This window comes from Staphylococcus equorum, from assembly GCF_029531845.1.
In the GTDB taxonomy this organism is placed as follows: Bacteria; Bacillota; Bacilli; order Staphylococcales; family Staphylococcaceae; genus Staphylococcus; species Staphylococcus equorum_C.
In genome coordinates, this window is sequence record NZ_JAMBPV010000012.1 from 1 (window position 1) to 57671 (window position 57671).

General features: G+C 33.8%; 46 protein-coding genes and 1 riboswitch (1 of these 47 running past the window's edge). Of the genes, 5 read left to right on the plus strand and 41 right to left on the minus strand.

What is annotated here, in order from left to right; all coding sequences use genetic code 11:
* Window positions 1-74: 74 nt before the first annotated feature.
* The 25 genes from infB to ylqF all read right to left on the minus strand — a co-directional run bounded on the left by infB (window position 75) and on the right by ylqF (window position 30992).
* Complete coding sequence (gene infB, locus M4L39_RS12145; protein ID WP_277582247.1) at window positions 75-2195, minus strand: translation initiation factor IF-2; 2121 nt, start codon at window positions 2193-2195, stop codon at window positions 75-77.
* Window positions 2196-2199: 4 nt separating this feature from the next.
* Window positions 2200-2517, minus strand: a complete 318-nt coding sequence (locus tag M4L39_RS12150; RefSeq protein ID WP_002507846.1) for a L7Ae/L30e/S12e/Gadd45 family ribosomal protein — start codon at window positions 2515-2517, stop codon at window positions 2200-2202.
* Window positions 2514-2798: an RNase P modulator RnpM gene (gene rnpM, locus M4L39_RS12155; protein WP_277582248.1), complete on the minus strand. Its 285-nt coding sequence runs from the start codon at window positions 2796-2798 to the stop codon at window positions 2514-2516. Before rnpM ends, M4L39_RS12150 begins: the two co-directional genes overlap by 4 nt.
* 17 nt (window positions 2799-2815) lie before the next feature.
* Window positions 2816-3991, minus strand: coding sequence for a transcription termination factor NusA (gene nusA / locus M4L39_RS12160; RefSeq protein WP_277582249.1), 1176 nt, complete (start codon window positions 3989-3991; stop codon window positions 2816-2818).
* Between the two features lie 23 nt (window positions 3992-4014).
* A complete protein-coding gene (rimP, locus tag M4L39_RS12165; RefSeq protein ID WP_277582250.1) occupies window positions 4015-4482 on the minus strand; it encodes a ribosome maturation factor RimP in 468 nt (155 codons plus the stop codon).
* Window positions 4483-4669: 187 nt separating this feature from the next.
* Window positions 4670-8986 (minus strand): PolC-type DNA polymerase III, encoded by a 4317-nt coding sequence (locus M4L39_RS12170; protein WP_277582251.1) that lies wholly within the window; start codon window positions 8984-8986, stop codon window positions 4670-4672.
* A 605-nt stretch (window positions 8987-9591) separates the two neighbouring features.
* Window positions 9592-11292 (minus strand): proline--tRNA ligase, encoded by a 1701-nt coding sequence (locus tag M4L39_RS12175; RefSeq protein ID WP_277582252.1) that lies wholly within the window; start codon window positions 11290-11292, stop codon window positions 9592-9594.
* A gap of 19 nt (window positions 11293-11311) precedes the next feature.
* Window positions 11312-12598, minus strand: coding sequence for an RIP metalloprotease RseP (gene rseP / locus M4L39_RS12180; protein ID WP_277582253.1), 1287 nt, complete (start codon window positions 12596-12598; stop codon window positions 11312-11314).
* A gap of 315 nt (window positions 12599-12913) precedes the next feature.
* On the minus strand, window positions 12914-13696 hold the full coding sequence (locus M4L39_RS12185; protein ID WP_277582254.1) for a phosphatidate cytidylyltransferase: 783 nt from the start codon (window positions 13694-13696) through the stop codon (window positions 12914-12916).
* Between the two features lie 17 nt (window positions 13697-13713).
* Entirely contained in the window at window positions 13714-14478 is a 765-nt protein-coding gene (locus M4L39_RS12190) for an isoprenyl transferase (protein ID WP_277582255.1), read from the minus strand.
* 233 nt (window positions 14479-14711) lie between these two features.
* Window positions 14712-15266 (minus strand): ribosome recycling factor, encoded by a 555-nt coding sequence (gene frr / locus M4L39_RS12195; RefSeq protein WP_277582256.1) that lies wholly within the window; start codon window positions 15264-15266, stop codon window positions 14712-14714.
* A 16-nt stretch (window positions 15267-15282) separates the two neighbouring features.
* On the minus strand, window positions 15283-16005 hold the full coding sequence (gene pyrH / locus M4L39_RS12200; RefSeq protein WP_021338738.1) for a UMP kinase: 723 nt from the start codon (window positions 16003-16005) through the stop codon (window positions 15283-15285).
* 132 nt (window positions 16006-16137) lie between these two features.
* The gene (tsf, locus tag M4L39_RS12205; RefSeq protein ID WP_069816035.1) at window positions 16138-17016 is read right to left on the minus strand and encodes a translation elongation factor Ts; all 879 of its coding nucleotides are present in this window, start codon (window positions 17014-17016) and stop codon (window positions 16138-16140) included.
* Window positions 17017-17109: 93 nt separating this feature from the next.
* Complete coding sequence (gene rpsB / locus M4L39_RS12210; RefSeq protein WP_002507858.1) at window positions 17110-17898, minus strand: 30S ribosomal protein S2; 789 nt, start codon at window positions 17896-17898, stop codon at window positions 17110-17112.
* 250 nt (window positions 17899-18148) lie between these two features.
* Window positions 18149-18922, minus strand: coding sequence for a GTP-sensing pleiotropic transcriptional regulator CodY (codY, locus tag M4L39_RS12215; protein WP_277582257.1), 774 nt, complete (start codon window positions 18920-18922; stop codon window positions 18149-18151).
* 23 nt (window positions 18923-18945) lie between these two features.
* On the minus strand, window positions 18946-20361 hold the full coding sequence (gene hslU / locus M4L39_RS12220) for an ATP-dependent protease ATPase subunit HslU (RefSeq protein ID WP_277582258.1): 1416 nt from the start codon (window positions 20359-20361) through the stop codon (window positions 18946-18948).
* A 132-nt stretch (window positions 20362-20493) separates the two neighbouring features.
* A complete protein-coding gene (gene hslV, locus M4L39_RS12225) occupies window positions 20494-21036 on the minus strand; it encodes an ATP-dependent protease subunit HslV (RefSeq protein WP_431197638.1) in 543 nt (180 codons plus the stop codon).
* Window positions 21037-21039: 3 nt separating this feature from the next.
* Window positions 21040-21930 carry a tyrosine recombinase XerC gene (gene xerC, locus M4L39_RS12230; RefSeq protein ID WP_277582259.1) on the minus strand — a complete coding sequence of 297 codons (891 nt, stop codon included), beginning with the start codon at window positions 21928-21930 and terminating at the stop codon, window positions 21040-21042.
* A 118-nt stretch (window positions 21931-22048) separates the two neighbouring features.
* Complete coding sequence (gene trmFO, locus M4L39_RS12235) at window positions 22049-23356, minus strand: FADH(2)-oxidizing methylenetetrahydrofolate--tRNA-(uracil(54)-C(5))-methyltransferase TrmFO (protein ID WP_277582260.1); 1308 nt, start codon at window positions 23354-23356, stop codon at window positions 22049-22051.
* A 165-nt stretch (window positions 23357-23521) separates the two neighbouring features.
* Window positions 23522-25591 carry a type I DNA topoisomerase gene (topA, locus tag M4L39_RS12240; protein ID WP_277582261.1) on the minus strand — a complete coding sequence of 690 codons (2070 nt, stop codon included), beginning with the start codon at window positions 25589-25591 and terminating at the stop codon, window positions 23522-23524.
* Window positions 25592-25800: 209 nt separating this feature from the next.
* Complete coding sequence (dprA, locus tag M4L39_RS12245; protein WP_277582262.1) at window positions 25801-26670, minus strand: DNA-processing protein DprA; 870 nt, start codon at window positions 26668-26670, stop codon at window positions 25801-25803.
* Window positions 26671-27149: 479 nt separating this feature from the next.
* Window positions 27150-28058: a succinate--CoA ligase subunit alpha gene (gene sucD / locus M4L39_RS12250; RefSeq protein WP_065367410.1), complete on the minus strand. Its 909-nt coding sequence runs from the start codon at window positions 28056-28058 to the stop codon at window positions 27150-27152.
* 20 nt (window positions 28059-28078) lie between these two features.
* Window positions 28079-29245 (minus strand): ADP-forming succinate--CoA ligase subunit beta, encoded by a 1167-nt coding sequence (sucC, locus tag M4L39_RS12255; RefSeq protein WP_069816048.1) that lies wholly within the window; start codon window positions 29243-29245, stop codon window positions 28079-28081.
* A 107-nt stretch (window positions 29246-29352) separates the two neighbouring features.
* Window positions 29353-30123, minus strand: a complete 771-nt coding sequence (locus M4L39_RS12260) for a ribonuclease HII (RefSeq protein WP_277582263.1) — start codon at window positions 30121-30123, stop codon at window positions 29353-29355.
* An 8-nt stretch (window positions 30124-30131) separates the two neighbouring features.
* A complete protein-coding gene (gene ylqF / locus M4L39_RS12265) occupies window positions 30132-30992 on the minus strand; it encodes a ribosome biogenesis GTPase YlqF (RefSeq protein WP_277582264.1) in 861 nt (286 codons plus the stop codon).
* Between the two features lie 383 nt (window positions 30993-31375).
* Between ylqF and M4L39_RS12270 the strand changes: the two genes are divergently transcribed.
* Window positions 31376-33973 (plus strand): YfhO family protein, encoded by a 2598-nt coding sequence (locus M4L39_RS12270; RefSeq protein ID WP_277582265.1) that lies wholly within the window; start codon window positions 31376-31378, stop codon window positions 33971-33973.
* A gap of 36 nt (window positions 33974-34009) precedes the next feature.
* A complete protein-coding gene (locus M4L39_RS12275; protein ID WP_277582266.1) occupies window positions 34010-36625 on the plus strand; it encodes a YfhO family protein in 2616 nt (871 codons plus the stop codon).
* A gap of 212 nt (window positions 36626-36837) precedes the next feature.
* Here the strand turns inward: M4L39_RS12275 and rplS are convergent, their stop codons facing one another.
* The 4 genes from rplS to rpsP form a co-directional block, all read right to left on the minus strand.
* A complete protein-coding gene (rplS, locus tag M4L39_RS12280) occupies window positions 36838-37188 on the minus strand; it encodes a 50S ribosomal protein L19 (protein ID WP_002507872.1) in 351 nt (116 codons plus the stop codon).
* 101 nt (window positions 37189-37289) lie between these two features.
* Complete coding sequence (trmD, locus tag M4L39_RS12285; protein ID WP_277582267.1) at window positions 37290-38027, minus strand: tRNA (guanosine(37)-N1)-methyltransferase TrmD; 738 nt, start codon at window positions 38025-38027, stop codon at window positions 37290-37292.
* The gene (gene rimM / locus M4L39_RS12290; protein ID WP_021338729.1) at window positions 38027-38530 is read right to left on the minus strand and encodes a ribosome maturation factor RimM; all 504 of its coding nucleotides are present in this window, start codon (window positions 38528-38530) and stop codon (window positions 38027-38029) included. The genes trmD and rimM overlap by 1 nt, the downstream gene beginning before the upstream one ends.
* A 221-nt stretch (window positions 38531-38751) precedes the next feature.
* Entirely contained in the window at window positions 38752-39018 is a 267-nt protein-coding gene (gene rpsP, locus M4L39_RS12295) for a 30S ribosomal protein S16 (RefSeq protein ID WP_277582268.1), read from the minus strand.
* 260 nt (window positions 39019-39278) lie between these two features.
* Window positions 39279-39377, plus strand: a riboswitch (TPP riboswitch).
* Between the two features lie 131 nt (window positions 39378-39508).
* Here rpsP and M4L39_RS12300 point away from each other — a divergent pair.
* Together M4L39_RS12300 and M4L39_RS12305 are read left to right on the plus strand one after the other, a co-directional pair.
* Window positions 39509-40261: a 3-oxoacyl-ACP reductase gene (locus M4L39_RS12300; RefSeq protein WP_277582269.1), complete on the plus strand. Its 753-nt coding sequence runs from the start codon at window positions 39509-39511 to the stop codon at window positions 40259-40261.
* Between the two features lie 26 nt (window positions 40262-40287).
* The gene (locus M4L39_RS12305; RefSeq protein ID WP_277582270.1) at window positions 40288-41601 is read left to right on the plus strand and encodes an NtaA/DmoA family FMN-dependent monooxygenase; all 1314 of its coding nucleotides are present in this window, start codon (window positions 40288-40290) and stop codon (window positions 41599-41601) included.
* A gap of 104 nt (window positions 41602-41705) precedes the next feature.
* On the opposite strand, the gene ffh is transcribed toward M4L39_RS12305, so the two are convergent.
* The 10 genes from ffh to fapR all read right to left on the minus strand — a co-directional run bounded on the left by ffh (window position 41706) and on the right by fapR (window position 52994).
* On the minus strand, window positions 41706-43073 hold the full coding sequence (gene ffh, locus M4L39_RS12310) for a signal recognition particle protein (RefSeq protein ID WP_277582271.1): 1368 nt from the start codon (window positions 43071-43073) through the stop codon (window positions 41706-41708).
* A 25-nt stretch (window positions 43074-43098) separates the two neighbouring features.
* Entirely contained in the window at window positions 43099-43431 is a 333-nt protein-coding gene (locus tag M4L39_RS12315) for a putative DNA-binding protein (RefSeq protein ID WP_277582272.1), read from the minus strand.
* Window positions 43418-44650, minus strand: coding sequence for a signal recognition particle-docking protein FtsY (ftsY, locus tag M4L39_RS12320; protein ID WP_277582273.1), 1233 nt, complete (start codon window positions 44648-44650; stop codon window positions 43418-43420). The genes M4L39_RS12315 and ftsY overlap by 14 nt, the downstream gene beginning before the upstream one ends.
* The gene (gene smc, locus M4L39_RS12325) at window positions 44647-48216 is read right to left on the minus strand and encodes a chromosome segregation protein SMC (protein ID WP_277582274.1); all 3570 of its coding nucleotides are present in this window, start codon (window positions 48214-48216) and stop codon (window positions 44647-44649) included. The genes ftsY and smc overlap by 4 nt, the downstream gene beginning before the upstream one ends.
* A gap of 155 nt (window positions 48217-48371) precedes the next feature.
* Window positions 48372-49082 (minus strand): ribonuclease III, encoded by a 711-nt coding sequence (gene rnc, locus M4L39_RS12330; RefSeq protein ID WP_431197639.1) that lies wholly within the window; start codon window positions 49080-49082, stop codon window positions 48372-48374.
* A gap of 234 nt (window positions 49083-49316) precedes the next feature.
* Window positions 49317-49550, minus strand: a complete 234-nt coding sequence (locus M4L39_RS12335) for an acyl carrier protein (protein WP_002507883.1) — start codon at window positions 49548-49550, stop codon at window positions 49317-49319.
* A gap of 249 nt (window positions 49551-49799) precedes the next feature.
* Window positions 49800-50534 (minus strand): 3-oxoacyl-[acyl-carrier-protein] reductase, encoded by a 735-nt coding sequence (gene fabG / locus M4L39_RS12340; RefSeq protein ID WP_057512003.1) that lies wholly within the window; start codon window positions 50532-50534, stop codon window positions 49800-49802.
* Window positions 50527-51453, minus strand: coding sequence for an ACP S-malonyltransferase (gene fabD / locus M4L39_RS12345; protein WP_277582276.1), 927 nt, complete (start codon window positions 51451-51453; stop codon window positions 50527-50529). The genes fabG and fabD overlap by 8 nt, the downstream gene beginning before the upstream one ends.
* Window positions 51446-52432, minus strand: coding sequence for a phosphate acyltransferase PlsX (plsX, locus tag M4L39_RS12350; RefSeq protein ID WP_277582277.1), 987 nt, complete (start codon window positions 52430-52432; stop codon window positions 51446-51448). The genes fabD and plsX overlap by 8 nt, the downstream gene beginning before the upstream one ends.
* A complete protein-coding gene (fapR, locus tag M4L39_RS12355; RefSeq protein WP_277582278.1) occupies window positions 52425-52994 on the minus strand; it encodes a transcription factor FapR in 570 nt (189 codons plus the stop codon). The genes plsX and fapR overlap by 8 nt, the downstream gene beginning before the upstream one ends.
* 341 nt (window positions 52995-53335) lie before the next feature.
* Between fapR and M4L39_RS12360 the strand changes: the two genes are divergently transcribed.
* Complete coding sequence (locus tag M4L39_RS12360) at window positions 53336-54895, plus strand: M4 family metallopeptidase (RefSeq protein WP_277582279.1); 1560 nt, start codon at window positions 53336-53338, stop codon at window positions 54893-54895.
* A 129-nt stretch (window positions 54896-55024) separates the two neighbouring features.
* On the opposite strand, the gene recG is transcribed toward M4L39_RS12360, so the two are convergent.
* Together recG and sdaAA are read right to left on the minus strand one after the other, a co-directional pair.
* Window positions 55025-57070, minus strand: coding sequence for an ATP-dependent DNA helicase RecG (recG, locus tag M4L39_RS12365; RefSeq protein WP_277582280.1), 2046 nt, complete (start codon window positions 57068-57070; stop codon window positions 55025-55027).
* A 2-nt stretch (window positions 57071-57072) separates the two neighbouring features.
* Window positions 57073-57671: the 3' portion of an L-serine ammonia-lyase, iron-sulfur-dependent, subunit alpha gene (gene sdaAA, locus M4L39_RS12370; protein ID WP_277582281.1), read on the minus strand. 271 nt of this gene lie beyond the right edge of the window; 599 of the gene's 870 nt are visible here — the last part of the coding sequence; its start codon lies off the right edge, out of view; its stop codon occupies window positions 57073-57075.

The following is a 57671-nucleotide window of genomic DNA, read 5'->3' on the forward strand; positions in this document are numbered from 1 at the left end:
AAATCTGAACTCAATATAAAAAGCCTCCAAATTATTGGAGGCTTTTTTAATCATTAAATTAGGATTATATCCACTTATCTTTTTATTTCAACCATTTCGAAAGCTTCAATAATGTCGCCTTCTTTTAAGTCATTGTATTTCTCAACTGTGATACCACATTCGTAGCCTTTGGCAACTTCTTTAGCATCATCTTTGAAACGTTTTAGTGTGTCTAATTCACCTTCGAATTGCACAATGTTATCTCTAATGACACGAACGCCAGCATTACGAGTAATTTTACCATCAATAACATAACTACCTGCGATTGTACCAACTTTAGAAACTTTGAACGTTTGACGAACTTCTGCTTGTCCAATTACTTGTTCTTCGAACTCTGGATCTAGCATACCTTTCATCGCGAATTCAATTTCTTCTATAACACTATAAATAACACGGTGTAGACGCATGTCAACGCCTTCAGTTTCAGCAGCACGTTTCGCACCTGTATCAGGACGAACGTTAAAGCCAATAATAATACCATTTGAAGCGTTAGCTAGTGTAACGTCAGATTCGTTTATTGCACCCACAGCAGTGTGAATGATACGCACATTAACACCTTCAACGTCTATCTTCATTAGAGATGCAGCAAGTGCTTCTACTGAACCTTGCACATCACCTTTAATAATGACATTTAAGTCTTTCATTTCACCTTGTTTCATTTGCTCAAACAAGTTATCTAATGAAACGCTCTTACTTTCATGACGTTGTTGAATTACGTTAGCTTCATGGCGAGATTCACCAATACGTCTTGCTTGTTTTTCATCTTTGAAAACAACAAATCGATCGCCTGCTTTAGGCACATCATGAATACCAGTAATTTCAACTGGTGTAGATGGTCCTGCAGTTTTAATACGTTGGCCTAAATCGTTTACCATAGCACGAATTCTACCGTACGTATTTCCAACTACTAAAGAGTCTCCAACGTTAAGTGTACCGTTTTGTACTAATAATGAGGCAGATGGTCCACGTGATTTATCTAATTCAGCTTCAATCACTGTACCAACAGCTTTTTTACTTGGATTGGCTTTTAATTCTTGTACTTCAGAAGTAAGTACAATCATTTCTATTAAATCATCAATGCCGTCTCCACTTAATGCTGATAGTGGAACAAAGATTGTATCGCCGCCCCAATCTTCAGGAACTAAACCGTGTTCAGTTAATTCTTGCATTACTCGGTCTGGGTTTGATGTTGGTTTATCAATTTTGTTAACAGCAACAATTGTTGGCACATTTGCTTCTTTAGCATGATTGATTGCTTCAATTGTTTGAGGCATAACACCATCATCTGCCGCTACAACTAAAATAGTTATATCCGTTACTTGTGCACCACGCGCACGCATTGTCGTAAATGCTGCGTGACCTGGAGTGTCTAAGAACGTAATTTTTTTACCGTCATTTTCAATTTGGTATGCACCAATATGTTGTGTAATACCACCAGCTTCTCCAGCTGTTACTTTTGTATGACGAATCGAATCTAGTAATGTTGTTTTACCATGGTCAACGTGTCCCATGATTGTAACAACTGCTGGGCGTTCTACAGCATCTTCATCTTCAGTTTCATCATCGAAGTAAATTGATAAATCTTCTTCATCAATAACAATTTCTTTTTCAGCTTCAACACCGTAATCATCTACGATTAACTCTAGTGTTTCTTCATCCAATGATTGATTAATATTAGCCATAATACCAAGTAAGAATAATTTTTTAACAATACCTGAAGACTCTACGTTTAATTTCTCAGCAAGTTCACCTACTGTAATACCTTCTTGATAAGTGATTTTTTCTGGAATTTCTTTAGGTTCTTCTTGTTTTGTCTGTTTTGATTTTTTATTATTCTTTTTGTTGTTTTTGTTATTCGGTTTATTATTATTTGATTTATTATTTTGGTTACCTTTGTTATTTTGATTATTCTTGTTGTTTTGGTTACCTTTATTATTTGATGATTGTTGTTTGTTTTGAGCAGCTTTTTGTTGTTTTTCCTCTGCTTCTTTTGCTTTTTCAGGTTTGTAAATTTTATCTAATGCGTGAATTTGGTTGTCTTCTAATGTTTGCATATGACTTGTTACCTCAACATCCATCTTTTGCAATTCGTCGATAATATCTCTACTCTTTAATTTTAAATCTTTAGCGTATTCGTAAATTCTTTGTTTACTCATATAGTCACTCCTTACGATATTCATCAATCATTGACAATAACTTTTTAGCAAAGCCTTGATCAGTGATTCCAATGTTTACACGTTCTGCTTTACCTAAAGCTTGTCCTAATTCAGCTCTCGTTCCAAATATGCGTAATGATATATGGTAACTTTCACATTTGTTCTGCATCACTTTCATTGTGTTGTCAGAAGCATCTGTTGCAATGATTACGAGCTTTAACTTATTATTCTTCAAATCATTTATAATGACTGATTCGCCTGTTTTAACTTTTCCTGCACGCATTGCTAAACCTAAAAAATTCACGATTTTTTCTTTTGTCATTTAGGTATCTCTTCACGATAAATAAGACGTATAATTTCTTTATAAACAGGCTCTAACGTTTCAGCATCAGATTTGAAATATCTTTCTAATGTTTCTTTTTGTTGTGCTTCTTCTACTAATTTAACATTTTTAGATACATAAGCGCCACGGCCTTGTTGTTTGCCACTCGCATCAGCAAAAATTTGTCCGTCTTTATTAATTACAACTCTAATCATGTCATTCTTAGGGTACATTTCATTTGAAAGTATACATTTACGCATTGGAATTTTTTTCTTTTTCATAAAGTTATCACCCCAAGTTATTTTTCAGCGTCTTCTTCTTCAGTTACTGTTTCAGAAACTTCATTGGCTGTTTCTTCCAAATCAACATTTTCTTCGTCAACAACATCATTAAGTTGATCTTCTGTGTCTTCGACGTCTGCTGGATAGACACCTGCTTCTCTAGCATCTGTTTCTGATTTAATATCAATTTTCCAACCAGTTAATTTAGCAGCTAAACGTGCATTTTGTCCGCGTTTACCTATAGCTAATGATAATTGATAGTCTGGTACTACAACTACTGTTGATTGATTTTCTTCATCAACAATAACTTGTAATACTTGTGATGGGCTTAAAGCATTTTTTACAAACACCTTAGGATCTTCATTCCATTGAACAATATCAATTTTCTCGCCGCCAAGTTCTTCAACAACAGCTTCAACACGACTACCTTTAGAACCTACACAAGCACCTACTGCATCGATGTCATGGTTGTCTGAGTGTACACTGATTTTTGAGCGGTCGCCAGCTTCGCGAGCTACTGATTTAACTATCACTGTACCGTCAAAGATTTCTGGCACTTCTTGTTCAAACAAGCGTTTTAATAAACCTGGATGGCTTCTTGAAACGTAAATTTGTGGTCCTTTTGTAGTTTGTTCAACTTTGTTCACATACACTCTTATTCTTTCGTTTGGAATGTAGCTTTCATTTGGACTTCTTTCTGCTTCAGACAATACTGCTTCAGTACGCCCTAAATTTACATATACATAGCGATGATCTACTCTGTCGATAAGACCAGTAACAATATCATCTTCTTTATCGATGAATTCATCATATAGTATTTCACGTTCAGCATCACGTAAACGTTGCATAACAGCTTGTTTAGCTGCTTGCGCACCTACACGTCCAAAATCACTTGGTGTTACGTCTTCTTCGTAGATATCACCAATTTCATACGCAGGATTTTTTACTAGTGCAGTACTTAAATCGATTTCTTCTCTGTTATCAAATGATTCTTCAACCACTTCTTTACGTGCGATAACATTGAATGTACCTTCATCCATGTTTAATTCAACACGAACGTTTCTTGCACTTTCATAGTTCTTTTTATAAGCAGTGATTAACGCCGCTTCTATAGCATCAATTAATACTTCTCTAGGAATTTTCTTTTCTTTTTCTAAGTACTCAGTAGCTAATAATAATTCATTACTTGACACGATTTATCATCCTCCTCATCACGTTATATCAATACTGCATGACGTGCTTTAGCGATTTTACTTCTTGGAATTTCAACTTGTTTTGTTCTTGACTTATCTTTGACTTGCATAATTATTGTTTCATCATCAACAGATTGTAATATACCTAACCATTCTTTTGCGCCTTCGATTGGAGCATATAAAGAAACAAATACAGGTTTAGTCACAGCATTGTGATAATCTTTTTCTTTTTTAATTGGTCTTTCAGCACCAGGTGAGGCAACATCTAAATAATACATCTGTTCGATAGGATCTTCTGAGTCCATTACTTCACTGATTTTTTCAGAAGCAAGCGCACAATCATTTAAATCTACGCCACCTTCTTTATCGATAGATACTCTTAAAAAATGATCGTTTCCTTCTTTTGTAAACTCAACTTCTACTAATTCAAAATTTAAGTCGTCAAGGACAGGTTGAATTATTGCTTCAACTTGCTCAGTTATTTTACTCATGCTGACCTCCTGTTTTGGCAAATAGAAAAGAGCGGGTAATATGCCCACTCTTTCTGCCTGAGTCTAATTTTTTAAGCACTGTTATTATATCATATGTTTATTTGCTAGACAAATAACTATATTTGTAAAAAGCCTATAATGACAAGATAATTGATGCTTTTTGTTTATTATTAAGTCTTTTCGTTCATTACATATCGAATATTGATAATTGTGCTTTATCAGGTAAATTAGGTAAAGAACCTAATTCATCTAAGTATTCTATCACTTTTTGTGATAATCCCGCTTTTTTATTTAAATCTTCTTTAGATAAAAATGGCCCTTCTTCTCGAGCTTCTACAATTCTTTGTGCAACGTTTTCACCTAAACCTGGAACAGAAATAAATGGTGGAATTAGTGTGTCGCCTTCAATAATAAACTCAAATGATTTACTTTTTTCTAAACTGATTGGCTGCATACGGAAACCACGTTGTGCCATTTCATTCATTATTTCAAGCACTGTTAAAGTATCTTTTTCTTTTTTAGCTAAATCCATATAACGTGAATACATCTCATTTACAGTATTACGAATACCCTCTTTATCTTTAATCATTGTAATTAAATCAAAATCAGATGCACGCACTGTGAAATAACTTGCATAATAATATAATGGATAATGCACTTTAAAGTAAGCAATTCTTACCGCCATTAATACATAAGCTGCGGCATGGGCTTTAGGGAACATGTATTTTATTTTTCTACATGAATCTAAATACCAATCAGGAACTTCATTGTCCACCATTGCTTCGACCATATCGTCAGTCAATCCTTTACCTTTACGCACAAATTCCATTGTTTTAAAGGCAAGTGACGGTTCTAGGCCGTTATACATTAAATAAACCATAATATCATCACGACAGCAGATTACGCTTGCCAAATCACATTTACCCGAACGTATCAAATCTTGAGCGTTCCCTAACCATACATCCGTACCGTGTGATAATCCTGAGATTCTAACAAGTTCTGAAAATGTTGTTGGTTTTGTATCTTCTAACATTTGTCTAACAAATCCTGTGCCAAATTCTGGTACACCAAACGTGCCAGTTTTACATAAAATTTCCTCTTGTGTAACGCCTAAAGGTTCAGGTGAACTAAAGATGCCCATTGTTTCTTTATCGTCCACTGGAATTGTTTTAGGATCTATTCCTGATAAATCCTGTAACATACGAATCATGGTTGGATCATCATGTCCAAGTATGTCTAACTTTAGAACGTTATCATGGATGGAATGGAAATCAAAATGTGTTGTCATCCAAGATGAAGACTGATCGTCCGCTGGAAACTGTACAGGTGTAAAATCATATATATCCATATAATCAGGTACAACTATAATACCGCCTGGATGTTGGCCAGATGTACGTTTAACGCCTGTGCATCCTTTGACAAGTCTATCTACTTCTGCTCCACGTTTATGGATACCTTGGTCATTTAAATAACCTTTTACATAACCAAAAGCTGTTTTCTCTGCGACTGTACCAATTGTTCCAGCACGGAAGACTTTATCATCACCAAATAATTCTTTTGTATAATTATGTGCATTGGGTTGATATTCACCACTAAAGTTCAAGTCAATATCTGGTACCTTATCGCCTTTAAAACCTAAGAATGTTTCGAAAGGAATATCTTGACCTTCTTTAATAAGATCACTGCCACAAGTTTCACATTTTTTATCTGGCAAATCAAAACCAGAGCCAACAGAGCCATCATCAAAGAATTCGCTTGTTTTACATTTTGGACAAATATAATGTGGGGGTAATGGATTAACTTCTGTGATTTCTGTCATGGTTGCTACAAAGCTTGAACCTACAGAACCACGTGAACCAACGAGATACCCATCATTTAAAGACTTTTTAACAAGTCGTTGTGAAATGAGGTATATAACAGAGAAACCATTACCTATAATACTTTCTAATTCTTTTTCGAGACGATCAATTACAATTTGTGGTAAATCCTCACCGTAGAGGTCTTTTGCATTAGAATAACTCATTTCTCGAATTTCTTCATTTGCGCCTTCCATTCTCGGTGTGTATAGCTCATCTTTGATTGGAACAACACGCTCTATACGATCTGCTAGCTCATTCGTATTCTTAATGACAAGTTCATAAGCTTTTTCTTCACCTAAAAAGTGTAATTCATCTAACATTTCGTCCGTAGTTCTAAAATGCGCCTTTGGCAATGTAGAACGGTTTAATGGATTACCAGGTTGTGCAGCAATTAATATTTTACGCGCAATCGAATCATGTTCATTCAAATAGTGCGCATTCCCCGTAGCTATAACTGGAATATCATTGACTTCACCCGCACGAATTAAACGATTATATATTTCATGTAATGTTTCATTATCGCGTATCAGTTCCCTATCAATTAAGCCTTGATATAAAGCAGGCGGTTGAATTTCAATAAAATCATAGTATTGTGCAATACGTTCAACTTGAGATTGATCTTTTTGCATCACTGCAGTAAATACTTCCCCTTCGTCACATGCAGAACCAACGAGAATACCTTCACGATATTCATCTAATAACGAACGTGGAATTCTCGGTGTTCGATAATAATATTGGACTAATGATGCACTTACAATTTTGAATAAGTTTTTAAGACCTTGTTGGTTTTGAACAATGAGCGTAACGTGGTTCGGACGTGCGCGTTTATAAGCATCTTCGTTTGATAACGATGTATTGATATCTTGATGATTGTGAACGCCGAGTTCTTCTAATTGTTTAAGCATTTTAATAAACATGTAAGCAGTAGCTTCCGTATCATAAATCGCTCTATGGTGTTGCGTTAACTCTACGCCGTATTTTTTGGCTAAGAAGTTCAGTCCATGTTTACCGTATTCAGTATTGATTGTTCTTGATAATTCAAGCGTATCTATTACAGCGTTTGTAGATGCGCCAATGCCGACATGTTCATATCCAGTATCAATAAATCCCATATCAAAGGATGCATTATGTGCCACGAAAATAGCATCTCCTACCCACGCTTTAAACTCAGTAAGTACTTCTTCAATTTCTGGCGCATCAACTAACATATCATCCGTAATATGTGTCAAATTAACAATAACGTCGGATAAACGTTCATGCGGATTACTAAAACGTTCAAACTTATCAATAATTTCTCCGTCTTTAACTTTGACTGCAGCGAGCTCAATAATTTTATCGTACTGATTGGATAAACCAGTCGTCTCAACGTCAAATACAACGTATGTTGCGGTTTTTAAATCACGGTTCATTGGTTTGTACGCAATAGGTACACCATCGTCGACTAACATACCTTCCATTCCATAAATCATTTTAATACCATTTTTTTCAGCTGCTGCATGGGCGTCTGGAAAAGCTTGAACACCGTTATGGTCAGTCACTGCAATTGCTTTATGACCCCATTTTGCTGCTTGATCTACGTACGCTGAAATATTAGGTATGCCATCCATTTGGCTCATTGATGTATGCAAATGGAATTCTACTCGTTTTTCTTCAGATTTATCTTGTTTAGTAGCTTTTTTAATTTCTTCAATATCTGACATCATCATCACTAAATCACGAACAAACGAATCTTCTTCTATACGACCTTGTGCGCGAACCCATTTACCGACACTCAATGCCTTGAAGTTATCTAAATCATCCTTATTTTTACGCGTGAACATTTTTAATACGAGCGAATCTGTATAGTCAGTTACTTTCAACTCTACAATATGTCGCCCACTCTTCAACTCTTTTAAGTTAATATCGAAAATAACACCTTCAACCGCTACTTTAAATTCTTCTTCAATAATAGAATCTATCGGTTTAATATTTTCAATTTGAATCGGTTTACCAATTTGACACTTAGTTACCGAGCTTTCATTATTATCTTGTTGTTTTGCTTTCTCAGCTTTCATTTTTTCTAATTTTTCAGTAGCTTCACGTGCGCTTTTTTCATCTTCTTCTTGGATATGTGCTTCTAATGATGCTAAGTCATCTTCATTGCCACCACTATCCGTTTCAAAGACTATTTTACTAATATCAAACCCACACTGTTGAAAAGCTTTAACTAAACTACCATTACACGCTTTATCAAAATGGTCTCTTTCGATATCATTTTGACAAGTTACTTTTAGCACATCTCCCGACATAATTAAGCGCTTTTGTTTTAATTGACCTTTCACTTTGGGTGAAAGTTTTGTTTGATCAATACAATGACTAAAATACTTCATCGCATGTTCATCTTGGTTTGATTTGTTATTTATCGTAATATTACATTCTACATTCGCAATTGATTTAAATTCTTCTGTTATTGCCCCTGTAAAAAGTAAATAATCTTCTGTTGATAGAAAGTGTGGTAATGTGATTTGAAACACCCACGTTCGATCTGTTGTCTTAACATCCACACGCGTTAATTCACTTTGCTCCAAAATTTCTGGTTCCAAATGGTTTGTTATTTTAATTTGGTCAGCTAGGATTTTAAATTTTTCCTGATTTGTCATTGCCATGACGATAACCACCTTACTATTAATTACACTGCTTTACTTGTATATGATTACTTACATTAAATGACGGTGTATGTATTATTATTCCATGCTCTATATTATAACGGATATGTGTGAAATTCTAATAGTTAAACTTAATAGCTTAAATTCATATTTTTGTGAATAACAAATGGGAGCGGGACAGAAACCAAAATTTGATTTCGTATTCCCGCCCCCACAATACTGACTAAAAAAGGAATACAAGAGCTGAAACTCTTGCATAAGAGAAGCTGGGACATAAATACATGTTTCAGCCTCAATCGTTATTAGGCAGTAGCTGACTGAATTGAAAATGCGCTTATATTAAGCTTTTTCAGTTCTAGTCTTCTTTGCCGGGGTGGGAGAACGAAATTTTATTAAGAAAATTTGATTTCTGTTCCACTCCCTCTTTAAAAAGCTTGAGCCAAACACGTTTAAATATTAGACAGCCATTGTACATTCTCTAATTTATATTCACCAATATCAATATAAAACACTGTATTTACGTGCCAATCTTACGATTTTATATAAGTAACATCTACCAATTCACTTTATATATTATAACAAAGTGCTATGGACTTAGCCTTTAATTATAAATTTGTATACAATTCATTTACATAATTGATTAAATTATCAATATGCACGTCTTCACTGTCACCAGTATCGCGACGTTTAACTTCTACTATACCTTCTGCTGCATTTTTACCTACGACGATACGAATTGGTAGACCGATTAAATCAGCATCATTAAATTTCACACCAGCACGTTCTTTACGATCATCATATAACACATCGTAATTTTCTTTTAATTGTGTATATAATTGATCCGCTAATTCACGTTGCTCATCTTTTTTAGGGTTGATTGTGATTAAGTGTAATTCGAATGGTGTGACTGATTTTGGCCAAACAATACCATTTTCGTCGTTATTTTGTTCAACAATTGCGCTTAGTGTTCTTGAAACTCCAATACCATAACATCCCATTAATAATGGTTGTGCTCTACCTTGGTCGTTTAAGAATGTAGCGTTCATTGATTCAGAGTATTTCGTTCCTAATTTAAAGACTTGGCCAACTTCAATTCCTTCAGCAAAGTGCGCTTTGTCTGAGCTGTCCGCTAATAGTTCGCCTTCTAAAATGAATCTAAAATCTCCATAGGCTGCTACTTCAAAATCACGACCAACATTTGCGTTTAAGAAATGATACCCATCTTCATTCGCACCAACGACAATATTATTCAAATCTTGAATGAAATTATCTGCATAAATTTTAATATCTTTATCAAAAACTGGACCTAACGAGCCTGGTTTTGCACCTAAAATATTAATAATTTCATCTTCAGTTGCTAAATCCACATTGTCAGTTCCAAAATAAGCTTTTAATTTAATATCGTTAATTTCATGGTGACCACGAACTAACACTAATATAAATTCACCATCGACATTAAATACCATAGATTTAGTAATTTCATCTAATGGTTTATTTAAAAATGTCGCAAGCTCTTGTGCTGTATGCACATTAGGCGTTTCAATTTTAGTTAACGGTTGAACATCTTCATGTTTTTTATTTGGATGGTAAACCACTTCAGCTTTTTCAATATTTGCAGCGTAATCACTTTGCTCACTATATACAATCGTGTCTTCACCGATTTCGCTTAACGCCATGAACTCATGTGTATGGCTACCTCCAATTGCACCTGAATCAGCAACAACAGGTCTTGCATTAATGCCTACACGACTAAAGATACGGCCGTACGCATGGTACATATCTTCATATGATTCATTAAGTGATGCTTCATCAGCATGGAAAGAATAAGCATCTTTCATTATAAATTCTCTACCACGTAACAGTCCGAAACGTGGGCGCTTTTCGTCTCTATATTTAGATTGTATTTGGAAAAGTGTCATTGGTAGTTGTTTGTATGATTTCAATTCATCACGAACAATTGAAGTTACAACTTCTTCGTGCGTTGGTCCAAGTGCAAATTGACGTCCATTACGGTCTTGTAAACGCATAAGTTCTGGACCATATGCACTCCAACGTCCTGATTCTTCCCATAATTCTGATGGTTGTAATGCTGGCATTAATATTTCAACGGCATCAATACGTTCCATCTCTTCACGTACGATGGCTTCAATGTTATTTAATACTCTCGCAGCAATTGGTAAGTAACTGTAGATTCCACTTGTGCTTTGTTTGATCAAACCTGCTTTTAATAATAGGCGATGGCTTAATGCCTCAGCACCCGCTGGCACTTCTTTCATAGTTGGTATAAATACTTTTGATTGTTTCATTTAAATGCTTCTCTCCCTCTTATAAGAAATAACGCTGAATATCGTTCCAAGTCACTAATACCATAACGATTAACACAAATACGGCACCAATGGCGATAATTGTAGTTTCGGCTTTTTTATTTACTGGTTTTCTAAAGATTGCTTCATAAATTACAAATAAAATTCGTCCACCATCTAATGCTGGTACTGGTAGTAAATTCATTAATCCTAAGTTAACGCTTAGCAAAGCAGTCCATGAAATCAAGTTAATTATACCAGTTTTAACGACAGAGTCGACAGTATGATATATACCTACTGGACCATTCAACATATCAAATGAGAATTCACCTGTGAAAATGCTAGCAATCATACTTACAATTGCGGTGAAAATAATTTTACCTGCACTGAGTGTTTGTTCCACACCTGCTGCAATTGGTTTGAAAATAGTGTGTTCGGTTGTTGCACTATAACCTAATAAATATTTTGTTTCTGAATGTGTTTTTGTTACTTTTTGTTCGATTTTTTTAGGTTTAATATCAAATGTTTGTTTGTTACCATCACGTTCGACGACTAATTTTGTCTTGTTATCCTCAATATCTTTTACCGCTTTATCGATATCATCTTTACTATCGATATTATGGTTTCCTACTTTAACAATTGTATCTCCAGATTTAAGACCTGCTTGTTCAGCAGGTGAACCTTTAACAACTTCATCAACTGAATTTGTTGCTGTGCCTTGATAATATGCTAGACCAATAAATAATACTAATGTAAGTAAGAAATTAAACAATGGTCCTGCAAATAAAGTTAAGAATTTTTGGTAAGGTTTTTTATAAGTAAATTGACGATCTCTAGGTGCAATTTGAATTAAACTACCATTCTCTACAAAGTATGACGTCTTAGCTATTGAATAGCGTTGTCTTTCTTGATCATATGATGTTACACCTTCAATGAATAAGCCATCTTTAAAATCACATTGTTTTACTTCTATTGCTTCAATTTGTTGGAATTTGTGTTGATCATCTAAAATGATGTGCGTAATTTCATCTTTATCATTTAATTTTATTTTCACATGCATACCTGGTTGAACTGGTGGTTCTTCTAAACCATCCCCAGCCATGCGTACATAACCTCCGACGGGTAATAATCGAATCGTATATAGTGTTTCATTTTTTCTGAAACTAAATATTTTAGGCCCCATACCAATTGCAAATTCCGGACACATAATGCCTGCACGTTTTGCAAAAAACATATGTCCATACTCATGAACTGTGACAAGGACACCAAAAACGATTATAAATGAAATAATTGTTACTAGAAAACTCACTTTGCTACACCTCATATTTTCGAAATAAATTGTTTGCTCATACTTCATATATTAATTCATATGATTCATTTTCTTATGACTAATTGCTTACTTTAGATTATAAAAGTATAACACAACAATGCAGAGTGACACACGTAACTTTAATATGTCTTCAGCTCATACCTTTACATTATACAGTCGTACTCACGCAAATTATTTTTGCTTGTGAAAAGGAGTTAAGAAATAAAATAACTGTATTGAAGCACTCAGTTATTTTATTTCATTAACTCCTTGTTTTTGTTTATATAATTGTATAGTATCCCTTTGAATCTAAATTTAAGCTTGTATTAACAAGATGTTTAATAATGGCAATACAAACATAAAACTGTCAAAGCGATCTAAAATACCGCCATGTCCAGGTAAAATACGCCCTGAATCTTTCACACCAAAATGACGTTTGAAACCTGACTCAACAAGGTCACCAAGTTGTCCAAATATACTTAAGATGATTGTAACAATTAGCAATATCCACGTTGCAATATTAAAGTCTACAAACATAATCATAACAAGTGGAATAATTAAACTACAAATCAATCCGCCAACAAAACCTTCTATTGTTTTATTAGGACTTATCACAGGCCATAATTTATGTTTGCCCATTAAGCGGCCAAAAATATATGCCCCTGTATCTGTTGACCATACGATTAGAAATGCAAATAGTATGTAGTGTAAGCCTTCAGATCTTGTTTCATAAAGATACATAAACCCAATACCAACATACGCAATTGTCATTAAACAAAATGCAGCGTCCATAAAACTAAATCTATTTTTAGAAAGCACTGTATAACTTAATAAAATAAAACTCATTGCTATTAATGACTTTAATTGTAAATCATTAACCCAGTTACCAGCACCTTGAGGTAACATAATAATTAAAATTCCTAGCGCACTTATGATACCTGGCACCGATAAAAACTTAATCATATTCATATTAAGCAATTCTTTTAAAGCTATGAATGCTAATAAATACGAAAACAGCATTAATATAACTCCGCCCTTCAGTAAGACCGGGAGGAAAATGATAAGTCCTATGATTGCCGTCAAAGTTCTAACTTTCATACTATTCTCCTAACTACTTATAATCCCCCAAAACGCCTTTGACGAGATTGATAAATTTTAATACAGTTTACTAATTCTTCTTTATCAAAATCTGGCCATAATTTTTCATTGAATAAAAATTCACTGTAAGATACTTGCCAGATTAGGAAATTACTAATACGTTGCTCTCCTGATGTTCTAATCAAAAGATCCGGGTCAGGATAGCAATGAGTCATTAAATGGTCATTAATCATTTCTTCAGTGATTGCTTCACTTGTTAAACCTTCAGCAGTCAATTTATCGTAAATTGATTTCACACTGTGGACAATTTCGGCTCGTCCACCATAATTTATAGCAAAGACCAATTTTAAGCCCGTATTATTCTTTGTTTCTTCTTTTGCTTTATCTATCGCTTTAAGTGTAGATGTTGGTAAATGCTCAATAAAACCAATCGTCTCTACTTTAACATTATTTTCTATCAACTCTGGTAGAAATGTTTTTAAAAAGTTAACTGGCAAGTTCATGATGTAATTCACTTCATTTTTAGGCCTTGCCCAATTTTCTGTAGAGAAAGTATACAACGTTAAATATTTAATTCCTAAATCACTAGCTGCTTTAGTGATTTTTTTAACAGTTTGCATACCTTGGTAGTGACCTTTTATTCTAGGCAATTTTCTTTGTTTTGCCCAACGACCATTACCATCCATAATTATAGCAACATGTTCGGGTATATTATGTACTTCCAAATCTATATCGGATTGCTTATACTGATTTTCTTTCTTCTTTTTTAACTTTTTAAACATGGTATTTCCTCCGAGCTTGATCATCTCTGTTTATTATAATTAGATTCTAGATGCAATTATCTACCATTTTATCATAATAGATAGGTGCATTGAATAAACAAATAAAAAAACTGTACCAAAGTCTGATTTGATACAGTTCAGATAAATATATGATATACCTCTTCTTCAAGCTCTAACTACAAGTAATTATGTACCTTAATGAGTGAATAGAAGTATAATCATCATTACCATGTTTATACTGACATTATATCTTTTTCTTTTTCTTCTAATAATTTATCAATTTCCTTAATTGAGTTGTCAGTTAATTTTTGTACATCATCTGTTTGTGATCTTAAATCATCTTCAGTGATATCGCCATTTTTTTCTTGCTTTTTAAGTACGTCATTTGAATCACGACGAACATTTCTAACTGCTACTTTCGCATCTTCGCCAATTTTTTTGACTTCTTTCACAAGCTCTTTACGGCGCTCTTCAGTTAATGCTGGGATAACGATACGTATAACTTCTCCATCACTTGAAGGATTCACACCTAAGTTTGCAGCATTGATTGCTTTTTCAATATTACCAACAGATGATTTATCATATGGTGCAATTACTAATAAACGTGCTTCTGGCACATTGATACTAGCAAGTTGTTGAACTGGTGTCGGTGCACCATAGTAATCAACATTCACACCATTTAATAAATTGGAATTGGCTCTACCGGCACTAATATTAGCTAATTCTCTTGAAAGATTATCAACAGATTTTTGCATTTTTGATTTCGTATCATTTATAATGTCGCTCATTCTCATACACCTCTAATTATTTTGTTATTATTGTTCCTATTTTTTCACCCATTACTGCACGTTTGATATTACCTTCTTCAGTAATTGAGAATACATTCAACGGAATGTTATTATCCATACAGAATGAAGATGCTGTTGAGTCCATTACCTGTAAACCATCTTGTAACATTTGAATATGAGTAAGATGTTCATACTTAATAGCATTAGGGTCTACTTTTGGATCAGCAGAATAAACACCGTCAACATTATTTTTACCCATTAAGATAACATCGGCTTCAACTTCAGCCGCACGTAAAGCTGCTGTAGTATCAGTTGAGAAGTATGGATTACCAATTCCCGCTGCAAAAATAACTACACGTTTTTTCTCTAAGTGTCTAATTGCACGACGACGAATGTATGGTTCTGCAACTTGTTTCATTTCAATTGAAGTTAAAACGCGAGTGTCACATTCTAGTTGTTCAAGGCTATCTTGTAACGCTAAAGCATTCATTACAGTAGCTAACATACCCATGTAATCAGCAGTACCACGATCCATACCTAAGTCACTACCCGTTTTACCTCTCCAAATATTGCCTCCGCCAACGATAACTGCAATTTCACAGTCCATCTTTGCCACTTCGGCTACTTGTTCAGCCACACTTTTAATCGTAATTGGATTAATTCCAAATCCATCGTTACCTGCTAGTGCTTCGCCACTTAATTTTAAAACAACACGATCGTATTTAGAAGTTTGAGCCATTGTCTTATCCTCTCTATTGTAAAAATATGTAATTGATACAAGTAAAGAAGACACAATAGGTCTTCCAATACAAAAGTAAATCTTTCATACGGAGCACGAAGGTGTCTTCTTTCTTGTTTTAACTATGAAAAATTATTTCATTTGTCCTTTTACTTCGTCAGCAAAGTTTTCTTCACGTTTTTCCATGCCTTCGCCTACTTCATAACGTAAGAAGTCAACAAGTTTTCCACCTTTTGATTTTAAGAAAGCTTCAACTGTTTGATCAGGATCTTTTACAAAGTTTTGGTCAACTGCACAAATTTCTTGTAAATATTTACGTAAACGACCTTCAACCATTTTTTCTACAATTTTCTCTGGTTTACCTTCGTTTAATGCTTGTTGTTTTAAAACTTCTCTTTCATGATTAATTTCATCTTCACTTACTTGTTCAGATGAAACATATTTAGGATTGATTGCAGCAATGTGCATAGCTACATCTTTAGCAGCTTGTCCGTCAGTTGAACCTTCAACTACAGTTAACACACCGATACGTCCGCCCATGTGTAAATAAGAACCAAAAGCATCATTATCTGATTTTGTTCTAATAGCAAAACGACGGATGCTTAATTTTTCTCCGATAGTTGAGATAGATTCTTTAACACGTTGGTCTACTGATTTACCGTCAGCTAAAGTAGTTTCTAATAATGCTTCTACTGTTTCAACTTTTGTTTCTAATACTTGGTTAGCAATTTCTTTCACTAATTCTTGGAAACCTTCGTTACGAGCTACGAAGTCAGTTTCTGCATTAATTTCTACAATTGCTGCTTCATTGCCTTTTTCTTCAACATGAACTAGACCTTCTGCCGCAATACGGTCAGATTTTTTAGCAGCTTTTGCGATACCTTTTTCGCGTAGGTAGTCGACAGCTTTGTCGATGTCACCATCAGTTTCTGTTAACGCTTTTTTACAGTCCATCATACCTGCACCAGTTTTTTCACGTAATTCTTTTACAAGTTTAGCTGAAATTGCCATTTCATATTCCTCCATTATTTAATGAATTTTAATATATTTGTTTTAAAAAAGGGTGATAAGCTTGAATATCTTATCACCCATTTTACATTATTCTTAGTTTGATTCAACAGAAGTGTTTTCTTCAGTTGTTCCTGCTTCAGTAGCTTCTTTTGATTCTTTTAAATCAATATTTTGTTCTGCTGCTACTTCTTCATTAGATACACCTTGTTGACCTTCTAAGATTGCATCTGCCATTTTACCAGTTAATAATTTAACGGCACGAATAGCATCGTCGTTTGCAGGGATAACGTAATCAATTTCATCTGGATCACAGTTAGTATCCACAATACCAACGATAGGGATGTGTAATTTGCGTGCTTCAGCAATTGCGTTGCGCTCTTTACGAGGGTCAACTACAAATAATGCTTGAGGCATTGATTTCATATCACGAATTCCGCCTAAGAATTTGATTAAACGGTCGTATTCTTTTTTAAGTTCTACAACTTCTTTTTTAGGTAATACTTCGAATAAGCCATCTTCTTCCATTTTTTCAATTTCAGAGATGCGTTTGATACGTTTAGAAATAGTTTTATAGTTAGTTAAGATTCCGCCTAACCATCTTTGGTTTACATAGAATTGACCAGCACGTTCTGCTTCAGCTTTCACTGAGTCTTGCGCTTGTTTTTTCGTACCAACGAATAAAACTTTTCCGCCATCTTCTGATACTTGTTTAATGAAGTTATAAGCTTCTTCTACTTTTTTCACTGTTTTTTGTAAATCGATAATGTAAATACCGTTTCTTTCAGTGAAAATGTATCTTTTCATTTTTGGGTTCCAACGACGTGTTTGGTGACCAAAGTGAACGCCTGCTTCTAGTAATTGTTTCATTGAAATTACTGCCATAATTAAAATCCTCCTATTGGTTTATTACCTCCACAAAAAGCTCATATAAACACGATAACTAAATATCGCACCCTTTATACTTGCACTTTTTGTGTGCGTATTGGCTTCATAGCCGTGAATAAATATATCATATTTGTATTTATAAAGCAATACTTTCACATTACTATTTCACACATTAAAAGAACATCTAAAAGTCTTATGATTTAGACGCTCTTTTTGATGATATATTTTAAATTAATTTGCTTATTTATTATTTAATTCTTTCTAGTTCATCTAAGAATTTTTCTTTTTTCACTTTAATAAATGTACCCTTCATTCCTAGAGAACGTGATTCAATAACACCAGCACTTTCAAGTTTACGCAAAGCATTAACAATAACTGAACGTGTGATACCTACTCTATCAGCAACTTTTGATGCAATAAGGAGTCCTTCCTTACCACCTAATTCTTCAAAGATGTGCTCGATTGCTTCACTTTCAGAATATGATAACGAATTAATTGCCATGCTAATAGAAGCTTTGTCTCTTGCTTCTTGTTCAACTTCACTATGTTTTTCACGTAAAATCTCCATACCAATGACTGTAGCAGCGTATTCACCAAGTACTAAATCATTCTCAGAGAAATCTTCTTGAACACGTCCAAGTACTAAAGTACCTAGTCTTTCACCGCCGCCTAAAATTGGAAAAATTGTAGTTCGACTAATTTTAAATAAATCCTTGTTTTCTGGTGGGAACACAGATAATACGTTATCAATATCAATGTTCGATTGTGTCTCTCTAACATCCATTAATTTATCTGTATATTCTTTAGGTATGTGTCTATTTTCAAGCATTTGTATAATACGATCATTTTTCAACAATTCGTTTAAGCTTGACCCTAAAATCTTTCCTTTTCTAGAAACAATAAATACATTTGTTACTGTTACACTACTTATTGTTTGTGCTACATCCTTAAAATCAACGGCAATACCTTTGTGCTTTTGCAAAAGTGTATTTAATTCTCTAGTTTTCGATAATAAGCTCATATTCCTTCTCCTTTTTATTTATATTATAAAATAAATGCACTTAAATCTTTGTTTGTTGAAATTGATTTCAACTTATCATCAACATATTGTGGTGTAATGTCTACAACCGCATTGGGCATACTTGGTGCTTCAAATGATAAATCTTCTAGCATTTTTTCAAGTATAGTATGCAAACGACGTGCACCAATGTTATCAGTATCTTGATTTACTTGGAACGCAATTTCTGCCAGACGTTTAATCGCGTCATTGGTAAAGTTGACTGTCACTTCTTCTGTTTGAAGTAGCGCTTCATATTGTTTGATAAGTGATAATTTCGGTTCAGTCAAGATTCGCACAAAATCTTCTACTGAAAGACTTTCTAATTCAACACGAATTGGGAAACGACCTTGCAACTCAGGAATTAAATCACTTGGTTTAGCCACGTGGAATGCTCCAGCACCAATAAATAGCATATGTTCAGTATTAACAGTACCATATTTCGTTTGTACCATGCTACCTTCAAGTATTGGTAAAATATCTCTCTGAACGCCTTGTCGAGACACATCTTGACCTGAATTTTGGTTACTCGTTGCAACTTTATCAATTTCATCAATAAAGATAATGCCCATTTGCTCTGCAAGTTCAATTGCTTGTTGGTTTGCTGATTCTTGATCAATCAATTCGTCGGCAAATTGATCCGTTAATATTTTACGTGCTGTTTGAACAGGAACTTCTCTTTCAACTTTTTTCTTAGGCATAAGTTGATTCATCATATCTTGCATTTGCTCATTTTGATTTGTGCCTAACATACCCATAGCACCTGGGTCTTGTTCTACTTTTAATCTTACTTTTTCTTCTTCCAGTTCACCATTTAATAATTGTTGTTTAATTTCAGAACGTTTTGTCTTGACTTCATCTGTAGGCGTCTCCTCTTCTTCATCATTGTTCTGACCAAAGTTTGGCATCGAACCACCAAATAATGATTCTAAAGGATTGTTCCCACTGTTATTCGTATTATTCGCTTTTTTCTTCATGCTAGGCACTAAAAGTTTCACTAATTTTTCGTTTGCTTTTTGTTTTGCTTCTTCTTCAACCAAAGCTTTCTTTTGTTCTTTAACCAGTCTAATAGCTATGTCAACTAAATCTCTTACCATGCTTTCAACATCTCGACCCACATAGCCTACTTCTGTAAATTTAGTTGCTTCTATTTTTATAAAAGGTGCGCCCACAACTTTAGCCATTCTTCTTGCTATTTCCGTCTTACCTACACCTGTAGGTCCAATCATCAAAATATTTTTAGGCGCAATCTCTTGTTTAGCTTCTTCATCTAAAAGACTTCTTCTATATCTATTTCTCAATGCAATCGCTACTTTGCGCTTTGCATCATCTTGCCCAACAATGTATTCATTCAATTTTGAAACGATATCTTTTGGTGTTAATTTAATGCCAGTCGTTTCCATAAGATAAATTACCTCCGTAATTTTGATTTCAATTATTCTAAAAAGTATTTGAAAATTTATTTATTATTACTATATCCTAAATTTTTACAATTATACATTTTTATTTTCCATTGTGCTTTTTAGTATAAAGATTTATAATTTCTCAACAACAATTTGATCATTTGTAAACACACAAATATCAGACGCAACTTTTAAACTTTCATAAGCCATTTCTTCTGCAGTTAAGTTTGTGGCGTGACGTTTCAAGGCTCTTCCAGCGCTTAAAGCGTAATTACCACCTGAACCAATTGCTATTAAAGCGTCGTCTGGTGCGATTACTTCTCCTGTACCACTTACTACAAGAATTGATTCCTCATCCATAACGATTAGCATTGCTTCAAGTTGACGTAGTTGTTTGTCACCTCTCCATTCTTGTGCCAATTCAACTGCTGCTCTTTCTAAATTACCACCAAATTGTTGTAATTTAGTTTCAAATTTTTCAAATAACGTGAATGCATCTGCAACGCTTCCTGCAAATCCAGCTAAAACTTTATCGTTGTATAAGCGTCTAACCTTTCTTGCTGTTTGTTTCATAATCACTTGTTCACCAAGTGTTACTTGACCATCACCGGCCATTGCTGAATGGCCGTTATGTTGCACTGCAAAAATCGTTGTTGCGTGAATAGATGTACTCATAATCTAATTCTCCTTTTTTGCACGAGGATGTGCGTTTAAATATACTTTTCTTAATTGTTCATTTGTAACATGTGTGTAGCGACCTGTAGTTGATAAATTTACATGACCTAACAATGATTGAACGGTACGTAAATCAGCACCTTGATTAAGCATGTGTGTTGCAAATGTATGTCTCAATTTATGTGGGTGAATATCTGTGACGCCAGCTGTACGTTTTACAACGTCGTTTAACACATAACGAACGCCACGCTCTGTGATAGGCGCACCGTTCATATTTACTAATAAATAATTATGATCACTTTTGCTTTTAGGTTTAAATAATTCTAAGTAACGTTCTATACTTTGTTTACAAAATTCTCCAAATGGGATAAAGCGTTCTTTCCCGCCTTTACCTAAAACTTTCACACCAGGTGAATTCATATCTAAATCATGCTCTTTTATATGGACTAATTCCGAAACCCTTATGCCTGTTGCATATAGAAGTTCCAAAATCACTCTATCTCTCAAACCTTTTTTTGGGTCTTTTTCAACAGTATCAAATAACGCTTCCATTTCTTCTTCATAAAAAAAGTGTGGTAAATATTGTTCTTTTTTGGGATGCACTAATTGAATAAATGGATTTATAACTTTTTCATCTTGCGTCATCCAATATTCGTAAAAACTTCTCAGCGTAGAAATTTTACGAGAAACTGAGGTTCTTTTCAAGTTTTTCGAATATAAATAACTTAGATAGTTTCTTGCATCTTTATATTCGAATGCAGATAACTCTAAATGTTCTTGACTTAAAAATGCATTGAACTGTTCTAAATCATCGTGGTATGACTTTAAAGTATGTTCTGAAAACTGTCGTTCAACTTTTAACATAAATAAATATGCCTGCTGGATTTCTTCCAATAAAAACCCCTCCATCAATATGAATTGTAGCATATTGAAGAAGGGGACTGCGAAAAATAACTATTAAATTGAGTCAAACTTACAAAATTTTTAGAAAATGGTTACAACAAAGAATATTTTATAAAGTTTGCTTATAATTATCTAAATATGACAACGCGCGGTCGGCAAGTTTTTCATAACGTAATTTTTTATCTTTAACACGATTTTCTAAAGTTGGCAATAGACCAAAATTCGCATTCATTGGTTGGAAATTTTTCTCGTTTTTAGCATGAGATATATAATATGCCATACTTCCAATCATTGTTTCTCTTGGAAATACTACGCCGCCTTTACCTTTTATCTTATGTGCTACGTTGATGCCTGCTACTAAACCACTTGCTGCACTTTCAACGTAACCTTCAACGCCAGTCATTTGACCAGCAAAATGAACTTCTTCTCTACCAATCAACTCATACTTTTCTGTCAACACATCAGGCGAGTTAATAAATGTATTTCGATGCATCACACCATATCTTACGATTTCTACATTTTCTAAACCAGGGATTAAACGGATAACGTCTTTTTGTGCGCCCCATTTTAAATGTGTTTGAAAACCTACAAGATTATATAGTGTGCCAGCCGCATCATCTTGTCTCAATTGTACGACTGCATATGGGCGTTCACCTGTCTTAGGATCTTCTAGCCCAACTGGTTTCATAGGACCGAACAATAAAGTTTTTCGTCCACGTTCTGCCATAACTTCAAAAGGCATACACCCTTCAAAGTATTTTTCTTTCTCAAATTCATTTACTGGTGCAACTTCTGCTGCAATCACTGCGTCATAAAAAGCGTTGAATTCTTCTTCCGTCATTGGACAGTTCAGATAAGCTGCCTCACCTTTATCATAACGAGATTTCAAATATACTTTATTCATGTCTATACTTTCTTTTTCAATTATTGGAGCTGCGGCATCATAAAAATACAATTGATCTTCACCAGTAGCTTCAACAATTTCAGCAGCCAATTTTTCAGTAGTTAATGGACCAGTAGCAATGATTGTATAACCTTCAGGTATGCTATTAATTTCTTCATTTAACACTGTAACATTGGGATGATTTTTTAAAGTTTCTGTAACGTAACCAGCAAAATCATGTCGATCTACTGCTAACGCACCACCAGCTGGCACTCTTGCTTTATCTGCAGCACTAATAATAAGTGAATCAAGGCGTCTCATCTCTTCTTTGAGTACACCAACCGCATTTGTTAATGCATTGCCACGTAATGAGTTTGAACAAACTAACTCAGCAAATTGATCAGTATGATGTGCTGGTGTTTGCTTCACTGGTCTCATCTCTATTAAATTAACTTTAATCCCTCTTTGAGCTAATTGATATGCTGCTTCTGAGCCAGCTAGACCAGCCCCTATAACATTGACAGTTTGAGTCATTTAACTTCCTCCAATACATTAAAAATAGCAACTACGACATCATATCATAATTATAAATATATGCATCTACATTATAAATATGTGTCGTTAGTTGCTTATAGAGTTATTAACGATATTCGTAATGAACGCGTACATTACGCAATAATTAATAAATGGTATGATTGTTTATTTTTGTAGTTCTTCTTTATAATCACAACTTGAACAAATAACCTGACTTTTACGTCCTTGTTTTTTCTCAACAAGATATTGCTCACATTTAGGACAATCGCGTCCTACAGGTTTATCCCATGTAACGAAGTCACACTCAGGATATTTTGAACAGCCGAAGAAAATACGGTTCTTTTTAGATTTACGTTCAACGACATCGCCCTCTTTACATTTAGGACAAGTCACGCCAATCGTTTTGATAATGGCTTTCGTGTTACGACAGTCTGGGAAGTTAGAACATGCCATAAATTTACCATAGCGTCCCATTTTAATTACCATTGGAGATCCACATAATTCACAATCTTCTCCAGCTGGTTCATCTTTAATTTCAATTTTTTCCATTTCTTCTTCTGCACGTTCAACATCTTGACTAAAGCTACTGTAAAAATCACGGATTACTTTCTTCCAAGGAATTTCACCATCAGCTACTTTATCCAATAACGTTTCCATGTTTACAGTAAAGTCAACATCAATGATTTCAGGGAAATAATCCTTCACTTGTTCGTGAACGATTTCACCTAGTTCGGTAGGTACAAATCGCTTACTTTCATTTTTTACATAATTTCTTTTTTGTATCGTATCTATTGTCGGTGCATACGTAGATGGTCGACCAATTTTCAATTCTTCCATTGTTTTAACTAAACGTGCTTCAGTATAACGCGGCGGTGGTTGTGTGTAATGTTGAGAAGGTTCTATATTGGTTGCTGTGACCATTTCACCTTCTTCAATATTAGGTAATTTATTTTCTTTACCGCTTTCTTCGTCGTCTTTAGCTTCAATGTACAGTGTCATGAATCCTTTAAATTTAATCGTTTGTCCATTTGCACGGAATTTCAAATCATTTTGCGTTAAATCCATAGCAACAGTATCTAGTATCGCTGGTGCCATTTGACTTGCGACAAAACGTTCCCAAATTAATTTATATAATCTATGTTGATCACGCGTTAAATAATTTTTCATTTCATTTGGTGTACGCAATGTTCCAGATGGTCTGATCGCTTCATGGGCATCTTGATCGCCTTGTTGTCCTTTAGCTTTACGATTTGACGTATAACTATTACCATACGTTTCTTCAATATAACTTTTCGCTTCAGATTTAGCTTGATCAGATACTCTTGTTGAATCCGTACGCATATAAGTGATTAAACCGACTGTACCTTGTCGTTTCAAATCGATACCTTCGTACAATTGTTGCGCGAGCATCATTGTTTTTCGTGCTTTGAAATTCAATTTGCGCGCAGCTTCTTGTTGCAATGTTGATGTTGTAAATGGATTAGCTGGATAACGTGTTTTTTCTTTTTTCGCTACTTTCGTTACCTCAAACTGATCTCCATCTAGCTGTGTTGTAATTTTTTCTACATCATCTTTATTTGTTAACTTAAATGGCTTGTTTTTTAAATGAAGGAATTTGGCATTGAATTTGGATTTCTTATATCTAAATTCGCCTTCAATTTTCCAATATTCTTCTGGTTTAAAGTTTCTGATTTCATTTTCGCGATCAATAACCAATCTTAGTGCAACAGATTGGACACGTCCAGCTGACAAACCTTTTTTTACTTTTTTCCATAACACTGGTGAGATATTATAACCAACTAAACGGTCTAATATACGTCTCGCTTGTTGAGCGTCAACAAGATTCATCTCTATGCCTCTAGGATGTTTAAAGCTATCTTTCACGGCATCTTTTGTTATTTCATTAAATACTACTCTATTTTCTACTGATTCTTCTAAATTTAATATATTCGCCAAATGCCAAGCAATTGCCTCACCTTCACGGTCAGGGTCACTCGCTAAGAATATTTTTTTTGCTTTCTTAGCATGTTTTTTAAGTTCTTTAACAACTGGACCTTTGCCGCGTATCGTAATATATTTTGGCTCAAAATCATTTTCATCATCTACGCCCATTTGGCTACGTGGCAAATCTCTAACATGCCCCATAGATGCGATAACTTTATATTTTTTACCTAAATATTTTTCAATGGTTTTAGCTTTTGCAGGCGATTCAACTATGACTAAATTTTCTGTCAAAGTAGTTACCCCCTTGCATTTCTAATTACAAAGATAAATGATAAACGGTCTATTTTGTTTTTGTCAATGTTTTTAATTTTAAGTTACCTGGATTTCTAAGAATATTGACTAAAAAAACAAAACAAATGTCATCGTAATTTCATAATTATAAAATGCCCTTTCTTTCATTAATAAACTTCCATTTAATGTCCATTAGATTCAATTAATTTTCAATTATAATCTATTAGTATATCACTTGCTTTTAAAACAATTTTTGCTCCTTCTTGAGCACTTAATAAATTTCCTTCAGTCATCGGGTTAAAGATAGAACCTGGTAGTATGTACACTTCTCTATTTTGTTCTAAGGCAAAATTCGTTGTAATACATGTGCCACTATTTGCTTTAGATTCTGTAATTAATATACCTTTTGACAATCCACTTATTATTCTATTACGCTCAGGAAAATGGTGCTTTTCCGGTCTTTGAAAAGGAAGGTATTCACTTACTACAAGCCCTTCGATTTCTAATCGTTTTCTAATTTCAAACGTTTCTTTTGGATAGTGTTGTAAATGACCAAAACCTAGTACTGCAATTGCAGACATCTTCATTGATAAAGCATGTTCGTGTGCCATTTTATCTGCGCCTTTAGCTAAGCCAGATACTATGATTAAGTTTTCTTTTTTAAATGAAGGAAAAAGAAAGTTCAATGCTTGTTGACTATATTCTGTGGCATGCCTTGAACCTATAATAGCAAGAGTTTGAGGAGATTGCATTAAAGATAGCTTTCCTTTATAGAAAAGAATGAGTGGTGGTTCATAGATTTCTCGAAGTAATAAGGGGTATGAGGAGTGTTCTATTGAAATGTATTTTAAATTCCATTGCCGCAACATTTTTAATATGTTTTCAACTGCTATATTCAGATATTGCTCATAAATTTCTGCTTTTCTCTTTGTTTTTAATGTACTTAAAAATTGCTTAAGTACATGATTTTGTTCCACTTGATTATAGACTAGAAAATTACAATTGTACCTTAACAATTGGTGTATTTGGCGTGTAGTTAAACCTGAAAAACGTAGTTTTAAATATTCGTGTTCTCTCATTATGATTCTCCTTTTCATCTCAATTATAATGGAAAACAGCAGTGGATTAGATTACAAAACTCCATCATTTTCTAGTGAAAAGTAACAAGATTTTAAAGAGTAATTCTCTATTTTAAATTCACTTCAAACTAGAAACTTCTTATATTTTAATGAATAAAATAAAGCATATGTAGGTATTACTTCTAACTAAGATTAGCCAAGTCCTAAATATTATCAATCGTTTTTCTTCTATTATAAAAGTAGCTACAACAAGTGTCATAAAACAATGGTTATATAACTTAAAACATCTCTTCTGTAAATTGAATCCTTCAAATTTATAAAACTTATAAAGAAATTTACGCAACAAAAAAACGGTTGATAGGAAAAGAATGTATATCCCTATCAACCGCAAGTATTGTATTATCTAAAATGTTTGAATACTTAAAATAGCACAAACTCCGACATATTTTCGGAATTTGTGCTGCGTTTGTGCAATACAATTATTGTTTTACAGTTAATAATTGTTCGTAGATACCTGCTTCTTTAGCTGCATCAATTAATGTTGTACCAATTTCTGATGGCGTATCTGCAGTTTTAACACCACAATTGTTAAGTGTTTTAACTTTTTCTTCAGCAGTACCTTTACCACCTGAAATAATCGCACCGGCGTGGCCCATACGTTTACCTGGAGGGGCTGTTTGTCCTCCGACGAAACCTACTACAGGTTTAGTCATGTTAGCTTTAATCCATTCAGCAGCTTCTTCTTCTGCTGTTCCACCGATTTCACCAATCATAACGACTGCTTTTGTTTCATCATCTTCATTAAATGCTTTTAGCACATCAATAAAGTTTGTACCGTTGACTGGATCGCCACCGATACCTACAGCTGTTGTTTGACCAATACCTTCTTCAGTTAATTGGTGTACAGCTTCATAAGTTAAAGTACCTGAACGAGATACTACACCTACGTGACCTTTTTTATGAATATAGCCTGGCATGATACCAATTTTAGATTCATCAGCAGTAATAACGCCTGGACAGTTTGGTCCAATAACACGTGTTTCTTTACCTTCTGAATAACGTTTAACTTTAACCATATCAATTACTGGAATATGTTCTGTAATACAGATAGCTAAATCTAATTCTGCATCTATACATTCTAAAATTGCATCTGCTGCGAATGGCGCAGGTACATAGATTACAGATACTGTAGCACCTGTTTCTTTTTGTGCTTCTTCAACTGTGTTGAATACTGGTACACCTTCTACTACTTGTCCGCCTTTACCTGGTGTTACCCCAGCAACAATTTGTGTACCATATTCAAGCATCTGTTTTGTATGGAAAAGGGCAGTTGACCCTGTGATACCTTGTACAATTACTTTTGTATTTTTATCAATAAATACGCTCATCTTAGTGCTCCCATCCTTTCCTACGCTTCTTTAACAAGTTTTACGATTTTTTGTGCGCCTTCTGCCATAGTTGCAGCTGATTCAATTGCTAAACCAGAATCTTTAAGAATTTCTTTACCTTTTTCAACATTTGTACCTTCTAAACGTACAACAAGCGGTAAAGTAAGTTCTACTTCTTTAACTGCAGCAACGATACCTTCAGCAATAATGTCACATTTCATGATTCCACCAAAGATATTAACAAAAATACCTTTTACGTTGTCATCACCTAAAATGATTTTAAATGCTTCAGTAACTTTTTCTTTAGTTGCACCGCCCCCTACATCTAGGAAGTTCGCCGGATTGCCACCAAAGTGGTTAATTGTATCCATAGTTGCCATAGCTAAACCAGCACCATTTACCATACAACCGATGTCTCCATCTAATGCTATATATGATAAATCGTACTTAGAAGCTTCGATTTCTTTTGGATCTTCTTCTTCTAAATCGCGTAATTCTAGGATATCTTTATGTTTAAATAATGCATTATCATCAAAGTTAACTTTTGCATCTAATGCCAAAACATTACCATCATTAGTTGTTACTAACGGGTTAATTTCTACAATAGAACAGTCTTTTTCGATGAAAACATTATAAAGTGAAACTAAAAATTTAGCTGCTTTATTAATTGATTCTTTTGGAATATTAATATTAAAAGCGATTCTTCTAGCTTGATATGGTGCTAAACCAACAATAGGATCAATCGTTTCTTTGAATATTTTTTCAGGTGATTCAGCAGCAACTTCTTCAATTTCAGTTCCGCCTTCTTCTGATGCCATCAAAGTAACACTATCAGTCGCACGATCAATTACAAATCCAACATAATATTCTTTTTGAATATCGCAGCCCTCTTCTATGTAAAGGCGTTTAATTTCTTTACCTTCAGGACCAGTTTGATGTGTTACAAGCGTCTTACCTAATAATTCTTTAGCGTAAGTTTCAACTTCAGATAGTGATTTAGCGATTTTAACTCCACCTGCTTTACCTCTACCCCCAGCGTGAATCTGTGCTTTTACCACATATACTTTTGAATTTAATTCTTTTGCTTTTTCAACCGCTTCGTCAGCAGTGAACGCTACGCGTCCTTCTGGGACAGCAACGCCCATAGTACGAAATAATGCTTTACCTTGATACTCGTGGATATTCATTCTCCATCCTCCTGTTTCTTAGGTTAAGTTCATAACTAATTATATGAAATGTAAGCGCTGTTGTAAACTCATTTAGCCCAGTTATTTAAATCTTTTGTTTTTTACCATTAATTTGAAAGTGATTTAATTGGTTCAAAAGTTTTTCTGTGTTCATTTATAATGCCATGTTGACTTATACCATCTAAATGTTGTTGAGTGCCATATCCAACATTTTTTTCGAAGCCGTAATCTGGGTGTTTAACTGCAAGTTCTCGCATATATCTATCTCTATGTTCTTTTGCTAAAACACTTGCTGCTGCTATAGAAACACTTTTGGTATCGCCTTTAACTAAAGACGTTTGGGGAATATCTATATCTAGTGTCATCGCGTCTATCAGTAAATGTGTAGGTTTTATAGGCAAAGCCTTAACTGCTCTTTTCATTGCCAATTTCGTTGCTTCATAGATATTAATTTGATCTATTTCTTCAACTGTCGCTACACCATATGCATATGCGTAAACGTCTGATAGCAATTGATCTTCTAATATATGCCTTTTCTTTGCAGAGAGTTGTTTTGAATCATTTAAGCCTGTGAAATGATGATCCTTATTTAAAATGATAGCACAAGTAACAACAGGGCCGGCTAACGGCCCTCTTCCCACTTCGTCTATGCCACATATTAATGCCTTGTCATCATCAGCTAGTATTTCATTTTCATAATGAGACATCACTTTATAATTTTCTAGTAATATTTGAGTTTTTTCCAATTGTTTTCTTCTAGAGACAATCGCAGTTTGTACTCCTTTACGATTATCTTCATTTACAGAATGATTTTTCAAAGTCTCTAATGAATGAATATCTTGTAATATTAATTTAATTTCTTGAATGGTTTGTTTCATAAATATATTTACACGTCCATTTCACTAGCGATATCAAAAGTATAAGTGCCAATTCTAGCATTTCTCACTTCATGTATAACTAAATCAATAACCGCTTCATAATCGACTTCATTTCCACGTCTTAGTAGCCCACGTCGACGTCCTATTGCATCAAACCACTCTAAATTCTCTGCGTCGATTGGCACATCAACTTTGTAATGTTCTTTTAACCCTTCATAGTCATGTGCTTTCATAAATTCCAAACCATAAATTGCCACTTCGTCTAAATGCACAATACTATCTTTAATAGCTCCAGTGATACTTAATTTCTTACCAACTAATTGGTCTTCAAATTTAGGCCATAAGATACCTGGTGTATCTAACAATTGTAATGATTTCCCTACTTTAATCCATTGTTGTTGCTTCGTTACACCTGGAGTATTACCTGTTTTAGTGACAGATTTATTCGCCAACTTGTTAATTAATGTTGATTTTCCAACATTTGGTATACCAACGATCATCGCTCTAATAGCACGCGGTTTTAACCCTTTTTGCTTTTCTTTCTCGAATTTCTCTTTTGTTGCTTTTATTGCTGCTTGCTCTACGAGTTTTAAACCCTTGCCGTGTTTTGCATCAATTGCAACAGGATAAAAGCCTTTCCCTTTAAAATAATTTTCCCATTTTACTAGCTCTTTTAAATTTGCCATATCTTTTTTATTTAATATGACCACTCGTGGTTTTTGTTGTATTACTTCATCAATCATTGGATTTCTTGAACTATATGGGATACGTGCATCTACAAGTTCAAACACTACATCTACTTTCTTTAACTCTTCGGATACTTCTCTTTTTGCTTTAGCCATATGGCCTGGATACCATTGAATTACCATATACATCACCTTTCTCTATTTACGCTCTATTTAATTAAAAGTTTTAATTATATACTTATGCTTTAATTTCGTTTTCTATTCTTTGACTTTAAAATCATAACACGTCAACCATAACGATATAAATAAAATAATGTAATTATTATCTCATTAACTTTAATTTTACAACATTATTTAGTAATATACTTCAAATTATTTTAGACACCACGTTTGAATCTTCTAAAAACGATTAAAATTTGATTATTTTTTATTTATCCTCTTTAACTTTTAAAACCCTTAAGACTTAATGAATTATATTTTTCTAAATAAATAATAGTTATTTTTATCTAAATTCATAAAATATCGTTACAATGGAATTATATTTATTACATATACAGGAGTCGTTTATGAAGCGTAAATTTTTGTACACATGTTTATTCTTATTACTGGCTGTTATTGGACACAGTTATGTTATTTATAGATTTATCCATGATGGCGTTTTATTTACAGGGCCTAATGATGGTATGGAACAAATGGTGCCAATTCAAATGTATTTATTTGATAATTGGAGTCATGGCAATTGGTTTTATGCTTCTGACTTTGGTCTGGGCGGAGACTTTTTCACTGACTTAAGTTATTACTTTTCGACAAATATTATATTTATTTTGAACGTCATTATTATTGCCTTACTTAAAATAGTCATCCCAATGGATACCTCTGATGTGATGTTTTGGATGACAAATGCCTTGGTCGTTTCTATAATTAAATCTGCTATAGCAATGATAGCAACATTCATCTATGTTCAATATAGTTCACACAATCGCAAAGTGGCCGTATTAGCATCATTTATTTTTGTAATGTCACCACTTTATTTTAGATTCACAGTTTATTGGCCATTTTTTAGCGATGTTTTTATATGGTTACCATTACTACTATGGTCAATTGAACGTTTCTTAAAAAGTGGTAAACCGGGTTTCTTTATTATTATCGTAACGATTTCATTAATTAATAATTTTTATTTTGCCTATTATCAATTATTAACAGGACTTTTATATTTCATAGCTAGAATGATTTTCAAACATAAAAATGATCTTGTACCTCGATTCAACGCATTTATGACATTATGCATTTCAGCATTATGTGCGTTAGGTTGTAGTTTGTTTTTCTTTTTTCCAGCAATACAAAGTTACTTTAATAATAGACGCATCCCTTTTGATGGAGATGTAGACTTATTTGAACCTTTTAACCAAAATACAAATATATTTTACGACAATTATTTAATTGTTATACTTTTTTTAACGATTCAAGCATTACTATCGTTCAAATTATATAAGCATTATTATTTCAAATTATTTTCTGTTTTTACGTTGGTTTCAATTTGTGCTAGTTTTCTACCTTTAGTTGATCAGTTGTTTAATGGCTTTTCAGCGCCACAAAAACGCTGGCACTACCTCATCGCTTTTAATTCAGCTGTTCTAATAGGGTTTTATGTAAAATATTTTCGCACATTATCTTTAAAAACTTACATCTTATCATCTATAGTCGCTTTAGGTTTTGTCTTTGCAAGCGCTTGGCAATATGACAAATTTGTATCCTGGCTATGGTATATGCCTATTGTCAGTGTAATTGGTTTACTCATACTTTTAATTAAAGAACCTAAAACACGAACGAGATTAACTCGTTTATTTATATTGTCCATTATGATACTTTCTGTTTTAGTGTCTGTCGTATTTATACGCAATCAAATTTATTTTGATGACCATGTTCAACGCGCAAATAGTTATTATGTAAATGCAAGTCTTTTTGACACTCCTCTTCAGCAACAGTTAGTTTCTGATATGAAAAAAGGGAAATCTGAAGATGAGCGGATTGATTGGCGCGTTAATGAACAAGATAATACACCGATGTATCAGCATTTTAAAGGGATGAGTGTTTATTCAAGTATTTTCGACCACAACATACTTGATTATTATTACGATGATTTGAAGATTAACATGAAAGAAGAATCTGTAAGTAGATACCAATCAACGAATAGTAGACAAAACATTAATAGTTTATTATCCGTTCGTTATTTAATGTTAAAAGATTACCAAAATAATGTGCCTGCACATTTCAAAAAAGTAAAAAAAGATGGACAATACCAAATCTATGAAAATGCTTTAAATCTTCCATCTGTGCGTGTTACAGATAAAATCTTTGATGCACAAAAACTTAAAGAACCTATAGATAGAGAACATGCAATGATTGATGGAATAATTTTAAATAATGAGGGTAAAACATACACAGATAAAGCTGAAAACTTATTAAATCAAACCGAAATCACCTATCAGAATATGAATCGCAAATCAGATAAAAAAATATATATTCCTAACAATAATAAACAAGGACAAGTACAAATTCATGTTCCAGAAAATCTTAGATCACAGTATAAAGATTTTTACGTGACACTAAAAGTTAAACGTGGCCAGCCTGACAGCAATTTTTCTGTAAATATAAACGGTTATTCGAACAACCGTTTATACAACAATTCTACTTATCGTACTGGTGTTGATACACAACTTTATAGAACGCAACCAGATGAAAATGGTAATATAAACATTGCACTTAGCCCTAGTGGTAATTATGAATTTGAATTACAAAGTTTACATGGAGAAGATTATAAGAAACTTGAAATCGCACACAGCAAACAGAACAATGTGGGCCATTATCAAGATATCAAGAATGGCGTTAAAGTAACATTAGGTCGTCACAAGAAAGGCATTGCTTCTATCAATATTCCCTATAGAAAAGGTATGACTGCATACGTGGATGGTAAAAAAGTAAAACCTTTAAAAGTAAATTATATGATGACAGGTGTTTCTGTAAATAAAGCTAGCAGTGAAATTACAATTAAATATAGACCACAATATTGGTATACTATGATCGCAATTTCAGTCATAAGTATCATCTTGAGTGTGATTTGGTGCATTCACAAAAATAAAAAACCACAGCGCAATTCAAATTAATGTTTAAAAGGAGTTTGTCAGAGATGAGGTATGACTATGTTTAGTAAACTTTGGGCCCACAAAGTTACAAGATTTATTTGTATCGTTGCGCTAGGTATAGGCGTTGCTTTACTAACATTCACACCATATATCTTTCGTTATTTGACTGAAGGTGTCGTTTTTAGCGGAAGTGGTGATGGTTATAGGCAAATGATGCCATTTCAAATGTATTTGTATGAACATTTTAGCCAATTCAAAAGTTTTTATGATCATTCCTTTGGATTAGGTGGCGATTATGTAAAAGATTTAGCTTATTATTATGCTACTTCCCCATTTACTTTTATTAATTTTATCTTTGTCTGGCTATCAGAAATGTTATTTAATAGTAACCCCAGTAACATCACATATTGGGCAAGTAACCAACTGATTGTTGCTTTTGTTAAAGGTGTAGTAACGTTCACACTAGCCTTTTACTATTTTAGATATATAAAATTTAAAAACTATACTGTTTTTCTGGCTTCTATGTTATATGGTGCATCTACAGTAGTAATTTATTTTAATTTTACGTGGTCATATTACGGAGATTTGCTTATTTTTCTACCACTCTCTTTATTGGCTATTGAACGATTTTTCAAGGAAAAGAAAATAGGTTTATTTATTTTTGCTGTAGCTCTAACTTTATTTTCAAATTTCTATTTTAGTTATTATGAATCTCTTGTACTATTTGCGTATTACTTTTATAGATTAGTGTTCCCACACCCGAGTGATATTGTAACTCGAAAACAAAAGTTATGGATAATTCCTGTAGCAATTGTATTAAGTACACTAGTCAGTGTATGGGGATTCTATACCGGAGTTTCTTCGTTTTTTAACAATGATCGAGTAAGTAATTCACATTTTAAAATAGATATGTTTACAAATTTTGCACGACAAAAACATTTTTTTAGTAATGGCTTTTATATCACTGTTTCGATTATCGCTATAGTAGCATTGCTCTCATTTAAGTTATATAGACATTATTATTATAGATTTTTTGCAATTATGACTTGGATTATGTTGGTTGGTTCATTGACACCCTATTTTGATAGTATGTTCAACGGCTTTTCGACACCCGAACGCAGATGGGTTTACATATTTGCATTCGCCTCTGCAGGATTAATTGCATTATTTATTCAACACATATCAGAATTAAAACTCAAGTCATATATTTTAGCATGTGTCCCTGTATTGCTTATCATGTCAATCATGACAATTATAGTTGAAAAAGAAAAAATGACCTGGATGTTCGCTTGTCTCATTATTATGCTCTTTATTGGACTACTATTATTTAAAAGGTCACTGCTAAAAAAACGTTGGCCAATAACAGTATTATTAATATTATTTATTGTTCAACAAAGCATGATTCTTTCTAATCATCATTTTAATAATGTGAGGAACTATGAATCCACAAAAGCAGCTATGCATGCTTCAAAATACAAAAGTCCTGCTTTATCTAAAAAGATAGCTGAGATTAACCAACGCCATAATGATGATCCACTGAGTAGAGTTGATTATATGTCGCAATACGGTCTTAATTCACCAATGATTTATCATTTTAATGGTATTGCTTTATATTCCAGTATTTTTGATGGTGACATATTAAAATATTATGATGAGACATTACAAATTAATATGCATACTGATAAAAATAGTACTTATCGTTTATTATCAAATAGAGCGAATTTAATGGCATTATGGAATGTTAATGATCGCATACGTCGACCAGATGATTCGAATATGTCTTTTGGTTTTGAACCCAAAAATACGATTCAACATTCCAAAAAAGAGTCATTTATTCATTCAACGAACGAAATTAAATACCCAAGTGCTCATATAACCAACAAGGTTTATGATTCGAAAGACCTTAAATCACCACTTGATAAAGAACAAGCAATGTTACAAGGTGTTGTACTAAATGATAAAGACACCAAACCTAACAGTCACTTTAAAGCTAATGATAATTTATTAGACAAAACATCTACATCTTTAAAAGATGCGTATAGAGATAAAGACGGAAAGCTCATTGTTACAAAAGATAAGGGGGGCATGACATACACCCTACCCTCATCCATTGCAAACAAATACAAAGATATGTATATAGAAATGGATGTTGAACTATTAAGCCCTGACAAGCAACATGACGTCGGTGTGAACGAATACAATCAAGGTCGTAATGAATTAACTTATAAATATCGCCGGTTAGTCACGCCTGTTACAATGCGTGTAAAAGCAGATGAAAAACTACATGTTAAATTGTCACAAGGCAAATATCGTTTTAATATTAAAGGCATTTACGGGGAAAATTATGACACTTTAAATAAAGCCTCTAAACAATTAGATAATGTACAAGTTTCTGAACACCGTTCTGGTTACACAATCAAAAAAGAAAAAAATGATGAAGGCTATCTTGTCTTGCCCATGGCATATCGTGATGGTATGAAGGCGTATGCCAATGATAAAGCCCTTCCTGTGAAACAAGGCAATGGTATCATGACCATAATTCCAGTTGAAAAAGGTCAAGAAAAAATCGAACTTAAATATACACCGCCATATACAACTATTTTGGTCATTTTAAGTATTCTAGGTATTATATTAAGTATTATATTCACGAAATGGATTAAACCAAATAAATAAGCACAGTATTAAAGTACTAAATCTGTTATTTTCTTATACGATAAAAAAGCCAAACAGAAATTTGTTCGGCTCTAATCATCGAGCTACTTAGGTTTGCTAGAAACGTCAACTAAAATTGTGTTTCTAGCAAGACAACCTAATGCAGCTTATATTATATATATCAAAAAAAGCGACTCCCATTGGGAATCGCTTTTTTATGTCTAATTTGCTGATTAACGAATTTCTTTAATTCTAGCAGCTTTACCACGTAATTCACGTAGGTAGTATAATTTAGCACGACGTACTTTACCACGGCGTTTAACTTCAATTTTTTCGATTTTTGGAGTGTGTAATGGGAATGTACGTTCCACACCAACACCTGAAGATATTTTACGTACAGTGAAAGATTCTGAAACTCCTCCACCACGGCGTTTAATAACTACACCTTCGAATAATTGGATACGTTCGCGAGTACCTTCAACAATACGTACGTGAACTTTTAAAGTGTCACCTGGACGGAATGATGGTATATCTGTGCGTAATTGCGATTGAGTTACTGCTTCGATTAATTTGTGATTACTCATTATTTTTCTCTCCTTCAACCTATGTTCTTGCCTGGACAAAATATAGCAGCGGACCATAGTGATTTTCGTGTGTCGCACACTTAAAATATATTAGCATATTACTAATCTTTTTTCAATTGCTTTTTATATCTTTCTATAATTTCTTGGTCTTTTTTAGTCAACGGATACTGTTCTAATAAATCCGGACGTTTTTCCCATGTTCTTAAAATTTTCTGTTCATGACGCCAGTTATCAATGTGGGCATGGTTACCTGATAATAAAACGTTTGGTACATTCAAGTCCTTGTATATACGTGGTCGTGTATATTGTGGAAACTCTAGTAAACCATCTTGAAAGGAATCATCCATGTGAGATTGTTGATTACCTAAAACACCAGGTAAAAGTCTAACTACCGCATCTGTCATTACCATCGCTGGTAGCTCACCACCAGTCAATACATAGTCCCCCATTGAAATTTCATCAGTGACTAAATGTTCACGGATTCTTTCATCGTAGCCTTCGTAATGCCCGCAAATAAATACTAAGTGCTCTGCCTGACTGAGTTCATTAGCAATTGCTTGAGTAAATGGACGACCTTGAGGACACATTAAAATGACCCTTGTGTCTTCTGTTCGCTCAATACTATCCATTGCATTGAATATTGGTTCCGGCTTTAATACCATCCCCTGACCGCCTCCAAAGGGGTAGTCATCCACTTGATTATGTTTGTTTTCAGCAAAATGTCTAAAATCCACTGTATTTACTTGTAACAAATCTTTTTCTTGAGCGCGTTTTAAAATAGATTGATTTAAAACACCTTCAAACATGCCAGGAAATAATGTTAAATAGTCGATTCTCATTAATCTAATAATCCTTCCATAGGCGTGATTTGAATACGTCTACCTTCTACATCAATTTCTTTGACCACGTCCGCGATATAAGGAATGAGGTATTCTTTGTCGCCTTTGACAACCCACACATCGTTTGCACCTGTTTCAAATATCTCAATCACACGACCAATGGGAGTATCTTCATTAAAAACGGTACAGCCAATGATATCTGAATAATAAAATTCATGTTCTCCAAGCTCTATTTCTTCATGATCACGTTCTTGTAAAAGTGTTTCACCTTTTAAGTACTCAATATCATTAATGTTATTGATGCCTTCAAAGGTAAGCATATGCAGTCCTTTATGCATACGATATGAAGCAATTTTAAATTCAAGTGGCGCTTTATCTTTACGTGCTATTTCAACTATTTCTCCTGGTTGAAAACGTTTATCTGTAAAATCAGAATTAGATTTTATTTTTACTTCACCTTTAATACCATGTGTATTTACAATTTTTCCAACTTCAACTTTCATATATGTGCCTCCGATAAATGTATCTTATAAGTGTTGTGTAATTTTTATGTATTATTTAATTATTATAACATGTATAAATCTAACATAGTAATACATTCCTCACTAGAAAATTTTCTTATTCTCAACTATTTTAAAGCACTGATTACAATATTTCCCATTAAAAAAAGAGCACCTAAAACGGTACTCTTACAAATACTATATTTGTTTAATAAGTTTAAAACTTATTTTTGGTCGTCGAATTTTTTCAAAATACCTTCTCTTGATAAGATATTGTGAACTGTATCAGTCGGTTTAGCACCGTCTTTCAACCATTTAAGTGCTAATTCTTCGTCGATTTTAACTTCTGCTGCGTTTACATTGTTAGGATTGTAAGTACCGATTTGTTCGATATTACGACCGTCACGCGGTGCACGAGCATCTGCAACTACGATACGATAGAATGGATTTCTTTTTGAGCCTAAACGTGTTAAACGAATTTTAACTGCCATTTATATTCTCTCCTTTTAATTTCATAAGTATTTATTTTCTACAAGAAATAATGATACCAGTTCTTCTGATGTTTGTAAAGAGGTTATTCTTTACCAATTTTAAAAATCATTTCTTTTTCTCATCAATCACCTTGTGAACTATGCTTTTTCGTCAGCGCCCTCTTTTCACGCACTATATACAACTATGATATGCCTTGTCTTATTTTAAGTCTCTTGACATCTATATTTAAAAGCTATACATTGAGACTAAATTAAATAAGCGCATGCACTAGGGGTGTTTTTAACTGAGATGAGTACAACTCAAACCCTTTGAACCTGATCTAGCTGAAACTAGCGGAGGAAAGTGTGAAAGATTTTATATAATATATTCGAGGGCAATCTTGCCTTTTTTACAATATCAATATTCTATCATTTCTAATACACAACTTTCTATAGTGAAGGTTGTGTATTTTTTTAATTTTAATTTTTCAAAATTTTAGGAGTGAAAGTTATGAATAAAACTGTTTTAGTAACTGGTAGTAGTAGAGGTTTAGGTGCAACGATTGCAAAAACATTATCGCAACAAGGCTATAATATTATAATCAATTATTACAAAAATAAATCGTTAGCAGAACAAATTGTTTCAGACTTCGGTTCAGACCGTGCAATTGCCATTCAAGCTGATGTCACAAATAGAAATGATATTGACCGCTTAATTGAACAAGCTACCCAATATTTTGGGAAAATTGATGTTGTGGTAAACAATGCATTAGTAGGTTTTAAATTTGATCCTACCCAGCAAAAAGCATTTAAAGATTTAATGTGGGAAGATTACCAACAACAAATAGATGGTACTTTAAAAGCTGCATTCAATGTAACACAAAGTGTCATGCCTCAATTTTTAGAAAGACAGCAAGGTACTATTATTTCTATTGGTACAAATTTATATCAAAATCCCATCGTACCTTATCATGAATATACAACTGCCAAAGCTGGATTAATTGGTTTTACTCGTAATATCGCTGCCGAGCTTGGTCAATTTGGTATTAAAGCCAATGTCGTGTCAGGAGGGCTGTTAAAAACAACTGACGCGAGTGCTACCACGACGCCTGAAGTATTTGACGTGATTGCACAAACTACGCCTCTTAAGCGTGTCACTTCACCACAAGACGTCGCAAACATGGTTGCATACTTAGCTTCTGAACAAGCTAAAGGTGTTACAGGGCAAAATTTCACTGTTGATGGTGGCTTAACGATGAATTAAAAAATTATAAATAGGAGGTGTGTTTCATGTCTGATAGCAATCCAAAACAACTTCATATTGGTGTCTTATTATATGCGTGTGGTCACCACCAAGCTGCTTGGTTGATGCCGAACTCTAGTGTGACACGCATTGGTGAAATTACTTATTATCAGGAATTAGCTCAACTTGCTGAAAAAGGACTATTCGACGCAGTATTTTTCGCTGACAATCAATCTTTTCCTGCAAAATCTTCCACGGATATGCCAGCATTTTGGTTCGACCCTATTGTCAGTTTATCTGCTATTGCTCAAGTGACAACACATATTGGACTTGTTGCAACAATTTCAAGTACGTTCTCAAACCCTTATACTGCATCCAGACAATTACTTAGTCTAGATCATGTATCACGTGGACGTATAGGTTGGAATCTTGTCACCTCTATGACAGATTTAGAAGCCTTAAATCATAGTATGGAAATACTGCCTGATCATAAAGAACGTTATGAAATTGCTGCTGAATTTGCAAAAGTAATGAATCAGTTATTCACATCTTGGAATAACAAACATTTTGTACATGATCGAAAGAACAAAAAAATTATTAATGATGATTATATTAATGCTATTAATCATTATGGCAAACATTTCAAAGTTAAAGGTCCATCAACTACACCGAGTAGTCCTCAAGGTCGTCCAGTAGCTATGCAAGCTGGCGCATCTTCGCAAGGTATTGCTTTAGCAACTCAATATGCAGATGCAGTGTATTCAGTATCTTGGAACTTTAAACAAGCGCAAGCTTTTCGAGAAAAAATAGAGCAACAATTACAATTATCACAAAATAGTAAAAGACATATCAAAATTTTCCCAGGCTTAGTTACATATGTTGCTGAAACTTACGAAGCAGCCTATGCTAAGAAAGAAAAATTAGACAAAGCCTTACCGGTGGAAACCGCATTAAAACAATTAAGTTTCTTCATCCAACAAGATTGTCATAACTGGGAGTTAGATGAACCCGTGCCTCCTCTCCCTCCTGTAGAAGATTTTACAGGACCAGTTGGCCGTTACGAAACTGTATTGGAAATCATTCGTGATACTCATCCAACGGTAAGAGAACTACTTGGTTACTTAAACGCTGGTGGTGGACATTTCACATTGATTGGCACGCCTGAAGATATCGTAGATCAAATGGAGCATTGGCTACTAAGTGGTGTAGCCGACGGTTTCAATCTGATGCCTCCTGTCTTTCCTAATAGTTTAGAGGATTTTGTAGAATTGATTGTTCCAGAATTACAAAAAAGAAATTTATACAGAACAACTTATGACGGTCATACTTTCCGTGAGCATTTAGGATTAGAAGCATTTTAATCAATCTACAAATATTATAGTTGACACAAAAAACCAGAACAACGATTTGTTTAAGAATCGTTGTTCTGGTTTTTATTATTTATAGTTATGCAGAATTCATGATTTTAGAATGGTAAATTCATACCGTTCATCATATTTTCCATCTGTTTGCGTTTACCTTTTTTGCCTTTGCCGCCACCAGAAAATTGTTTCATCATTTTTTTCATATCAGTAAATTGTTTCATTAATCTATTGATTTCTTGCACTGAACGCCCTGAACCTTTAGCAATACGTTTTTTACGAGAAACATTTAAAGTTTCTGGTTTGTTACGCTCAATAGGAGTCATTGATTGAATGATGGCTTTGATGTGATCAATTTGTTTATCATCCATATTCATATTTTCAATGCCTTTCATTTTGTTCATGCCAGGAATCATTTTCATAATGTCATCAAGAGGCCCTAGGCTTTTAACTTGATCCAATTGTTCCAGAAAGTCTTCCAGTGTAAATGAAGATGTGCGCATTTTCTTCTCTAAGTCTTTTGCTTTATCTTCATCCACATCTGTTTGTGCTTTTTCAATTAAACTCAATACATCTCCCATACCTAATATACGAGATGCCATGCGTTCAGGGTGGAATGCTTCTAACCCATCTAGTTTCTCACTCATACCTACAAATTTAATCGGTTTTTGAGTAACTGATCTGATTGAAAGCGCAGCACCACCACGTGTATCACCGTCTAATTTTGTTAATGTTACGCCAGATACTTCTAACTGCGAATCAAAAGATTCTGCAACATTCACAGCATCTTGACCTGTCATTGCATCAACAACTAACATAATTTCATCAGGCTTCGTGATTTCTTTTACATCGCTTAATTCTTGCATTAATGCTTCATCAACGTGTAAACGACCAGCAGTATCAATTATAACAAAGTCTAAATGCTCTTCTTTTGCATGAGTTATTGCATTTTCAACGATTTGTTGTGGCTTAACTTGATCGCCCTCACTATATACTGGGATGTCAATTTGTTTACCTACTGTTTGTAATTGATCAATTGCCGCAGGACGATAAATATCTGCTGCTACTAATAATGGTTTTTTATTATATTTTTTACGCATTAACAATGCTAATTTACCAGCAGTTGTAGTCTTACCAGCACCTTGTAAACCAACCATCATCACTACAGTTGGCGGCTTGTTAGCCATCTTAATCGTAGCATTTTCCCCTCCCATAAGTTGGGTAAGTTCTTCTTGTACAATTTTGATGACTTGTTGTCCAGGTGTTAATGACTTCATAACATCTGAACCTAAAGCTCTATCTGATACAGTTTTGACAAATTCTTTTACCACTTTAAAGTTAACATCGGCTTCTAATAACGCTAGTCTTACTTCACGCATCATTAATTTAATATCTGCTTCAGTAACTTTACCTTTGCCTCGGATTTTTTGCATCGTTCCTTGCAGACGATCGGATAATCCTTCAAATGCCATATCAAATACCCTCCTTTATATGCTTTTATTCTAAATCTTCAAGTTCTTGAATGTATTGTTTTATTTTTTCTGAATCATTTATATGCTGTTTCATATGTTCATATAACTTTTGTCTTTGTTCAAAATTTCGGTATAAACCTAATTTTTCTTCATAATCTTCCACTAAATCGCCAGTTCTTCTTATATTATCATACACTGCTTGGCGACTCACATCAAATGTATCAGCAATCTCACTTAAAGAGTAATCTTGTAAATAAAATAATTCTAAATAGTTTCTTTGCTTATTTGTTAATAATGATTGGTAAAAATCAAACAGATAATTCATACGTATTGTTTTAATTAAATCATTTTGACTCATCTGAATTACCTTCAGTTTCTGTTTCATTTTGATTTGACTCAGGTGCTTCTTCTACATTTTGCTCAATCATATCAGCAAATAATCCATAAACATAGCTTTCAGGATTGAATGGTTGTAGATCATCTAATTTTTCACCTAAACCTACATATTTAACTGGAATATGCAGTTCATTACGAATTGCTAACACAATACCACCTTTGGCAGTACCATCTAATTTTGTTAAAACAATTCCTGTAACGTTTGTAACTTCTTTAAATGATTTAGCTTGTGACAATGCGTTTTGGCCTGTCGTCGCATCAAGACAAAGTAAAACTTCATGTGGTGCTTCTGGTACAGCACGTCCAATAACTCGTTTAACTTTTTCTAATTCATTCATTAAATTAGATTTGTTTTGTAAACGACCAGCAGTATCACATATTAAAATATCTACGTCTTTACTTTTAGCTGCATTAATCGCATCATACATTACAGCAGCTGGGTCTGAACCTTCTCTTTGACTCAACACTTCTACGCCGACGCGTTCGCCCCATACTTTAAGTTGTTCAATCGCACCAGCTCTGAATGTATCACCAGCAGCAAGCATTACTTTTTTACCTTCAGCTTGGTAGCGATGAGCTAATTTACCAATTGTTGTTGTCTTACCAACACCATTCACTCCGACCATAAGTATTACATTTAATCCTTCATTTTCTATATTCATCACTTCTGAGTTATCATCGTCTTGGTGATAGATTTCAACAATTTTCTCAACAATAACTTCACGTAAATCTTCTGTTTCTGTAATATTGCGACGTTGTGCTTCTTCACGTAACTCTTCTACAAGTTGCATCACAGTATTAAATCCGACATCTGCAGTGATTAACATTTCTTCTAATGCTTCGAAGAACTCTTCATCTACCTTGCGATAACGTGCGATTAAATTATTAAGTTGTGCTTGGAAATTCTCACGTGATTTTTCTAAACCGGCTCTAAATTTTGCACCGAGTTGTTGCGCTTCAATTTCTTCAAAATCTTCAATGGAGATTAATCCATCATCATCAAAGTCAGCTTCTTTTAATTTTTTAACTTTTTTTGCTGGTTTATCTTGATTTTGGGTTTCTGAATCTTGCGGTGCTTCCTCTTGTTGTTCTGTTTCTTGTTTTTCTAATTCTTCAAGTTGTTGCTGTTGTTCTTCTGAGGGTGCTGAAAATTTATCTTTTAATCGTTTGAAAAAGCTCATGCTTGTTCCTCCTTAATCACTTCATCAATCGTATTTAAATTAACACTTACTAATTTGGAAACTCCAGATTCTTGCATTGTCACACCATATAAGCGATCTGAAAATTCCATTGTCCCTTTACGGTGTGTAATCACAATAAATTGAGTTTGGTCTGATAGCTTTTTTAAATATTGTGCATAACGTATCACGTTTGCTTCATCTAATGCCGCTTCAACCTCATCTAAAATAACAAATGGCGCTGAGCGAACTTTTAAAATTGCAAATAATAATGCAATAGCACTTAAGGCACGTTCTCCACCACTAAGTAGTGACAAATGTTGTAATTTCTTGCCAGGTGGCTGCACAATGATATCTACCCCTGCAGATAAATAGTCGTCATCTGTTAAGCGTAGTTCTGCTTGTCCTCCACCAAACAATGATTTAAACACATCTGAAAAATGTCCTTGAACAGCATGGAATGTTTCTTTAAATCGGTCTTTCACCTCTTGGTCCATTTCTTCAATAAGTTGTTCTAAAGTTGTTTTCGCCGCTCTTAAATCAGCTCGTTGTTCATCTAAAAATGTAAAACGTGTATTGATTTCTTCAAATTGTTCTATCGCATTTAAATTAACTGACCCTAATTCTTCAATAGACATTTTAGTTAATTTTACTTTTTTACGTAAAACATCTATATCTTCATCTAATTGATATAATTCACTCGCACGTTCATATGTTAAGTGATAATCTTCACTCAAATGATCAATTGCATAATTGATTAATACATCCAAACGAGATTGCTCAGATTTGATATCCTGATAGCGATTTTCTATAGAAAGAATATCTTGATTTGCTTCTTGAAGTTTTTGATCTGTCACTTCAATTATATCATTCAATTCAAGTCTACGCGATTTAACATCTTCTATGCTTTGAGATAATTTTACTTTCTCAGCTTTACTTTGTTCCATATTATGTTGAATCGTTTCAAATGCTTTTTCACCTGTCATTTCATCTGAATTAAAAAGCTTAATTTGCTCTTCTAATTTTTGATGTTGCACAACAACATCATTAAGTTGATTTGCAATTTTTGACTCAGTTTGTTTCTGGGTATTTAAACGTTCTTTTACAACTGCTAAATCAGATTGCTTTTGGTGTAATTGTTGCTGAATCTGTGTTGTGCTTTCTTTACCTTCTTTAGAAAGTTTTGTATAAAGATTGATATCGTCTTCTAATTTTTGTAATTGTATTTTGATTTTAGCTAATCTTTGTTTTTTATCATCAAGTGTTTGTTTACTTGTTTCGCTTTGGTAACCATCATTTTTTTCAAATTCAAATTCTTCATGCTCGTCTTTTAAATGAGCTTCACTTTTACGTAATCTATCTAGTTCTAATTCATAATCATGAACAGTTTGTTTAATAGCATTATAATGTTGACTTGTATCAAAATATTTTTCGCTCAGTTGTTCAGATTCATTTTTAATATTTTGATATTGTTTTTCAAATGCTACTGTTTGCTGTTGATAATCCTCAAGCTGGGCACGCATCGTTGACAGTTCATCTTTTTGGGCTAAGATACTTTTAGATTTACGATCTCCGCCACCTGTCATTGAACCACCAGGATTAACGATATCGCCTTCTAAAGTCACAATACGCGTACGATAACGAATTTTTCTTGCTAATTCATTAGCATTTTTCAATTCATCTACAACGATTGTATTACCAAGTAAATTTTGAACCACATTTTGATAATCTGATTCAACATGAATAGCTTGTGCAGCAATATTAATAAAACCTTCACTATTTTGTGCTGTTTTCATAATTTCATTACCAATTTGGCGTGGTTGAATCACATTGAGCGGTAAAAATGTCGCTCTACCCAAACCATTCTGTTTTAGATATTGAATTGCCTGTCTACCATCTTTTTCTGAATCAACAATCACATGTTGTAGTGACGCACCAAGTGCAGTTTCAATTGCTTTAGTTAGATCGGATGGCACTTGGATTACTTCAGCAACAGCGCCACGTATACCTGAAAGTTTATTGTTTTTAGCCTTCAAGATATGTTTTACTCCATTAAAGAAATAACTATATTCTTCTTGTTGTGTGGCCAAACTATCAATACGTGATTTTAGTTTATCGTTAAATCGATACGCTTGATGTAATTTTTCTTCGTAATCTGATTGTTGCTGTTTAAGCTGTGCTAATTTCTTTTCATAATTATTCAGCTGTTGCTCAGCATTTTTTAATTCTTTTTGGGATGCCGCGGTTTGTTTTTCAGCTTCATTGATGTCACTTTGAATTTTCTTCAATTGTTCAAAGGCTTCAAGTAATCTAGTATTTAAACGCGATTGCTTCGTTTCATTTTCCTGAATTGTATGTTCTAAAAATCGTATATCATTATTTACGTCAGATTGTTCAGACATAAGTTGATAATATTCATCTTTGATTGTTTCTAATTTTTCGTCATGTTGTTCATCATTAACATAGAGTTGTGATTCAAAGTATTGAATTTTTTCATTTAACTCTTTTTGTTGAGTTTTTAATTTATCTATTTGACTTTGTGCATCTATTTTTTCTTTTTTTAAGGTTTCTGTTTGTATTTTAAGGCTTTCTTGTTCTTCTTCAAAACGTGCATTCGTTTGTGATTGGTTTTTCTTACGTTCTTCCAACACGTTAAGTTGTCCTGCATACTTTTCAACTTCTTCGGTCGCTTTAACAAGTTGAAAATTTAATGACTCAATACGTTCATCAAGTTGTTGTCTTTCAGACTTATATTTATTTAACGCTTGTGTATGTTGTACTTTTTCTGCATCTTTTGTGGCTTGATGACTTTTTAAATTATTTAAATTATCATCAAGTTCATGAATATTTTTACTATATTGTCCAATATCATGCACAGTTACTAGTACATCACTTTTTTCCATTTCTTTGGAAAGGTGTTTATATTCTTTAGCAATAGCTGCTTCTTCCCTTAAAGGTTCAACGCGACCTTCCAAATCATATAGAATATCTTGTATTCTTGAAAGGTTATCTTCTGTTTGATCGAGTTTTTGTACAGAGGCAGCTTTGCGTTTTTTATATTTTAAAACTCCTGCAGATTCTTCTAATATCTGTCTTCTATCCACTGGTTTAGCATTTAGTATTTCATCTACTCGTCCTTGCGAAATAATACTAAACGCTTCTTTTCCTAAACCCGAGTCTAGAAACAAGTCAATAATATCTTTTAATCTTGCACGGTCATTATTAAGATAATACTCGCTTTCACCACTTCTATATAATCGACGTGTTACAACGACTTCTGTCGCGTCTAATTGTAACTTGCCCGAGCTATTATCTAATTTTAATTTAACTTCTGCATAATTTTGAGCTTTTCGATGCTCTGCACCTGAAAAAATGATATCTTCCATTTTAGCACCACGTAGTGATTTAGCAGATTGTTCACCTAACACCCATTTTATTGCATCTGTTATGTTACTTTTCCCACTACCATTAGGTCCTACAATTGCTGTTACACCTTCATCAAATTGTACATTTGTGTGCTCCGCAAACGATTTAAACCCAAAGGCATCTATAGATTTCAAATATACCATGCTATTCTCCTTTAAAGTGTTCCTTGCTGTTTCACAGTTTAGAAATAATCATGCATTAACCTGAAGGCTAATATATTTCTTAATTAACTACATTGCTATTGCGAAGGTTTTAACAATATATAATTCACTTCGTATCACATTACTTTATAACAAAGTTATTTGGCTTTATTTTTCATCGATTTATATGCACTTTCTGCTGCTTTTTGTTCAGATTCTTTTTTAGTCTTTCCTTTACCTTCTGCTACTGCAGCATCTTCTAATATTACTTCAGAAGTGAATAGACGATGATGCGCTGGCCCTTCTTCATTGATTAAACGATAAGTCACATCACCTTTATTTTGTCTATGCACAAATTCTTGGAATTGGGTTTTAAAGTCAACAACGCCATCAAGTTCTTCATCTTCGACGTATGGAAAAATGATTTGTTCAGCAAATTTCCATACAGATTCTAAGCCTTGGTCTAAATATAATGCACCTACAAATGCTTCAAATGCATCTGATACAAGTGAAGGACGGGTTCTGCCACCTGTTTTCTCTTCACCTTTACCTAACAGGATAAGTTCATTGATATGAATTTTTTTCGCAAATATTACAAGTGAAGGCTCACAAACAATTGTTGCACGCATTTTTGTTAAATTACCCTCAGGCAATTCTGGATATTTATCAAATAAATAACGTGAAACCGTCAATTCTAATACCGCATCTCCTAAAAATTCTAATCGTTCATTATGCTCTAAACGATTCATATTAAAATCATTTATAAAACTCGAATGCGAAAATGCTTGCTGATATAATTCTATTTGCTTAAAATTTAAGTCTAATTCTTGCATCTTCAGCGCAAACTTTTTTTCAAACGCTTTAACCATTTCTATTTTTTTATAATTGGTCAATCTATTTCCTCCTCAGATATAATGCTAAAGTACTAATATCCTTATATTTTACGTGAAAATACAATAAAACTAAAGAAAAAACTGTGTACCGTATTCACCAAGTACATATTTAACGAAATTCGATATAACACTTTTATCTTATTAATATAAAACCTGTTTAAAACCATAAAAAATCTGAGCCGTCATCTTAACGACTCAGATATTTGTTTATTACTTTTCAATACTATTGATAAAGTTTACTGCGTCACCAACAGTGTTGATTTTTTCAGCTTCTTCATCTGGAATTTCAGTACCAAACTCGTCTTCTAATTCCATAACTAATTCAGCAATATCAAGTGAGTCAGCGCCTAAATCATCTTTGAAAGATGCCTCTTTAGTTACTTTTTCAGCGTCAACACCTAAACGGTCAACGATAATATCTTTTACTTTGTCGAAGTTTTCCACGTCGATTCACCTCCTTTAAAAAATCTACTTATAGACTTATATATTTTCCCACTTTATCAATTGAAATACAAGTAGTATTTCGCATAATTGTACTAGATACACATTATATTAATGGAACTTATACAATATGGTGGAATAATGAAGTTGTGACACAATCATTCCAAATCTATACTTTATAGCTTATCATAACCTGCTATAAGAAATCAGAAGTTTTATAAAACAAAATTTGTCATCTTGTGTATCACTTACTTACATATACATACCACCATTGACATGTATTGTTTGACCAGTAATATACTTCGCTTTGTCTGAAGCTAAAAATGCTACAGTATGAGAAATATCTTGATCCTTACCAAATTTAGCTAATGGGATTTGTTCTAACATTTTTGCTTTAAGCTCATCACTTAAAGCATCAGTCATATCAGAAACGATAAAACCTGGTGCAACAGCGTTTACTGTGATGTTTCTTGAAGCCAATTCACGGGCTGCTGATTTAGTCAAACCAATTACACCAGCTTTAGTCGCAACATAGTTTGCTTGGCCCGGATTACCCATAGCACCAACAACACTTGATAAATTAATGATTGCGCCACTCTTTTGTCTTAGCATTTGTGGTGTCACTTTTTGGATACAGTTGAAAACACCTTTTAAGTTAGTATCAATTACATCATCCCATTCTTGTTCTTTCATACGCATAAGCAAGTTATCACGTGTGATACCTGCGTTATTAACAAGAACATCAACAGATCCAAATTCACTAACAACCGTTTTAATCATTGCTTTTACTTCATCACCATTTGCAACATTTGCTTGAATGGCAAAGCTTTCAACGCCTATCGCTTTAATTTCTTCTACAACAGCATCCGCTTTTTCTTTGTTTCCCGAAAAATTTACAGCAACGTTGTATCCTTCTTCTGCCAATTGTATCGCTATACTACGACCAATGCCTCTCGAAGCACCCGTTACTAATGCACTTTTAGTCATTTTCATTCCACGCTTTCATATCTTCTAATGTTTGAATTGAAGTTATTTTTACATCTCTATTTATCTTTTTAATTAAACCTGAAAGTACTTTACCAGGACCAATTTCAATAAAATGATCTACACCTTGATCAATTAACCACTGTGTTGAATCAATGAATTGTACAGGTGAATATAATTGTTTAATCATATTATTCTTAATTACATTTGCATCTGTTTCACCTTTTGCATGCACATTTTGAACCACAGGAAATTGTGCATCATTCCAGTCAAACTGTTCAATATACTCAGCAAAATCGTCTTTGATAACCTGCATCATAGATGAATGAAATGGTCCAGACACAGCAAGTGGTAGAACGCGTTTCGCGCCTAATGCTTTGCCTTCTGCCACTAATTTATCTATTAATGTTTTATGCCCCGAGACAACGATTTGTCCAGGCGAATTAACGTTTGCTGGTTCAATAATTTCTTCATCTGTTGAAAGTTTTTGGCATATTGCATTAACGTCATCAAAATCTAAACCTAGTACCGCTGCCATACTTCCAACTCCATCAGGAAAAGCGACTGCCATCAATTGTCCACGTTTACGAACGATTTGAACTGCATCGTCAAATTTCAACACACCACTCGCCACTAGACTCACATATTCACCTAAACTATGGCCCATTGTATAATCAGCATTTAGATTATTGAGTGCTTGTAATAAAGCTGAACTATGTGTTAGCAAAGCAGGTTGTGTATTTTCTGTTTGACCTAATTTATTTTCTTCATCTGAAAACATTGTTTCTAAAATATCAAAATCCATTTGTGCTTGTGCTTGATTAAGTATCATTGTTGCAGCATCATTTTGATTAAATAAATCATTTGCCATCCCGACTTTTTGTGATCCTTGGCCTGGGAAGATAATCGCAGTTTTACTCATTTACTTTACCCACCGTTTCTCTCATAGTTTCCACAATATTTTGTTCTCCAGCTATCTTAGCTTGACGGATTGCTGAATAAAAAGCTTTTGTACTAGAACTACCATGTGCTTTAACTACAATGCCATTCAATCCTAGTAATACTGAGCCACCATATTCTGCATAATCCATTTTAGTCATCATACCATTTAGATCTTTACGCAACACTAGCGCAGCAAGTTTATTCTTAAAGCTACTTAAGAGTGTCATTTCAAGCATTTTACCCACTGCTTTTGCAACGCCTTCTATATTTTTAAGAATCATATTACCAGTATATCCATCTGTCACCACTACATCAGCTACGTCGTCCATTAACCCTTTTGCTTCTACATTTCCTGTAAAATTAAAGTCTTTTTGTTCATACATTAAATTAAATGCTTTTTTAGTTAAATTATTACCTTTAGCTGCTTCTGTTCCAATATTTAACAGACCTACTGAAGGTTCTTCGACGCCTCTGATTTTTTGAGCATATATATTACCAAGCTGTGCATATTGTAATAAATGTTCTGCTTTAGCATCTGCGTTAGCACCTATGTCCATAAATACAAAGCCCTTACCTGAAACTGTTGGCAAAGTGATAACTAATGCAGGCCGTTCTATACCTTTAATACGACCTACTATAAACAAACCTGCTGACATCAGTGCACCTGTATTACCTGCAGATACGCAACCATCTGCTTCACCTACTTTAACTGCTTCAGCCATACGAGCCAATGAACTATCTTTTTTACGTTTAATCGCTCTAACTGGTTCATCATCCATTGTAATTTCTTCTGTGCAATGACGTACTTCTACTCGAGCATGGTTAAGTGTACATTTGGATTGATCACCAAATAAAATTATTTCTAAATCTTTAAAATCATTCACAGCTTTTTTAACAGCTTCTAAAACGATTTTAGGTGCATCGTCTCCACCCATCATGTCTATCGCTATTTTAACCATCTTGTTCATCCTCACTTGTATAATACATTTTGAATGTCCCTCTAAATACCAAATTATCTTTAACATACGAATTTACTTTTATCATATAATATTTACTTGTAATTTCAATAGTCTGTGCTTTAGCACGTACTGTGTCATTTAATTTTACTGTTTTTAAGAATGCTACATTACTTTCTTGAGTTAATACAACGGGTTTATGTATAAGCGCTACACATAAAGAATTCGCTTGTGCAAAAAGTACATGTCCTCTAGCAATTTTATTTCTAGTAAATACAGAATCTTCATCAATATCTATAATTGAAGTTGCGAGTTGATCAGGCTGAACATTTATTACATCGCCTATGATTTCACTACCATCAATGGATCGAATATTTTCATAATTTTTTCTTGCTACGGATTTGATTCGTTTTCTTAGTTCTGGAATATTTAAGTATGTACGATCTAACCTAATTGTTTGAATACTCACTGAAAAAAGTGTACTCAAATCTAAATCTGTAATAAAGGGGTTTTTTTCTATTTCTTTTTTAATTGCTTCGCGTCGTTCTTGTTTTTTTAATTTCATCTTATTCTAACCACCTAAACCACCTAATTTTTAGTACCAAGTCTTAAACATTCCTAACACATCATAACACTTTCTATTTCATAAGCTCAACAAAAAACATACTTACTTTGATGTTTTTCGCATCAGATAACCAATATAAGAAATTTTATGCCATTTAAAAACAATTTCCAACGGTTTTTATTATTAAAATCAATACAAATGCTAATAATTCCATATAAATATTTATTAAGATATTGAATTAAATAAAATTAAAATGTATAATTTGAGTTGTTTAAAAGATGTATTATATTTATTTTTCAAAAACTATTCCATTAATTGGATATTTTACTTAGGAGGATTTAATGAAAAAAATATTATCTACTACATTACTATCATGTTCATTATTAGCTCTTACTACAAGCTATGCTAATGCACAAGAAGGTAATAGTATTAAACCTGAAAGTCTGGAATCATCAAATATCCCTGCCATTAACAATGATTCAGATGTAGAACAATTCTTACAAAATAATGCACAATCTCTTGTTAACCAATCATCAAAGACTAAGCAAGAAAGTATAAATAAAGAAGCTTTCAAACAATATAATGTGATAGATAAACAGCAAGATAAGACAGGTGTCACGCATTACGCATTGAAACCTAAAGTAAACGACATTACAGCAGAAGGCACAACGATTAAAGTACATGTCAATAAAAACAGTGAAGTAACATTAATCAATGGTAATGTAGATAAACCATACATAAAGGCAGATAATGAAGCTAAATTATCTTCTGCTAACGCTGAAAACAAAGCTTTTGAAGCTATAGGTAAAGCAAAATCTGATGTAAAAAATATTAAAAGTTATCCCGTTGTCAGTAAAAACAACCTTGATATTAATAGCGATAAACAAAGACTGGTTTATGATATTGAACTTAATTATATTTCTCCTAAAGCTGCGCATTGGAAAATCCAAGTTGACGCTACTACCGGTGAAGTATTAAAAAAACAAAACGTTATCAAAAATGCAACAACTGAAGGTAAAGGCACAGGCGTAAATGGTGACGAAAAACAACCTTTAAGTGTCACTAAAACAAATGATACATATTCATTACTCGATACTGCCCAAGACGCAGTTATAGAAACTAAAACTGCAAATGAGACAACAAATGCTTATTCACCTATTACAAATGACAGCAAGTATTTTGATAAAAAAGACCAGCGTGCTGGCGTAGACGCCCATTATTACGCAAAAGAAGTCTATAACTATTTCCTCAAGAAACATGATAGAAATAGTTATGATAATAATGGTGGTGACATTGATTCGGTGGTTCATTATGACGAAAACTTTAATAACGCCGCGTGGACTGGTCAATATATGATTTATGGTGACGGAGACGGCCAAACGTTTAAACCATTATCGGGCGCTAATGATATCGTTGCACATGAACTGACGCATGCAGTAACAGAACGCACTGCAGGTTTAGAATATAGCCATCAATCGGGCGCATTAAATGAATCTTTCTCTGATGTTTTTGGCTATTTTGTCGACTCAGACGATTGGTTACTAGGTGAAGATGTATATACACCGAACAAAGATGGAGACGGATTAAGAAGCTTAAAAGATCCGGAACAATATGATCAACCTGCACATATGGATCAATATGTACAAGGTAGTCAAGATAGCGGTGGTGTTCATACCAATAGTGGTATTCCTAACAAAGCTGCGTACCTAATGATTAATTCAATTGGCAAAGAAAAGGCTGAACAAATTTATTATTTAGCACTCACACAATATTTAACGCCAAACGCTCAATTTTCTGATGCAAAAGCATCATTAAAAGAAGCTTCTGACCAACTTTATGGCACGAATAGTGATACAACCAAAGCAATTGAAAAAGCTTGGACTGATGTAGGCGTTAATTAACAAACATTATACATTCAATTTAAAAACAGGGCTGAGACATAAATTCATGTCTCAGCCCTGTTTTTTATATTGCCAATCTAAAAAACCAAATGCGTTAATAGCACTTGGTTTGCTTATTGCTTTTCCTTATTAATCAAAACTCATATATAATAAGTTTTCTTCGACGAATGTTCTCAGCATTTGATATTGTGATTTGAAAAAGACACCAGATTGAATCAATTCAGCCGCTTCATCTCTTGCCACTTCTAACATTTTATAATCTTCAACGACATTTGCGACTAAGAAGTCTGGCAAACCACTTTGTTTCACACCAAAGAAATCGCCAGGCCCTCTCATCTCCAAATCACGTTCGCTTAATTCAAAGCCATCTGTTGTTTGCGTCATAATATTCATTCGCTCAATACCTGTTTCTGTTTTCGGTGAAGCAATAAGTACACAATAACTTTGTTGTTCACTTCTACCTACACGTCCCCTTAACTGGTGTAATGTAGATAAACCGAAACGATCTGCATCATAAATCATCATGAATGTTGCATTAGGTACGTTAACACCTACTTCTACAACAGTTGTAGATACTAAAACGTCTATTTCATGATTACTAAATTGCTGCATTACTCTATCTTTTTCTTCTGAATGCAACTTACCATGTAGCAATCCTACTTTTTCAGTACCATAATATATCTGTAGCGATTCATATAATTCAACGACGTTCTGTACGTCTTCTAAATGCTCAGAACTTTCAATTAGAGGACAAATAACATATGCCTGCCTTCCTTTTTTTAATTCTGAGGTCATTTGATTGAGTACACTTTCATAGGCTTCATGTTTGGACCATGAAGTAATAATCGGCTTTCTTCCTTTTGGCAACTGTTTAATAGATGACACGTCCATTTCACCAAAAACTGATATAGCTAATGTTCGTGGAATAGGCGTAGCTGTCATGAAAAGGACATTAGTCATCGCGCCTTTTTCTCTCAACAGTTGGCGTTGATTCACACCAAAACGATGTTGTTCATCAGTAATCACTAGACCTACATTATTAAATACAACGTCATCTTGTATTAAGGCATGCGTGCCGATAATACAATCAATTTCATTGTTTTGTAGTTGTTCTAGCAACAGCTTTCGTTTTTTACCTTTCACTGAACCTGTAAGTAATGCAACATTCATTCTGTCATCAAATATTTCGACTAAACTTTCTGCATGTTGTTCCGCTAATATTTCAGTAGGTACCATCAATGCAGATTGAAATCCCGCGGTTTTCAGTGCATACATGCAGATTGCTGCTACGACAGTTTTACCTGAACCCACATCACCTTGTAAGAGACGATGCATTCTTATTGGAGCTTTTAAGTCTCTAAATATTTCATTCACACTATGTTTTTGCGCGTCAGTTAGTTCAAAAGGTAGACTATCAATAAAGTGCTTGACCAAATTAATATCATAATCTACTTCTATCGCTTCATCTGATGTTTTTTCTAAGCGGTTTAACCATTGCATACGTAATTCAAACATAAATAATTCTGTAAAAGCATATGTTCTACGTGCTTTAAGCAAAGATGCTTTGTCTGTGGCAAAATGCAACGCTTTAATCGTATCCTCTAATGACTCTAATTTATATTTTTGTCTTAATTCATCAGAGAGCCATTCATGTATTGTGACTTCTCCCAACGATTGTCGAATCATGTCCCTCAATGGTTTTTGTTTAATGCCTTCTTTAACACGATAAACAGGTTCAAACTGTGAGTTTTGAGTCTCTTGTTGATTGAAAAACATTCTACTGCCATTTATCTCTTGCTTACTTCTATTCCATTTACCTTTTACCGTAACTGTACCATGCAATTCAATTTTCTTTTTTAAATACGGTTGGTTGAAAAATGTGCATTTTACGGCAATATTATTGACCATGATATGTAAGGTTAACTTAGATTTATTCCGACCAAAAAAAGCGACAGTAGGCGTCGAATATACTTCTCCTACCACTGTCACTGTCGCTTGATCTTCGGCCGTATTCAAGTCAATTACTGTATTATCTTCGTAACGGGTTGGTAAATATAAAATTAAATCCTCTACAGTATGGATATTTAATTCATTTAATACGGACAACCTTTTGGGGCCCAATCCTTTTATCTGTGATAAAGGAAAGGGACTATCTATTAAATTGACTTTTGACATTTTTAATCACCAAATATTTCTTGTTTTAGACGCTGACCTGTAGGTGTACCAGCTAAACCTCCACGACCAGTTTCACGCAATGCTGATGGCATTGTTTGGCCAATCTTGTACATTGCTTCAATCACTTCATCTGTAGGAATTCTAGAAGTTACACCTGCTAAAGCCATATCAGCAGAGACAATTGCGTTTGATGCACCTGCAGCATTTCTCTTCACACAAGGCACTTCAACTAAACCTGCTACTGGGTCACATACTAAACCTAGCATATTTTTCAAACAAATTGCAAAAGCTTCAGCTGATTGTTGCGGCGTCCCGCCAGCAAGTTCTACTGTTGCACCTGCTGCCATCGCTGCAGCAGAACCTACTTCTGCCTGACAACCACCTGCTGCACCTGAAATGGAGGCATTGTTTGCAACTACAAAACCAAGTGCACCAGAGGTAAGCAAGAAATTCAACATTTCTTTTCTTGTAGGTTCAAGACGTGGCTTGAGTCCAAATAATACGCCTGGTACTACACCTGCAGATCCTGCAGTAGGTGTTGCACAAATTTTACCCATTGCTGCGTTAACTTCGTTTGTAGCAACTGCTTTACTTACTGCAT

What these genes read in the sequence shown, in the direction of transcription:
- M4L39_RS12275 (WP_277582266.1), top strand. Translation starts at nt 34,010, where the DNA reads ATGTTTAGTAAACTTTGGGCCCACAAAGTTACAAGATTTATTTGTATC.
- ffh (WP_277582271.1), bottom strand. Translation starts at nt 43,073, where the DNA reads ATGGCATTTGAAGGATTATCCGATCGTCTGCAAGGAACGATGCAAAAA.
- M4L39_RS12150 (WP_002507846.1), bottom strand. Translation starts at nt 2,517, where the DNA reads ATGACAAAAGAAAAAATCGTGAATTTTTTAGGTTTAGCAATGCGTGCA.
- M4L39_RS12175 (WP_277582252.1), bottom strand. Translation starts at nt 11,292, where the DNA reads ATGAAACAATCAAAAGTATTTATACCAACTATGAAAGAAGTGCCAGCG.
- rpsP (WP_277582268.1), bottom strand. Translation starts at nt 39,018, where the DNA reads ATGGCAGTTAAAATTCGTTTAACACGTTTAGGCTCAAAAAGAAATCCA.
- dprA (WP_277582262.1), bottom strand. Translation starts at nt 26,670, where the DNA reads ATGAGAGAACACGAATATTTAAAACTACGTTTTTCAGGTTTAACTACA.
- M4L39_RS12360 (WP_277582279.1), top strand. Translation starts at nt 53,336, where the DNA reads ATGAAAAAAATATTATCTACTACATTACTATCATGTTCATTATTAGCT.
- M4L39_RS12185 (WP_277582254.1), bottom strand. Translation starts at nt 13,696, where the DNA reads ATGAAAGTTAGAACTTTGACGGCAATCATAGGACTTATCATTTTCCTC.
- trmFO (WP_277582260.1), bottom strand. Translation starts at nt 23,356, where the DNA reads ATGACTCAAACTGTCAATGTTATAGGGGCTGGTCTAGCTGGCTCAGAA.
- hslU (WP_277582258.1), bottom strand. Translation starts at nt 20,361, where the DNA reads ATGGAAACGACTGGCATTAAATTAACACCAAAAGATATCGTTTCAAAA.
- recG (WP_277582280.1), bottom strand. Translation starts at nt 57,070, where the DNA reads ATGTCAAAAGTCAATTTAATAGATAGTCCCTTTCCTTTATCACAGATA.
- sucC (WP_069816048.1), bottom strand. Translation starts at nt 29,245, where the DNA reads ATGAATATCCACGAGTATCAAGGTAAAGCATTATTTCGTACTATGGGC.
- fabG (WP_057512003.1), bottom strand. Translation starts at nt 50,534, where the DNA reads ATGACTAAAAGTGCATTAGTAACGGGTGCTTCGAGAGGCATTGGTCGT.
- rplS (WP_002507872.1), bottom strand. Translation starts at nt 37,188, where the DNA reads ATGAGTAATCACAAATTAATCGAAGCAGTAACTCAATCGCAATTACGC.
- trmD (WP_277582267.1), bottom strand. Translation starts at nt 38,027, where the DNA reads ATGAGAATCGACTATTTAACATTATTTCCTGGCATGTTTGAAGGTGTT.
- tsf (WP_069816035.1), bottom strand. Translation starts at nt 17,016, where the DNA reads ATGGCAATTTCAGCTAAACTTGTAAAAGAATTACGTGAAAAAACTGGT.
- M4L39_RS12315 (WP_277582272.1), bottom strand. Translation starts at nt 43,431, where the DNA reads ATGAGTCAAAATGATTTAATTAAAACAATACGTATGAATTATCTGTTT.
- M4L39_RS12190 (WP_277582255.1), bottom strand. Translation starts at nt 14,478, where the DNA reads ATGTTTAAAAAGTTAAAAAAGAAGAAAGAAAATCAGTATAAGCAATCC.
- rimM (WP_021338729.1), bottom strand. Translation starts at nt 38,530, where the DNA reads ATGAAAGTTGAAGTTGGAAAAATTGTAAATACACATGGTATTAAAGGT.
- frr (WP_277582256.1), bottom strand. Translation starts at nt 15,266, where the DNA reads ATGAGCGACATTATAAATGATACGAAATCAAAAATGCAAAAATCTGTT.
- smc (WP_277582274.1), bottom strand. Translation starts at nt 48,216, where the DNA reads ATGGTATATTTGAAATCTATAGATGCCTTTGGGTTTAAATCGTTTGCG.
- fapR (WP_277582278.1), bottom strand. Translation starts at nt 52,994, where the DNA reads ATGAAATTAAAAAAACAAGAACGACGCGAAGCAATTAAAAAAGAAATA.
- rimP (WP_277582250.1), bottom strand. Translation starts at nt 4,482, where the DNA reads ATGAGTAAAATAACTGAGCAAGTTGAAGCAATAATTCAACCTGTCCTT.
- rpsB (WP_002507858.1), bottom strand. Translation starts at nt 17,898, where the DNA reads ATGGCAGTAATTTCAATGAAACAATTACTAGAAGCAGGCGTTCACTTT.
- rnpM (WP_277582248.1), bottom strand. Translation starts at nt 2,798, where the DNA reads ATGAAAAAGAAAAAAATTCCAATGCGTAAATGTATACTTTCAAATGAA.
- ylqF (WP_277582264.1), bottom strand. Translation starts at nt 30,992, where the DNA reads ATGGTAATTCAATGGTATCCAGGCCATATGGCTAAAGCAAAAAGAGAA.
- M4L39_RS12300 (WP_277582269.1), top strand. Translation starts at nt 39,509, where the DNA reads ATGAATAAAACTGTTTTAGTAACTGGTAGTAGTAGAGGTTTAGGTGCA.
- hslV (WP_431197638.1), bottom strand. Translation starts at nt 21,036, where the DNA reads ATGAGTACATCTATTCACGCAACAACGATTTTTGCAGTGCAACATAAC.
- sucD (WP_065367410.1), bottom strand. Translation starts at nt 28,058, where the DNA reads ATGAGCGTATTTATTGATAAAAATACAAAAGTAATTGTACAAGGTATC.
- ftsY (WP_277582273.1), bottom strand. Translation starts at nt 44,650, where the DNA reads ATGAGCTTTTTCAAACGATTAAAAGATAAATTTTCAGCACCCTCAGAA.
- M4L39_RS12270 (WP_277582265.1), top strand. Translation starts at nt 31,376, where the DNA reads ATGAAGCGTAAATTTTTGTACACATGTTTATTCTTATTACTGGCTGTT.
- codY (WP_277582257.1), bottom strand. Translation starts at nt 18,922, where the DNA reads ATGAGCTTATTATCGAAAACTAGAGAATTAAATACACTTTTGCAAAAG.
- M4L39_RS12260 (WP_277582263.1), bottom strand. Translation starts at nt 30,123, where the DNA reads ATGAAACAAACCATTCAAGAAATTAAATTAATATTACAAGATATTCAT.
- rnc (WP_431197639.1), bottom strand. Translation starts at nt 49,082, where the DNA reads ATGGTTAAAGCGTTTGAAAAAAAGTTTGCGCTGAAGATGCAAGAATTA.
- M4L39_RS12170 (WP_277582251.1), bottom strand. Translation starts at nt 8,986, where the DNA reads ATGGCAATGACAAATCAGGAAAAATTTAAAATCCTAGCTGACCAAATT.
- pyrH (WP_021338738.1), bottom strand. Translation starts at nt 16,005, where the DNA reads ATGGCTCAAACTTCTAAATACGATCGTGTTGTTTTAAAATTAAGTGGC.
- fabD (WP_277582276.1), bottom strand. Translation starts at nt 51,453, where the DNA reads ATGAGTAAAACTGCGATTATCTTCCCAGGCCAAGGATCACAAAAAGTC.
- infB (WP_277582247.1), bottom strand. Translation starts at nt 2,195, where the DNA reads ATGAGTAAACAAAGAATTTACGAATACGCTAAAGATTTAAAATTAAAG.
- M4L39_RS12305 (WP_277582270.1), top strand. Translation starts at nt 40,288, where the DNA reads ATGTCTGATAGCAATCCAAAACAACTTCATATTGGTGTCTTATTATAT.
- plsX (WP_277582277.1), bottom strand. Translation starts at nt 52,432, where the DNA reads ATGGTTAAAATAGCGATAGACATGATGGGTGGAGACGATGCACCTAAA.